This is a genomic window from Parendozoicomonas sp. 2304DJ65-17, from assembly GCF_058148445.1.
Window position 1 is genome coordinate 115,344 of record NZ_JBYVJV010000009.1, and the last position, 57,671, is coordinate 173,014.

A 57,671-nucleotide genomic window follows, 5' to 3' on the forward strand; every position below is an offset into this window, starting at 1 on the left:
CACACCTGATACAGCCATCCCCACGCAATCATCAGTTATTGAATCATTTATCTGGTGCCAGATTTTTCCCGGGCTTTCCCTGTCCCAGACGGTTCCAGTGACGGTTAAGGTCTTCCCACCTTCGAGAACCAGGGCACCAGTATCACCAGGTTGGCCTCCACCTGTGGGATAAAACACTGTTTGATCGAGCAGAACCTGGATGCCCTGCTCCCGTTTCCTTACTGCAAGAATAATTGCACTCATTTCTTTCTGGTAAGGGTCAACATCAAACAGTTGTCGTGTGGGAGCGGGTGTATTTTTCATTATTATTTCCCTGTAGCTTACGGCTATTTTCAGTTATTAATTCTGTTAAGCCATATGGGTTCAAAAGTGTGAACACGTGATTTTTATCTGCTAACTGTAAATGAAGAGGCAGAACAGACAACGCGTGTGGGGTTATCGATTGAAAAGCCTGTGGCTGGAATTCAAAAGAAACTTCAAACAAGTAACTGGTCAGAGGTTTAACCCTGCATACGGCAAAGTCCGTTGGCGCGTAATTATTATCAACCAATTGCACATCGCATAATTTCAGGCCAGTACACATGAGCAGAAGTTTATCCCCTTGTCTCATAACTCCGGACACCTGAACTCTTTCTTTATTTGAAAGTGCTTGTTCTTTTGCACCAGTCCCACTGCGCTGTAATTGGATCTGATTGATAATATTTACATTCTCATGCGCAGGAATATCAGTTGTGATCACACTGTTAGGACTGATAAAAACATGATTACCAATACAGACATCGCCCAAGACTCTGGCAAACGCCCCAACCTGCACATTATTTCCCAGAGTAGGATGACGCTTACCCGAAGGATTGCCTGAGATTCCTTTCGCCCCCAGGGTCACACCTCCCAGAATATAACAGTCATCACCTATACGGCATGTCTCGCCAATAACCACACCGTAAGCATGGTCAAGAACAAAACGACGCCCTATGCAGGCCGCTGGATGAATATCAACACCATTATTTCGCCTGCAGTTCTCGGTTATTTTCAGTGCCAGCTTATCTGCCTCAGGGCACTGACTCCGTATTAACCAAAGCTGGTGTGCAATTCGATAATGCATAACCGAGCAATAGGAAGAAGATGTTTCCGTTAAAAGGTCTGTTCGCCCTTTTGATGCTGGATCTTTTTCTGCATAAGCCAACAGGTCTTCAACCATTAACTCCACCAGGGAGTCAGTGTCCATTTCCCCCGCATCAAAAAGGTTGATAACCCACCTGTATTCTGAAAACGACAATGACTCTTTCAAGATAGCCAGCAATACTTTGTCGATTCCATTCTTAACGTGAGTACTTTGCAGGAAAAGCTCTTCCTGATTTGTAAATGACATACAATACTCCTTTCACTGCCCCTTCCAGAGATTGGATATTTTTATGCCTCAAAGCGCAGCTAAGCTTGCAGGCTGTGCCTCAGAAAAGTAATCCAGGTATGAATCAACACCGTCATAAGAGAACGTCAGAATATTTGAACCAGAAGGTAAATCCCTTGGACTTAATAGCTCAATAGCTACAAGGTTTGCTGCAGAAGAAACACCAAGACTGATTGATTCCTTTTTCGCTATATACCGAATCATGTTCAAACAATCCTGAGTGCGCACTTTCACCATTCCATCCAGGATATTGACATTCAGAGCATCCGGAATCAGGCCAACAGATAGCCCCTGGATATCATGTGGAGCATGCTTGTCATTTAATAAATCACAGGCCTCTGGCTCAACGCCAAGCACTTTCATGGACGGCCACTTATCTTTCAGCCGCTCCCCTACCCCAGTGATATGCCCACCGGTGCCAATACCGGCAACCATGTAATGAATTTCCTTTTCACCCGGGCACATGCTGAAGTCATTGATAATTTCTATTGCGGTTGTATTTCTGTGGGTTGCTGGGTTGGCTTGATTTCGCTGCTGGTTCAGCATCACGTATTCAGGATTTTCCAGCTGTAGTTCCATCGCCTTCTCGCCATGAGAATTGTTTCCAAGCCGACTGTCAGAAAGAACAATTTCTGCGCCAAATAGCCTGAGTAGCTTTTGCTTTTCAGGGCTGTAGTTATCCGGAATAACCAAAAGAAGTTTATAGCCACGAAGGTTGGCAGCCATTGCCAGCCCCATGCCGGTATTACCACCGCTGGGTTCAACAATCGTTTGGCCGCTACCCGGCGTGAGAATCCCCTTTCGCTCTGCATCATTAATCATGCCCAGAGCTATACGCGCTTTATGGCTCCCGCCGGGATTCAGCGACTCCATTTTTAAATACACATTACTTCCAATATCTTTGGAAAAATGCTGCAGATGAACAAGTGGTGTATGTCCAATTGTTTCTAAAATTGAAGGATAAATCACTGCTACGTTCTCCGATTCAACGTATCTGATGAATTGTTTTTTTATTTTTATCAGAATCAGTAAATCGGCATTTCCGGGTCTATGTTTTTAACCCACTTTTTCATGCCACCATCAACAACGAAACTCTTATTAAAACCGTTATCGCGAAGCAGCTTCACTGCAGCCTTTGCCCGCCCGCCAGAGTAGCAGGTGACAAAATAATCCCTTTCAGGGTCCAGCTCTGTTAATCGGTCTTCGAGATGATTCAGAGGAATATTTTTTGCCTCGGGCAATACACAGATTTCCAGCTCTTCTGCGTCTCGTACATCAAGAAGGGTGTAATCGACCCGGTGGCTATTATCCAGAATACCTTTCAGAAATTCTGGTGAGACAAAACACTGCTCATCCAGATCAATATTCGAAGAGACTGAACTGCATGTCTGGGTCTCCTCTTCCAGACTTGTAATCGTGGGGTGCTCAGAACAAACCGCGCAGTTCTGCCGCTTGCTGAACCTGATTTCGCTGAATTTCATGCTCAGGGCATCAAAAGTCATCAGTCGTCCAGACAACGTTTCTCCAAGCCCGATAATTGCTTTTACTGCTTCGGTAGCCTGAATCATGCCAATTACACCGGGAAGTACACCAATCACACCACCGGCAGAACAGTTAGGTGCCAATGCTGCAGGAGGTTGCTGAGGAAACAGGCAGCGATAGCAAGGACCTCCTTCATAATTAAACACGCTGTTCTGGCCATCAAACTGGTAAATAGCACCATAAACCAGAGGTTTTCCCGCCATCACACAGGCGTCGTTCACCAGATAACGAGTCGAGAAATTATCCGAACCATCGATCACAAGATCATATTTACTGATAATTTCCAAAGCATTCTCAGCATTCAGTGCCGTGGCATAGGTTTCAATCTGAATACTGTCATTAATGTCTAAAAGCCGCTTTTTCGCGGAATCAACTTTTAACTGGCCGACGGTACTTGTTCCATGAACGATCTGGCGCTGAAGATTACTGGCTTCTACCGTATCAAAGTCAACAAGCCCAAGAGTGCCAACGCCTGCTGCCGCCAGGTACATGGATACAGGAGCCCCAAGCCCACCAGTTCCAATAAGAAGAACTCTTGCCGCCTTAAGTCGCATCTGACCTCTTCGCCCAACTTTGGGAAGAGTCAGGTGCCGCGCATAACGCTGTACCTCTTCCCGGTTCAACTCCTGGGGTTTTTCAGCAAGATCCAGCCCCCCTGACGCGGCAAGCATCAGATCAATGGTATTCCTGCCTTCAATGGCACTGTCGACTTCTGCAATCTCACCATCTACCGACAAAAGAAAGTGCCCTTTCATTTCTCCATTGTCGTAAAACAGATGGTCTCGTAACTGGTTGTGTTCTGTACAAACCTGATCGAGAATCTCTCGAATCGTTTCACCAGCCATTTCAAATTGTGTTGTAGGAAGTTTGGCTACACGACCCAGAACTTCTGGAAGATTCAAAGTGTTCATAATTCAGTCCTTGTTATTCTAAGTTTTCATTTAAAGGTGATAGATAAAAATCAGACTGTTTCTGTTTTCTTGATATCAATACTTTTTCCGAACGCATCAAACTCAGCGACGCATTCAAATAAGCCATTATCAAAAGCAAAAAGCTTTGCCGATCGAGACAAGTACTTCTGGGTATCAACAACCAGGTACATCACTGGGTAGACAGGCTCCCCATAAAGCAGTGCCTGTCGAGTATCCTCTTCACTGAAATAAGCACCAACATCTGGGTGCGAGTGATAAATCACCGTGACTGGGTTATTACCTTTGAAACTCTCCTGCAAAGTTTTGATATCAGAAACAGACAATGTATAACCGGTTCTGGCAGTTCGGGTATAAATCTCTGGTTTCTGTTCATGCAGTTGATTCTGAATGTTTGTTCCCATATGCACAGTGTCATTCGAAAAAATAAATCCGCACGCCTCTTCCGGATAAACACTGTTGCAATGGTAATAAATAGCTCTGATAGTCTCGTCACTGGGTCGTTTCATACTGATACTTCCTTTTACACACCTACAGTCTGCCTGTACTGCTTCCTGCAGGCAGGATCAACCAATCAACTGTTTTATTTTGACTTTTATTAATCAGACGATCTGTCTGGAATTTTTGTGATAGCAAAACCAGCCAGCATTGTGGCCGTGAAAATCATAAAGTTCTCTGAAAGCGTTTGTTGCTCATAAGCAGCGCCAATAATGATGGCAATGACGGGAAAGAGAATGAAAACAAACGACAATGTAACTGGGTTCATTTTCTTGAGGAGGTAGAAATACACAATAAACCCACCCACAGAGGCGATCAGCCCCAAGTAGAGAGTCGCCATCAGGCTCATGTTACTGACAGCTGTATAGTTTGGCGTTTCGAGCCAATACCCGGTTGCAAACAACAAGGCTCCAGCTACACCAATTGGAAGAGTGTTAAACGTGATTACACTGATATCACTTCCCAGCTTCCGGGTAAGCACGTAACAAAAACCATGGAGGATCGCTGCAAGCAATACGGCCATAACGCCCGAAAACTCTGTCGCTGAGACAGTAATTCCTTCGCCATGAAGAATCATCATCAGGCTGGCAAACCCAACTGTGATACCAGCCACCTGACGCATAAGCATGGGTTCTTTCAAAATGATGAAAGAAAATATCAGGATGAAGACCGGCATAGCACTAAAAATCAATGATGTTAGTCCTGAAGATACGTACTGCTCTCCATAACTAATCAAGTAATAAGGAAGTGAAAAGTAAGCCAGCGTTATAAATATAAAGAACCCTGTTTTCTCTTTTGGGAAAAAGATCGGTTCTTTCATTAATTTTGCAAATACCAGGAATAAAGGAAATGCCACAAGAAAACGCGCACCAGCAGCTGTAAATGGTGGAATCGTTTCTACAGCAATTTTAATTCCCAGCCAGGTTGTCCCCCAAGTCAAACAAACAATGAAAAATAAAATACCAGTAATAATCGAAGTTCCGGTGAGGATTCGATTTCTAATACTGGAAACTATGGTCGTACTTCGCATCTGATAATCCTTATCTTCACTACCTGCTTCAATTTCTCGGAGCAAAATAGTTATTACAATTCACAACTGATAGCATTCACAAAAAATGAATTGCTTTAAATAATGTCAATATTGTTATAATTGATTCAAATTAATAAGACATGTATGGATTTTTATCGAGGGAATTATGAGAGTCAATAAGAATATTGACACCGTGTCAATTATAAAAAGCGCACTCGAATCCGATACAGGCCCACGCTACAAGCGAATTGCACGGGCGATCGAGAAGGAAATTAACCAAGGTCACCTTTCCGAAGGAACAAAATTAAAACCCCATCGCATCATGGGTGATCTCCTTGGGGTCACCAGCGGCACCATTAGTCGTGCTTACGCGGAACTCGAAAAAACCGGTTTGGTGCTATCCCGTATTGGGGATGGAACTTATGTTTGTGGAAAACTGGACCTTATAGACGACCAAGGCTTCCGAAACATCCTGGAGTCTTCTCGCGCAATAGACCTCAGCCGGAACACGCATATCAAAATTGCGAATACCGATTTTGTTACCGCCACTCTGAGAACAATGGCTGCAGCTCCACAAACAGTCAGCACTCTTATGGAGTACGCTCCTGAGGCGGGCCATCTTCATCATCGTCAGGCAGGGCTTGAATGGCTCAAATACAGCAGAGCAAAAGGTGACGAGACTCAAGTCATTTGCACCAATGGAGCACAGCACGCTTTGCTTATCACTCTCCTTGCCTGCGTGAAACCTGGTGAAACTGTACTCACTGAGCAACTCAGTTACCCTGGACTGATTGAAGCCGCCCGAACCCTTGGCGTGCGTCTGGTTGGCCTTGAGATGGACAGACATGGCCTATCGGTAGAAGCTTTGGAAAGTTACTGCCAGCACCACAAAGTAGCAGCTGTTTACTGCACACCAACCCTGCAAAATCCAACTACCTGCATCATGCCCGATTACCGTCGACAGGCACTTGCTGATGTGTGCAACAAATACAATGTGTTGATCATAGAGGATGATGCCCACGGGGTTCTTATGGATCACCGTCCACCTGCAGTGCAATCTTATGCGCCAGACAAAACAATCCTGTTTTCCAGCCTGAGCAAAGTTCTTTCAGCTGGTGTACGTGTGGGCTACCTTCTTGCACCACAGTGCCTGATAAGTCGACTTAATCGAACCATTCGCAGCACTTGCTGGATGGCTACGCCTATGACCTTGGAGATAGCCAGTCGTTGGATTATGGACGGCACGGCAGAACTTGTGCGACAGCAGCAGCGCTATGAAATTCAGCGCCGAAAAGATCTGGTTGCTCAGTACCTGGTTGATTTAAATGTGAAAACGCACCCTGATTGCCCTCACTTCTGGATTGAAGCCCCAGAACCATGGCGAGCAACAGAAATTGAACAGCATCTTGCCAGTCAAAACATACTGGTGAAATCATCTGAAGCTTTTGCTGTAGGGCGACAAGCCATTCCGCAGTACATACGTGCAAGCATCAGTGTCGCACAACACGACAACGATCTTATACAAGGATTTCATCAGTTACAGCAGACAATTCTTGAAGAGACAGTGGCGGCTTGGTAACCAGAAGCAGAGCAAGCTCCAGGTTAAACTTGAACAAACTTCGACAGAAAAAACCAGCAACTCAGCCATAAAAATGACTGAGTTGCTGGATAGTTACAACGTTTTAGCGACAACTAGACTCTGTTGACGTTAGAGTACTTCAAGGGTTCAGCTGAATCTGCCAGCTATTCAGTGAACCAGTATCCTGGTTATAAACATCCTCAACAGTCAGTGTCCAGCTTCCTTTGAAGTCGCCGAACTGACTGGTCGTTAATGTTGCACTGTAGCTTTTCGTTCCGCCGCTACCATCATTACTGCTGTTGTTTTTCACCACCAGGCTGTTGCCATTTGCCAGAGTGATTCTTAAATCACCGTGATAGGTGTGAGTTGCTGTTACAGTCACGGTTGCACTGGTTGCTGCCGGAGCATTACCCGGTACAGACAAGGTGCTTGTTACACTGCCATTGTCTGGAATATTCTGGCTATCAGTATTGGTGTAGACATACTGGTCATTGCCACCATTCCCTTCCACGACTTCCAGAGTGTAATCCTCTACTTCTCCGTAATTGAAACTTCCACAGGAAGATGGTGTGGTGTTGTAGCGCATAGCTACTCGCAGACGAACCTTGCTGCCCAACGCTGATGCTGGAATAGTAAGGCTGCCACTTACAGCACTGCTGGATGGTGATGCACTGAACAATTGTTCACCACTGTCTTCAAAATCACCATCATTGTTAAAGTCAGCCCATATGCGCCAGCCTTCATTATAACTCCGGCCACCGAAGGACGGTGTCAAAGTCAGGTTATGACTTCCTGGTGCCAATTGTATCAGGGAACCACCATTGGCTTCAGTGAAGTCGGTATAACCGGCAGCTGAAGAGCTGTTGGTGTAACTGCCAATACTCACTTGGCTGATCCATTCATCACTGCTGTTATTGCCTTGAGCTGAACAGTACTCCGGTGTTGGATTCGGATTATCATCAATAATCAGGAAGCTTGCACTTACCGGCCCCCAGGTTCCTGATGCATCTTTACTGCGCACATACACCATGTGCTTACCATTGCTCAGGCCACTGGTATCAAGTGTGCCGCTGACAGACTCCGTCTTCTCATTGAACTGGCCGTCATCCGACTGCATGGCAATTGCCGTTGCCCCACTTTCCCAAGGTGCAGTATTCAGATAGAACTCAGCTTCTGAGATATTCTGTGTGCTCTCTGTTCCATTACTTTGGTTAAAGCGAACATCTGTAGCACTGGCGCTGATTGTTACAGGAGTTCCAGCCTGCACACCGCCATTAGCTGCACCATTACTCAGACTCAAATTGGTAATGTCCGGACCAGATGGAGTGATATAAGGCGTGCGTACAACTTTGGCCGCATAGAGCAGTGCTGGCAGGTTCTTTGGTTTGATCGTGTTGTTATAAACTGAACAGCTCTGGAAAAAGGCCGTACCCAATTCAAAGGTGTACGCGGCAACTCCAAGCTCACCATAGCTCACCCCATCACTGGTTCCGTCGGTTGGATACAAACCAATCGACTGCTGAGGTGTGTAGTTATTAAACCAGGCAAAGCGTCGTCCAAGGGTTTGAAGAGCATCACCATTAGGCGCTGGTGTAGAGGTATCACCCCAGGGCCACAGAACCAGTTCACTGTAACTGTGAACATCAAGATGTATCCCTGACGTGTCAGCAGGTGCTGCATCATTCTTTCCAGGGCCACGTTTGTCTGGGAACAAACTGCGAACATAACTCTCTATGGCTTGAGTTTCTGGTTCAGACGCAGCGAAAGGACCGCGATAAGTTGCATCACACTGATTACCACTGGAGCCATTGGCACCATTCCAGCCATGGGTAAAGTTGCGGTTAAGGTCTGCACCACGATTATTACTGGTTGGGCCGCAGTAATTGGTGTTTACATTTTTGCGCCAGGACAACCCGGTTTCAGCTTTCTTGCGTCCGTCTGGATTGGTCTGCAGCATGAGGTGGATTTCATGATTATCAAGAATCCAGGTCACGTCTGCATCCTGGCCATAACCACTGGTCAGCTGTCGGGCAAAATCCAGCGTCAGTGCCGCGGTTGTATATTCCCGCGCATGTATTGCACTGTTGATAAACAGCTTTGGTTTTTCGCCACCATTAATCCCGGTTGTCTGTTTGTTTGTCAGAACCAGTACATAGATGTCATAACCACCCTGCCCCTGCTTCTTTTCCCAGGAGTCACCAACATCAATCCAGCTGGCCAGGTTGGGATAATCGTTCACCATCTGTTGTGCAACACTAAACGACTCTTCCACTGTTTCATAACAGCTGTAATTCGGAATACTCTGTGCTGAAACACTGGCAGAAAAAATACTGTCTGAGGAAAGTGTTGACGGTGGGCTTGTGCCAATACTTTCCAGCTGCTGATTGCGCTGCGTTAACCAATCAGTGGCCGGCTCAAAACGAAAGCCGAAAGCCGCCAGTCGATTACGATCTTCCTGATTCAGATCCATAATCATATATCCGCCAGCCAGGTCTGTTTCTAGAAGCTGTGCATGAAAACTGATTGCAGCTTTTCTGGCTATCGTCTGATCAGGAAAATAAGCTTTCACCACATTACTATTCGCGGCGATCTCCTGTTGAGCTAATGCTCTGATAGCATCATTGCCTGCCGGTGGAGTTTCCGCTACAACCTGACTTGAGAGTGCGGCTGTAACTGCGCCTGATACCAGCACACCAGCCAGAGTTTTCTTTATAAACGACGATGATGTTTTTGTAGGCATTATTGTTTTTGTCTTCCTGCTCTGTATAAGAAAGCTGTTCAAGACAACCAGGGAATACCTGCTTTGAAACAAGTGAGAACTACAAAAACAAGTACAAGGGAATTAAAAATATGAGTCAATGAAAGTATTGCTACCGCATCAATGCTCGCCTGTCATATCTCCATTATTTAGTAGCAGTTACTGGCTTTAAATTCGCACCGTTAAGGCTCTCCGGAAAATCCGTGGTTATTTCTTGTAGTTATGATGTATCCGTTGCACTTCAATCCACTGACAAGAAAATAATAATTTATGAAACTCTCTCCCCTACTGTTTTTACTGGCCAGTCTGTTTTGGCTGCCATCCGCTAATGCTCAATCAGGAACCTGTGTCGGCGCTTATAATGATACTTGGTATCGGGGCGCTGTCAGCTGGCTTTGCCCTGGTGCTGGAACAGTCACTTCATTTACAACGGCGAGTTTTCCTAACGACCGCATTTCATCCCTTAAAATCCCTTCCGGTTATGCAGCAGAAATCTGCGAACATGGAAACGGAGGGGGCGAATGTCGAACCTATTTCTCATCGGTACATAATATGGGTGACCTGTTTAATGACAAGGCGTCGTTTATCAGAGTCATTCGCTTCAATTACAACGACTTCTACATGGTCATGTCCTCAGATCCACAATACCCATGGAGCTGTGGCAATGGGCATAGTGACTGTGACGACGAAACTCTGGCCACCATCGATAATGAAGGCCAGGTTGCAGCCATGAATGCCCTGCTCCGTGATCTCGGGAGAGACCGCCTGGCTGGTTCGATTATTAATGGAGATCTGACTGCATTCGGCCATGACTGGCAATTCGATAAGTATCGCCAGTTCTATGAGAAGGACCTGAAGATCAATAATTACCCTGGCCTGGGTAATCATGACATTTCCAATAATGTAGACGACTGTGCTCGTAACAACTGTGCTAATCGGATGGCTTTGTACTTGATTGACCAGGTGCGCAGTTTGAATCCGAAGCGATTTGATCTGTATGAAGGTGACACCTATTACAAGTTCCCCAGCCGACGTAAAGAGTACAAGAACAGTCTTGGGTACTCCTGGGAGATAGGAAATGTGCACTTTGTACAGCTCAACAATTACCCTAAGTACGAAAGAAAATGGAACGGCTGGAATCTTGGTTCAGCGCGCCGGGACTACTTTGATCTTAAAAGTGCAATGAACTGGCTGAAAACCGACCTTGCGGATGCTCATAGCCGCGGTAAGAAAATTGTGCTGAATTACCATATTCCCACGAATTTCTATGACCCAGATTTTCAGAAGCTGATGAAAGATTATGATGTCTCTGCGATTTTTGCGGGCCACTATCATTCCACCAATGGAATCTACAGAACCCTGAGCAATTTTCATGGAAGCGGTAAGCATCTTCCGATTCTGTTAAGTGGAGCAGCTGTGTATAACAACTTCCTGCTGGTGAGATTCCAGGGAGACTCGATGGAGGTACAACGAGTGAACAGTACCGGTAATGGCGCTTACACATTAACCACTATTGGCAGTTTCTCACTCTATTAAGAGCTCGCATTCTGTTTCCTGAAAGTCCTGAACAAGTCATTGTTCAGGACTTTTTATTAGTCACGTTCACTGTCATCTGGCCAGGCGTTCATCTTTTCCAGAATCGTGCGCATCTCAGATTCGCTGGTAAACGGAATATGAATAAAGCCGCCGCCAGCTATTTTGGAACTGGGCCGTATAGCAACTGGAGCGCCAAACTTTCCTGTGACAAGTTCTTCCAGACGTCTCAGGTTCGCATCTTTTGTTCTTGGAATAGAGGCCTTCTTGTTAGTGTTCAGACTCTGAACTTCTGCCTCAAGGCGTCGAACCGACCAGTTCATTCGAACGCATTTTCTTGCCAGTTCCCTTTCGGTAGTCACTGAATGTTCATTGAGCCCGGCAATAGCTTTACCATGCCCCTGAGAAAGTTTGCCACTTCGAAGCAGGTCGCGAACGCCAATATCGAGCTTTAACAGGCGCACAGCATTCGCAATAAATACCCGGCTTTTCCCCACACTGGTGGCAACCTCCTGCTGTTTTAAGCCTTTATCCAATAGCGACTGAAATCCCTGTGCCTCTTCAATAGGGTTCAAATCACTGCGCTGAAGGTTTTCTATAACAGTAATCACGTGGCACTGATCATCATCAAATGCACCGGTAATGGCCAGTACAGAATCCAGCCCGGCCAGAAGAGTTGCCCGCACCCTTCTCTCACCTGCCAGAATCTCAAACCGTCCATTGGCTTTAGGCCTCAGTATGACGGGTTGAATATTTCCTCCCGTCTGACGTAATGAATCTGCCAGTTCCTGCAGCTGTTGTGGATCAAAGTCCTGCCGGGGCTGATAGCGTCCACGATCACACAAATCCACCGGTACACGCCCATGATCAATGGCAATCCCGGAAAACAGTTTGGCAGTTGTCTTTCCTTTAAACAGTTTCTCAGCGGCCTGCTGCACCGTTTTATCGGATCGCTGTAGCGTTGCAGTTTCCATGGAAACAATCCTTTTTTACACCACTTCAGCATACCGGCTGCATGGAACCATTTCACTGTTTCACAGAAAACCCCATGTAAAAAAAAGTTTCACGTGTAACTTTTTCCACATACTGAAAGTTGCTCATGAGCAACTTTCAGTGATAACAGACACATAAAAAAGTGGAGTTGCTCATGAGCAACTCCACTTTTTTATGTGTCTGTTATCAGCAGGAGTAAAGGGTTAGATAAACCACTTCCACCAGATAAATAAAACGGAAAAGCCAGACAGGAAAAGTAAACCAAGAATACTCAGAATAAACAATGCCGGTCCGGGTTTGTACTCATTGGGAACATGTTCACCCTGCATCAGCCTGTAATTCATAAAGGCAAAAACCGGTGTTGTTAAAAACGCCACAGTCATAGCAAACTGCAGCATCGCCAGCATGGAACCAGCAAAAAATGTCACGAGAGAAAGAGAGCCAACTGTGGTTAAGATAACCAGCAGAGGACTTTCTGTATCAGGGCTATCATTTCCCTTCAGGTTCTCATAGGCACTTTTATTCACCCGGCTATAACCATCCATACAAGTCAGGCAGGAGCTATAAATACAAAACACAGCTGCGGCCATGACCAGAAAGCGGCTCCAGTCACCAATGGCAAAAGCATACATATCTGCCAGCTGCTGACTAAAGGCTGCACCACTGGCTGCAAACTCAACGCCCGAACCATAAAGAACCCGAGCACCTAAGGCGACGAAACACAAAGCAAGCAGGGCGGTTCCGATATATCCCACATTCAAGTCCAAGAGAACCGTACGCATATCTCTCTGTCCCTGATTAACGGACTTACTTCTCCCCCAGACAGAGGTCATAGCCGATACTTCAACCGGGGCAGGCATCCAACCCATAAGAGCAATCAGCATGGCAAGTGAACCAAGGGTCCAGGGATCCGCACCTTCAAAATCTGGTTTAGAGACTGCAGGTTGGGTAAATGCAAAAAACGTTGCGATAAAGGTCACTAATGCCAGGGTGACAACAATCCATTTCGAAAGACTGTCAACAAGGTTGTAGTGCCCCTTGAGAATAATAAGCAAACTTATAACCGCCACAATCGCAGCTAAGACAGCTGGAGAGTAGCCGGAAATAGCCCAAGTTAATAAAGTCCCCGTTAGCCCCAACAACGCAGCAATATTCACAACGGCGGCAAGCAGGTTAAGAGTTAAAAACAGCATCAGCCAGAATCGGCCTAGACGTGCATACCCTGCTAATAAACTTTCATTAGTCGCAGCTGTGTAGCGCGCGCCATATTGAAAGAAAGGATATTTAAAAAGATTAACCAATATGATCAAGCCAACAAGTTGCCAGCCATATAAAGCACCAGCTTTGGTTGATGCCACAAGATGTGAGCCACCAATAGCAGCGGCAGCCATCATAATTCCGGGGCCAAGAGATCTGAATAATTGGTGAGACGGAGTGGAGCTGTTAATCGATTTGGGCGAGAGATCGGTCGTCATAATCAGTTAGCTCCCGAACGTGAACTGGTGATTGAATTCACAGAACGATCGCTAAATAACCACGCACCTAATGGTCGATTGGCACGCGCCAATTGATAATGATTTGTCGCCATACTTCATACTTCCTGGCAGATATTTATAAGAGTTGTATTCCGGGATCACCGGAAGAGTGATTATTGCATTGCAATAAAGGGGAATCTAGAAAAGGGTTTAGTGGCAGCTTAAAAGTAAAGGCTGTGGAATTAAATAAAAAGAAGTAGAGAAGGGGAAATGTCGCCGGAAGATAACCGACGACACGGGACTGTTATAAAGATTCTAAAACTTCATTCACTTCCATGCGGATTTCATCATCAATGAAGTCAGACAGCTGAGTACTGTCCAAAGTGATGGTGATCTTTCCATCGGGAGTTTTCTTGATATTGCACACCTTCCTGCCTTTGCAGGTAATAGTACGTTTCATATCCGAAGATTTTGGCGGTTCAATAAGCTTTTTATAAGCACTCTCTAACTGCTTATAGCTGAGCTTACCTTCACGCACTTTATCACTGTGCTGAATGGTGTAGGCAATACACTTCTCTCGAACTACCTGGTCTTTGTGACACGTATAAGTGCGAAGGATACGAGCAGTATGCATAGAAATTTTATGCATAGGATCAAGCTCACTGGAAACTTCAGCTGGCAGTTTTATGTAATTCATTAATTGAGAGAGTTTAGTTTTCTCAATACCTAAATGATCACACAATGCCTGCTGTGTTGGGTAAAGACCTGTATCCAGATAACGCTTGTAAGTTTTTGCGTCATCATAGTTACTGGGGTCTTTACGCCGGTTTTCCATCTCCTGTTCCAGCGCAGCTTCCTGATCCGTCAGGTCACGTACCATACAGATCAATGTTTTATCAGCACGCTTGCGAACAGCTTCCCAGCGACGACGACCGGCAATCACTTCGTGAGTGATCGTCTGCTCTGGATCAGTAGTCGATGGTCTCGGGGCTATTAACTTGCGCACCAGAACAGGAGATTTCTGGCCACCTGCAGTATCAATATCCCGGCTCAGTTCCTCGAGAAATAAAGCGTCTTCTGAACGGTTGGCATACTGCCACGGCTCAATGTTCAAGGCACTCAGCTTTACTAACCCGGTGCCGTTTACCTGTGCATTATCAAGATCAGCTATTTCCCGGCCATCATCAAAAACCAGCTCGCCTTTCTCGGGGGTAAGAATAGTTTCAGGCTCTTTATTTAAAGCCTTCATTTCATCCTGAAAATGGCGAAACGCTCCAGTTAACCGAGGTTTTGGTTTGTTAACGGGAACTTCTCCATGCCCCTGCAGTTTTGGTTTGGGTTTGACTGTATCACTCATATCAGGCCTGCTCCACCTGTTCGTCACTCATTTCCTGCTGGCGTTCCATGGCCGCTTCAGCCTGTTGGCTCCACAGGGCTTTAAGATCAGTGATGATCTCATTGTTTACAGAATCCATATGCTCAATGGCACGGGTATAGGTAGACTTGGATTTACTACCGGGTTGGCGATCATAGACACTGGACATGCTGGAACTGGATCGTTCAACCTCAGCAGAAGCCGCCATAACACTGCCCATCACATAATCGCCATAGAGCTCCCGCAATTGAGCTTCATTTTCAATCGCCGATTTATTGCCAGAATGTTTGGTAATCAGAATACGGAGATACTCGAGTTTCTTTTTCTCTTCATAAAACGCACCAGACAAACTGGTACATAACATGACGAACGAGGCATGATCGTAGGCAGAAGGAGGAACAGGAATCACCAGGCCATTGCAGCAGGTGAGGGCGTTGAGAGTAATACTGCCCATGTTGGGCCCGTTATCAACAATGATCAGGTCATAATGATGTTTGACCAAATCCAGTGCCCGCTTCAAACGCAGAATAACAGGACCCATACTGCGTACATTATTAATATCGTTGTTTGGCAAAGCCAATTCCAGATCCTGAAGGAACAGGTTGGCCGGAATAATATCGATACCCGGGAAATAGGAGGTTCGCACGATTTTGCGAATATACTCCGGGTTGTTCATCATCGCATTGGTCAGCACATCATCCTGATCCAGTTCCAGGTCAGGAATGAACGGCCCAAGAGAAAACGAGCTGGAAGCCTGAGGATCAACATCCACAAGCAATACTCGCAAGCCATCGATTGCTGCTTTTTGAGCCAGGTGCACACTTGAAGTTGTTTTTGCGACTCCACCCTTGAAGTTCAGTACTCCAAGAATCATTGGCTCACTGCCTTCGGGGCGCACATAACGGGTGTCATAATAATCTCTCAACATATTGATATCGTTGAGAGTTAAAAAATAATTCCCGTTTGGCTTTTTATTCAGTTGATCAGAAAAATCACGGCGGATCAGGGCATCAGAACGACCAATCAACTTGCTGGCCTCACGTAAACTCCAGGTACGTGCCTTTTTACGTTTTTCCGGCGAGATAATTTTGGTGCGAATTTCTTTCAAACGCTGATTGCCAATGGTGGAAAAATGGGCAAACAGGCTGCCGGCATCATCCGTTCCCAGAGGTGCCGGTTCTTCTTCCAGATACTGGGTCATAGTGTCGGGGGGGTCATCATAACTATTAGTAGGAAATGTCATGGATTGCACAACCATGCTTTCGTTCGCATCAACAAGGGAGCCAGTTCTCGTTGTCTCATTACCAGACCCGGAATCTGTCACCTTTGAAGGTGACATTTTGGTGTCAGTTAGCTTGTCCTTGCTCATGAGCACTCCCTCGCATGCTGTAATGCTTGACACTATTTTCAGGCTTTTTACGAATATAGGCAATAGAAGACAAATATAACAAGTATTCGTGTGCGCACTTTTTTTAAAATTTTAGAAAAAGTGCGCACACGATAAATATTTACTGTATATTTATTAACCAATTGTAAACTGTCGTATAGTTTATGTCATGGTTCGTCAGGGCACACAGAGTTGCTCATGAGCAACTCTTGAGCAAAAGAGAAGTTCAAGCATAACAGTAATAGCTAAGCAGAGCCTGATATTGAGATGAATTTGAGAGAAAAACCAGGGTAAGAAAAACAGAACGGTTTTGAAAAAGAGACCCTAAGGATGTCACCTTTAAGATAAAGCAAACGAAAATTACCTTTTTGGGACGCGAATTAAGAATAAAATTAAAAGCAAAATTGTTTTTATCTTTTGAAATAGATGCTCTGTTTGATGGTTTTTATATAAAAGTCGGGGAAAAATTAAGGTAATTAACTTTTTTCCTGGTGCAAAAACAAAAATCCTTCTGATTCTCTATATATGGCCTGCCAGTTGTCACCCATGGCCCGCCAGTTGTCACCCATGACCCGCCAGTTGTCACCTATGACCCGCCAGTTGTCACCTATGACCCGCCAGTTGTCACCTATGACCCGCCAGTTGTCACCTATGACCCGCCAGCTGTCACCCAGAGCCCGAAAACTGTCGCCTAAAAGCTCGCTAGCCCTTGGCAATAAAGGTATAGAAAAGACTTAATAATGTTTTAAAAAATAAGTAAGAATTAAATAATAGGAGAATAAGGATAAATAAAAGATAGAAAGAGCTATTAAAGGTTTTACTGGTAGAAAGTCAGAACAAAGTACCTAGATAGAGATGGAGCAGAGAAGTATCACAGGAAATTTTCTGAAAAGTGACAGACACTAGCCTGAACGGATGAATTCCATTAGAGTGACAACTAATAAGTGAAAATGTCACCCATAATATTCTGAACTACACCATGTCCGAACAAGAAACCGAGCAGCTGGATTTGCTGGGTAGTAAGCACAATATCATTACCAATGCCGAATATCGGATCGTTAAAGAGTCCAATGACTTCTATCGCGTACGGCATAACATGACCCTGAACCAACAACGGCTGGTTCTCTTTGCGGCATCAGAAACCCAGTTTCGTCGAGATGTGGCCACAAGAACGGACGACCCTGAAGACATTACCCTGTATATCCCTGATCTGGTCAAAGCGCTAGGGGTCAGCTCAAAGAGTGCATACAGTGACTTCTATAACGCTGGAAAGAACCTCGGAAAAGTGGCTTTCGAAAGACGCCTGGCACCAGGTGAGTATGAGGTTATCAGCCTGATTGATAAGGCACGTATCAGTAAGGGGCGTGGTCTGGTGCAGATAAAATTTGGCAAAAGCGCTATGGATTTTTTTGGTGATATCTCTGATCACTATCACCGATTTCAGCTGCGACAAATTGCCTGTCTGTCTACAACCTACCAGATCAATCTTTACAGGGCCTTAAGCTCTGTAGAGAACACACCTCACAAAACACGTGTGTTCTGGCTTTACAGCGAATATCTGGAAAAACCGACAGATATGCTGTTACCCGATATCATGGGTTATAACCCTGAAACTACGAAATCATATCAACAATTCAAAAACGTCAATCGTCGCATATTAAAACCGGCTGTAGAGGCTATCAGCCAGCATACTGATATCGCTGGTGTTGATATTGAGGAGATTCGCAGTGGCCGGAAAGTGGTTGGAGTGAAACTCAGTTATCGAATTGATTACAGCCGCCGAAGCTCTCTGCGTGCAGCTTCCCAGGCCTGGATGCATCCGCTTGAGTTTCATTTTTCTGTTGAGCATTACAAAGAACTTTCTCCGACAAAACAGAAAGAATATGACCGTAAGGGCTTTGAAGCCGAATCTATCCGTGAGATTTTCCATACCTTTGTTGAGCAGGAAGAAAGCCATGTGCGGTATGAAGTCCTGGATAAAGGGCTGGTGTACCCAGATGTCAGTACTATTGGCTGGTATATGGATTGGTTGGAAGAACAAGGACATCTCAAGCCAGAAGTCGATGGTGACAGCTGGATTGATCAGATACTGATGGAAGAGGGCAAAGGGCTGGCTCCTGAACAGTCTTTAGTGGCCGTGCGTTATGCCTCTCAGTTTTCCACGGCAAAAGCTTTACCGCTTCCGGAAAGCTTCGAGCTGGATAACGCCCTTTACCTCTGGGCCAGTAACTTTTATCCATGGGTCGATGAAGAGAAGGAAACGACACGGTTTATTCTGCATGCCAGGGAAAAACAGCTGACTTCAAAGAACTGGGTCTATGCCTGGATGAAGTGGCTGGCAGGTAGCAGCCAGAACAGCCATAAATAACAGCAACGGCTTCAGGGGGATGGTTATCCCCCAAGTATTCAGAAAGAAAACGTTTCCAACCTCTGTTAAAAATGGCAAAGATCTTCATAAATAGGGAAAAGAACCTGTTCTTCGAGATCTATTCGCTCCTTAAGTGACTTGCCAATTGCAGAAAGTTTTATCTCAAAGCGAGACCAGTCCCGATCTCTCATTTCAGGGTTTCTGGTCTCCCGTAAAAACTGTGCAATCCTTTGACTGGCGTTATGCATACGCAGACCAACATTTTCAATAATCGCCTTAGACGATGGATACTCTTTTAAACCTTTAAGGAGGTTGGGGTAAAGCTTTGAGTCTTCAAGAATAAAATGATTTTCCAGTTGGTTGGTAAACCGTACTAACAACTGCCCATTGTTGGCGTTGCCTTTTTTACAACCCAGTGATAATTCAATGTAAGTGGCAAGAATCTCCCGGTGCTCCTGACTCAGAACCTTGGTCAGGCGCTCGTCATAGCTGGCGAAACCCGGATAAACAGATATTTTTCCAACTGGGCGAATTTGAGTCTGATCAAAATAGCACTGGTTTACACAGTTCACGTAGCAACTCCTCTGGAGGAAAATAATAACCGTGTTTGATTTATAGTTGAGGAGGGGGAATGTTCTACGACGATTTGTTGGTAATTATGCGTAAAACAATGGGGTTGAGCGCAAGAGTCAGTAGCTTATCTGGTCAAGCAAAGAAAATTAACAACCTCAATAAATTCTTTATGATTGATTTTTAGTGTAAGGAAAATAATTGGAATAGGTAGTGACTATTTAAAATTATAATAATTAAATTTGAATCAATGCTGTAATTGATATGAAAAACAAATCAATTTTTGCATCTGTGACATTTATGGGGTGTCATAAAAGTAATATTAAATAGGAAAGTAATTTCTTAATTAAAAAAACGAAAAGACAAAGCTCACTAAACTCCGTTATCCAATAAAAATAATTTGTTGTTTGTCACAGTTTTGTCGTTGACATTTAAATCCTAACTCTAGGAATATAGAACAAAAGTACTAAGTGAAATGTCAATTACTGCTTATTTTATAGGCACGGATAGCTGTTGCTAAAAAACAGGGTCTGTTATGAAAAGACGTGATGTTCTTAAGGCCGCCGGGGCTTTGGCTGTATTGCATGGTACAACGCTAACTCCTTCAATATCCCACGCCAGACAGCGCCTTTCCGATTCCAGTTTTCCGGAATCTATTATGAGGGCCAGCCTGAATGATTCTTCCGGTCGACTCACAGTGATTGATGGTCGTTTACCAGATGATATCACTGGCCATTTGTTTATGGCCGAAGGCATTCCGCTGGAGCCTAACCATTTAACTCCCAATGGCAAGGGGGCTTTAACAAGACTCGACTTCAGTGGGAGAGATAATAACAACCAGATTCCTTTCACCCGTAAGATGATTCGAACAGCGTCTGCGATTATGCAGGAGCAGGATCTTGGGGGGCTGGATAAGTTTAACCTGCTTGGTGGAACTATTTATTCCAGCTTGAATCTTGGTTTTATGAATTACTGCAATACTGCGCCGAACTATATGGGCAATAACCGTTTCGCCATGAGTTATGAAGGGGGAATGCCTTATGAATTTGATGCCACTACTCTGGATATGGTGACACCAATAGGCAATGTTGAAGAGTGGACATCGAGTTTACCCCCTGCCTTTCAAGCACTGACTCCCAAGAAATGGTTATTTCCGCAAATACGCACGGCGGGCCATCCATTCTTTGATCTGGAAACCGGCGAGTGTATTACCATCAATTACGGTGGTAATACCGGTGATAACCCGAAAGACGGCTTTATTCGTTTAATTTCCTGGGATCAGGAGGGAGCCTTCAAGACCTGGAATATTAAAGATCGGCAGGGAAATAATGCATTTATCGCAGCAACTGCCCATTCTTTGGGGGTAACCCGAAATCACATCATTGTTTTTGAAACTGCGGCCCGTGTGGAAACAACCCGTATTCTGGGTACCCATATTGTATTACCACAACAGCACCGTACCCGTTGCTGGATATTACGCAAAGCCGACATGGTGCCCGGGCGAGCAGATATTGTGGCAGATTATCTGGAGCTGGGTTTTGATACGTCAGATATCGTGTGTAATTACGATGATCATGACAATGAAATCACGCTGTATGGCCAGTATATGGGAGCCATGGACAAATCTGAGCAGCTGTTCCGGAATGAGATGCTGCAATATGGTGAACTGGTTCCTGAATGGTTATCTGGTTATCCGGTGGCCCCTGTTGATGTGGGCGGGCTTATTCGTGCCCGTATTCAAGTTACACCGTCATTCGCCCGTGAGATTAAAGAAGATTATCAGGTAATTCGGGATGAAAACCTGCTCTGGGATATGAACGACCCTGCCTATAAAGGACACTTCCAGTTTCCGGAAACCTTTGAACATTTGTACTGGTCGGCCATTGGCTACCGACCTGAGCTGGTGTCCCGGCGGGTCTCCTGGGCGTACCGCAATTATCCGGAGCGTTATTACGGGCATTATGATCTTCCGGAACAGAGCCAGCCATCGGCACTGGTTCACATGGACTGTCGCCAGATGCGTATTACCGACTCCTATCAGTTCCCGGATGACTGCGTTATGCGTACACCGCAGTTTATAGCCCGGTCTGGTTCTACGGAACAGGATGATGGTTATTTGATAGCCGCCGTTGTACGCAAATTCCCCACCGCACCGCAATCCAATGGTAAGGAATTCTGGATTTTTGATGCGCGCCGTTTGAATGCCGGACCCGTTTGTATCTTGGGAAGCCAGACACTGGACTTTGCCACGACCAACCATGCCTTGTGGGTGCCCTCTATAGGACCAAGACCAACCGGAGCTTATCGATCAGATTACGGTGATTTTTTACGAAGCAAATCTCCTGATCATAACCGCCGTATTCAGGGGATCATTGAACGTGAACTGCTACCAAGATTTGGATAGCACAACTGGATAACTACTCTCGCACAGTCTCTTCCCAGATTGTCTGTGCCTCTTAAAAACAAGGAAGGAAACAACACGTGTTGAAACAACGCTCTCATTTCTGGCGTCGCTCAGCCAGTTCATTATTAACGGCGGGGTTACTGACCTTCGCTGGGCTGAGTGGGGCTGCCTCTCAACTGCCGCCACCGGCGGAAGTTCCTGAAATACTGAAGAACTATCAGAATACTCAGGAGTGTTATCCCGGTGTTATTTATGACCCGTCGTCCATTGAAGAGGTGCAGCAGATTGTGCGTCAGGCTGCGGCAGATGGCCGCAAGGTGATGACAGGTAATCGTCGATTCAACAGTCAGATTGATGCAGCCTGTGCTGGCAACGGTGAAATGCAGATAACGCTTAAAAATATGGATCAGGTCGTGAGTGTCGATGAGCAAACTCAGACTGTAACTGTACAGGCGGGTATGCGCTTTAACGATCTGGCAGATGCCATGCTGGCTTACGAATTAAGTATGCCGATGGTGACTGAGCTTTCTACATTTACGATTGGTGGAATGATCGGAAGTGGTACCCATGGTTCCACCTTCACCTCCAAGAGCAGCATGATCACTGATTATGTGACCGAAATGAAGCTCGTTGATGGCAAAGGTAACCTGCGCGTATTAACCGGCGAAATGCTGAATGCCGCCCGTGTAAACCTGGGTGTTCTGGGTGTTGTTGTAGAAGCCACCATACAGCTGGAGCCAGGCTATAAAGTAGAAGCCAAGGTGAAAGGCTATCCCAGTGATAGAAATCTGGAAGAGGTGATTCTGGATCTGGCTCGTAACAACCACTCTGCCAATGTCGCATGGTTCCCAGGGCTTGGCCGTTACACTGTCACTACCTATAACAAGAAACCTCTGTCGGCCAGAGGGAACTCCTATAATGCTCAGGCCGATGTTTCTGATTTTGCCGAATATATGTTTGGCCTGATCTTTAACGGCCTGCATGAAAGCGATAACGCCAGCCTGCAGTGTTTTGCTGCTTCTTTGCGCTACAGCGCCCGAGCCCACTCTTACTTCCGGGATAAGGACAATGGCATTCAGCAGCTGATCAAGCCTACTGGCCATGCCAATGATATGCAGCACTTTGCCTGTAAAGATCCTGACAAGTGTGTGTGGGATAAGCTGCCTATTGCCCTGCAGGAAGTTGGTATTCCTTTCGAGGAGCTGCCTAACTGGATTGCAGATGTACGACAAATCGTTGCTAACAGCGATCGTACCTGCTTCCCACTCAATGGTATTTATTTCCGTTTTGGTAAAGCATCAGACAGTTACCTGGGTATGGCTGCAGGTCGTGACACTGCTTATGCTGGTATTGAATACACTCTGCGCCAGCGCGGTGAAGCTGTACCAAGAAACTACTTTGTTAATCTGGAAATTGAGCAGATGTCCCTGCGCAAGTACGGCGCTCGACCACACTGGGGGAAAAACTCTGTGGCTATCTTTGAAGATATGCCAGCTCGCTTCCCGAAGTGGGATCAGTTTTTAGAAGCCAAGGCCGAGCTTGATCCAGACAATGTATTTACCAATCCTTTCTGGGAAAGAGTGAGCGGCGCAGATCCTCTGGAAAACTACCTGACGCCAGAATGTAATGCCGCAGGGCAGTGTTACTGCCAGATTGATGAGCACTGTGAGGAAGGAGCCACCTGCCAGGCCGGTGCCTGGTACGAAGGCGCTCGTATTTGTAAGGCTCCCTGATATTTCAATATCCATCCGTGAGAAAGCAGGCTCTGGCCTGTTTTCTCACTTTCCGGTTTTAACTCATCTGTTCATTGTTTTAATCATGGAACGATAACTATGCACTTCCCGTTTACGAGGCCGCTACTGATTACTGGCCTGTTGGTACTGTTCGCCCAATTCAGTTTGAGCGTACAAGCCACGACATTGAAAGATATTCGGCCTCACACACCTACAGCAACCCCCTGGAATGAACAGTGGTATTACTATATCAATGACCCCTCTGCGGGCTATTTCAAAATTACATTCCAGACGTTTCTTGAAAAAGAAGATACGGTTGATTCCACCCTTAAAGGGCTGGTGCATATCATGCACAGCCCCGTTGGTGGAACGACCAAAGTGTATGACTATATCGCTGATGAAGTGACAGTAGAGAGCACCGGCACTCTGTTTTCTCCAGGGTATCGCTTTGTTGTACCCGGTGTTGGAGAAATGACTGAAAAACATATTCAGCTGACATTGCCTGATGTCAGTTTGACCGCACAGGTAACTGGCGATCATCTGCATTACTGGAAACTGAATAAAGGTGCCAGCCCTTTCAGTTTGATCGGCGCTTTGCCATTTGTGGAAAACCGCTGGTTTGTTTACAGCCTGGGCACGCCGGTACAGTACAGCTGGAATACACCTGAGGGCAGTTCCAGCGGCTCTGGCCTAGCGTATATCGACAAAGGCTGGAGTACCAGCCAGGCAACCAATTATGCGTTTTACATGGCGGTGACTGATAACGCAAAACTTATGCTCTCTGCCGGCAGCGATGAAGGCCTGCCTATAGAAATGTGGGCCGGTCGTTATCTTTCTGATAAGTCTGATATCACTATGTTTCCAACTCTGGAAGGGCTGGGAGTCACTCGGACTATGGATGCCTGCAATGGTCGGATGAGTTATGAATGGAAAGGTGTTGGCCGAACCCTGAAAGTTTTAGCGGAAGTGGATCCCAGTGAATTGATTGACTCAACACTTCCTTCGGTTGATGTGTTTGATGCCGAATTCCCATCAATGAAGGCGGCAAATGGCCGTATCACTGTGGATGTTTATAAGTACGGTGAGTTGGTAGAGCACACTGTGTTTCCACAAGGTGTAGTGGAGTTTGGCGGCGGCTGGCACTGTCGGGCGCAGTCACAGCCATAGTCTGTATCAGGTATGTTGGCCTTGAGCATCGCAAGAAGTCATCTTGTATATGCTCAAGGTTGGTCTGATAGGCTTAAGTGGCTTGTGCTTCTGGTTCCTGCTGGGATTTTCGCAAATACATCTCGACAGCAATAAAGGCGAACGGCACAAGGGCAGCCAGAAATACCAGAAGCCAGACCATAACAGGCCAGCCCTGCTTGTGTGAGGTATGCAGCGACAACACCAGATAAAGAAGAAATAACACACCATGGGTAATTCCCAGGGCAAATACAAAGTCACGACTGATCAAACCCGCAGTCACAGACAAAATAACCAGATAAGACAGACCTTCCAGTACACTGGTGATTCTAAACAGACTCAAAGCAAACACCCTTGCCGTAGAATTATTTTATTTCGTTGTTATACCGCAGTTATACGGCGATGGTTATGCAATCATACGTGTTGTCTGTATGAAGGTATAGAAAGTAACCAGTCTGATGTTTTCAGTGTCATGGATGTAGGAAGTAATGATAACAATCGAAAAACTCACCGATACCAATCTAGCTGCTGTACAGAAAATCCAGATAGGAGATGACCAGCTGCAGTTTGCGGAATCAGCAACAGCCTTTCTTGCAAGTAGCAGTGAAACTGTACATCTCCATATCATCAAATTTGAAGGTTCTGTTGTGGGATTCTTTAAGTTGGATATGGCTTTTGCCGAGAATCATGATTTTTGTCTTGCAGGATCTATTGGGCTGCGTTCTTTTGTTATTGATAGCCGACAGCAGGGCAGGGGGCTGGGAATAGCATCCGTTAAAGCTCTGATTCCTTTTGTGAAGAACCATTACCGTGATATTGAATCAATAGTTTTAACGGTCAACTGCAGAAACCTCGGTGCTTACCAATGTTATTTAAAAGGTGGCTTTGAAGATAGCGGTCAACAATACCTTGGCGGAGCGGCAGGGCCTCAACACATCATGTGTGCCCGTATCGCATAAAGTGACACCACAAAGGGAAAAGGGCAGGTTGTCACGGTATACATCGAACTCGGTGACAACCTTGAATATCCATCTCCAGATGGCTTTTAATTACAGGCTGCTGTGCGGGCCAAACACTTCATAGTGAATACGGTGTTCTTCCACTCCCCAACCTTTCAGGGTGTCATTCACAAACTGCATAAACGGAAGTGGACCACAGAAGTAGAAATGTGCGCCGGGCAGGTCAATATCATCACGAACCTGTGTAAGGTTCATAACTCCTTCGCCCGTGTGGGCAGAGGTGTTTACATCGACATCGCTGGGTTTGTTATACCAGATGTAACTTTTGAGGTTTTCATATTGTGCTGCTTTCTGTTGAATGTCTTCAGCCAGAGCATGATGTTCACCATTCTCACAACCATGCAGCCATAACATCGGCCCCTGATGCTTCTTTTGAAGCAGTGTATTGAGCATTGCCATCAATGGTGTGAACCCGACACCACCGCTCAAAAGAACTATTGGACTCTGTGACTGAATTTCAAGATAGAAGTCACCTGCCGGTGGCATGACTGCCAGCTTGTCACCGACCTGAATATGGTCGTGCAAGTGGTTAGACACAACACCTTTCTCTGCACCATTCTCACGTTTGACACTGATGCGGTAATGCTCACCATTAGCGGCATCAGAAAGGGAATACTGGCGAATTTCCTGGTGTTCGGAACCTGCGGGTTTTACCTGGATACCAAGATATTGGCCTGGCTTGTAACCAAGTATTGGCTGTCCGTCTTCGGGTTCCAAATAGAATGAAGTAATCAGTGCACTTTCTTTTTCTTTCCTGGAAACCACAAAACTTCGGGTACCTTCCCAGCCGCCATGGGTTTGGGCCTGTTGCTCGTAGAGTTTGCTCTCACGACCAATAAACACCTGTGCCAGCAATTGGTAAGCCTCAGTCCAGGCCTGCAGCACCTCAGGAGTCGCCGCTTCACCAGCCAGCTCGCGAATTGTCTCAATCAGATGATGACCAACAACATCGTACTGTTCGGGTTTCACCAGAAAGCTGGTGTGCTTGTGGGCAATACGCTCAACTGCAGGCAGGAGCGCTTCCAGGTTTTCAATGTTGCGCGCATAGGCCAGTACAGCATCAAACAAAGCAGCGGGTTGTCCGCCAGTGCGCTGATGGCTCATATTGAACACATCCTGTAGCTCTGGGTGATGATGAAACAGGCGCTGATAAAAATGTTTGGTGAGGTCGGTTTTGACTGTCTCGAGCAACGGAATTGTGGCTTGAATTGTAGTAATGGTCTCGGACGAAAGCATAAACATCCTGCGGTCTAAAGTTGTTTTTATAAGTTGTACTTAAAATGCATCTTTATAATGTTGTATTTTAAATACATGTTCAACAGAAATTCGGTTACAATTTTTTAAACCGTTTGTGACCGCAGAAAAAAAGAGTTATGCGACTCACCACTTATACCGATATTGGCCTGCGTGCTCTGCTCTATCTGGCTATTCAGCCACAGGGACATATTTCCAGAATCAGTGAGGTTACTGAGGTGTATAACGTCTCTCGTAACCATATGGTGAAAGTCATTAATCAATTAACCCATGCTGGGTTAGTGCGTGGAATACGAGGGAAGGGTGGTGGCATAACCCTGAACAGGCCTGCTGATGAGATCTTTCTGGGAGAAACAATTCGACTGCTGGAAAAGCACCTGGATGTGGTCGACTGCAGTCACGGCAACTGTATATTGGTTGGCAACTGTCGTTTGAAGAATGCCTTCTCCGAAGCTATGGACTCCTTTCTAACGACGCTGGATCAATATACTCTGGCAGATATGATTGAGGACCGACAGGGGTTAACACAGATTTTGCAGATTCACGATGCAATCCCTGCTTGAAGACTCAAGGAAGTTATGTGAACTCTCATGCTGCTATAAAGCAGCACAAACTATATTGAACTAGCCTGACCTTTGTCTTGTAAGTGCAGGCTTTGTCACATGTTATGTAATCACTGGAAGAAGCTTACTGTAGTTGTACTTCCTCTATCTATAACCCTTTACGGTTGTTCCACTCTTCAAGAGAAAGAACCTGCAAGCTCTGGCTCCTGCCCAGTTGGAGAGCAAGGGCATAACCCGCTGTACGATGCGCCAAAAGAGTCAAGCAAGATCAGTGTGCGAGAACTTGCCAGTCTGGATCTGGGCAAAGAAGCACCAAATCTGGAAGGAAGACGACTGCGAATACGTACTATAACTGTTGAACCTGGCGGTTATGTATTAATACATTCCCATGATGTTCGCCCGGCTCTTGCAATGGTGACAGAGGGACAACTCTATGAGCATGTCAATAATTGCAAAGTTCCAATTTTGCATAGAAAAGGGGACATTATTCGAGAGTACAAGGGCGTTGAGCACTGGGTTATCAATAAAGGTAAAACCAAGGCTGTTTTAACGGTCTCAGATATTCCGGATGACAGAAAAACCAAGGGGTCTTTCAAGTGATGGCCTGACCGGTGATCAATAAATAAAGACTGGGTTTAAGATCTTTATATGAGTTTTCCCCTGGGACGCCAACAACGTTCCAGGGCACCTCCTAGCTAACCAAGTTGATCAATCATGACGGCATTGCTGTATACGAGACTGTTATCCACTTCTCGGTGACCTACTAAGTGGAACTGCCCTCGTTGATCGTCGTTTCGAAGGTATACTCTAATCTTGCAGTCCTTTAATGAGCCACAATCACTGGATGTGGACAGTTCCATTGTAGAAATATCGATAGGCACATACTTCTCTGGTTTATGGTTTTCCTGTAACTCTTCTTCAGCCTGTTCCAGAAGAAGGTGGCACTCATCGTTTATTCTGAAATGGATTTTTTCTACAGGAGACGCTTGCTGAGAAGCATTTTCTTTACACCAGCCTTCAAGTGTAAAAGTATTCATGAGCACTGGCTCCTTCGGTGTACAGATGAAGGAGTATAGAATTCTTCGGGTTTGTTGCTTGTACCTCTTAAAGGTCACATGCCTATGAGAACCTATCTTATTAACGACCCTCTGGCTCTATTTCTTTGACAGCTTGTGAGAATTCCCGGATTTCATCGGGCGTATATCTGGTATTCACACGTTTAGTTGATGCAGGCTGGTGCTTCAGACTGATTCCTTTTCTTCGCTCTGTTTTTGGCCGAACCGGCCTTGAAGTAAAACCACCACCACAATTTGGGCAGACGTTGCTTAACAGGTTTTCCACGCAGCCCCTGCAAAATGTGCACTCGTAAGTGCAGATGCAGGCCTCGGTTGAAGTGGGAGGAAGGTCTTTATCACAGGCTTCACAGTTTGGCCGGAGCTCCAGCATGGTTAACTCTCCATGTTAGTAAAGTGTTGGAATGAGTCGCTCAGAAGATCACAGGCGCTGAACCTGGATGTGCTGAATCTTGCCATCAAATATAATTACATCTTCCAAACCAGAATACTCTACGGTTTCTCCTGCTTTCGATGTGCCAACAAAATCAAATTCAAAGTGAATAATGCCAGGTTTAATTTCCGAAACTGTGTTCACCACCCACTCAAGCTGACTAAACATGCCGTGGTGAAGCCTTTGCATAGCCATGATGTCACTAACACCTAGAAACAGCTCACCCTTTCCAGACCGGAACGTGGAACTATCACAAAACAGCTTTGTAATTTCTTCAAAGTCGCTGTCGTTGGATAGTGCGAAATAGTGCTCTGCTAGTGCTAAAGGGGTCATTGTCTCTACAGCCTCACCGCTTTATATAAGAAAGTGCAGTATAGGTTTTCAGAACCTGGTGAAATACCGGCATTTAGTGTAATTCTGGGTTCAATTGGAATTATTTGTTGCACGACTATTAAGTAAAAGTTTTGCTTTACCCCAACATACCGCTGTAAAAAAGCCGATTGCTGCAAGTAAGCTGATGCAAACAAAAAACCACTTTGCAGGCGTTGCTATCTGAGCAATGTTGCTGAATACAAGCCCTTTGTCTGGGTAACTGGACATAACGAGAGAAACAGAGATGTTCTCGATGAAATCACACAATAATGCTGCTAGCGGAACAAGGTTAATAACACTTGTTCTTCTATTTTTTCCGAGCTGAGCATGGCACCAGCTTATAGATGTAACCAGGAAAAGCGTATAAACAAGGGGCCAGGCGATATCATATTGAATCCTGCTGCTGATGTATGCAGACCGACCAGATTCACCATAGGTCTCCACTAACTTATAAATAAGATCTTGTGAGTAAAAGAGTTGAGTGTCCGGTGTTCCCAGGCCAGAAGAAATTTTAGCCATCTGTTCAGCCAAGCCTGGCAAAATAAACACAGAAAAAGCAATAAACACGAGAAGAGAAAGCAGTGTTACTGTGGCCGTTGAACAATCCTGTAAAGACTTTGATAGCTTTTCAAGCATAGAAACCTCTGTTGTGCTTGAGTTGTATAACGTGAACTGATGGCGTACTTCGTACGGCACTTAGAACGTAAACCCTGTTTTCTTGCCATGTTCAGGCTTGCACGGGAGTGATCAGAAGACTGATTGCCGCTGCACCAACACTGGCAGTATTAGCGAGCATAAACCACAGAAATACCCTGCTTTTAAAGGTGAATTCAAATCTGAAAACTTTTTTATAGACTAAACCTTCAACCAGAACATTCACTGCACAAGCCAGTATGAAGGTTACAATCCATGTTAAGGGGTTGAATGTACCGATACTGAAGACATAGTACATAAGAAGCCCCGGCCCAACCTCCCAGATTATTCCTGAAAGTGGGATCAATATAATCCCTAAAATTGCTGAGGCTGCATTTGCACAAATCGTAGCTGTGAAAGCTTTTCTTAAGTTCGGGCAGACTAATTTCTGAACAAACAGCATTTCAATAATTAAGCCGACAGTGATTGCCCACCATGAGAAAAGTCTTGTTTCAAGATATAACGCTGGCCATACGACATTAGCAGACGCGGCTGCTGGAATGGTTAAAAGTATTAGAGCTTTTATAAAGTTTGGCACTCACCTATTCCTTAACATAACGCCTATGTGGGAAGCCTGCAGCCTTACACGATACACTTGCTATGATCACTGACCTATTTTGGTTTCTCTGGCAACACCCTTCATTTTCTCGAACGTTCTTAATCCACCCATGCCCAGCATTGCTAATACAAGCTGGTACAGACCATCAGTATTCATTACAGGGAGATCTTTCACACTTAGATCAAAACTTGCGATTGCCCAAACGAGTATGGGCTGCGCAATAAATGCCCAGAGTAAACCTATACCACACACCCAACCAATAAATGGTCTCCAGCCAGCAACAAAAACACTTCTGTGTGAAGCTTCAATTGCGTTAATTTTTGCTTGTTCAGAGCTTGCCTGCGTTACAGCAGCGAGTAACTCTTTTTCAAAGTCTTCTTTTGCTTTCGCTCTGGCTCCAGGGTCAGGGATGCGGTCAACCAGTTTGTTAACGACAGGGCCAATTAGGGGGAGAAGGAAGTTCCACATGATTATTCTTCTTCATTGTTATTATGTAGTTAGTTATAGCTGAAACACTGTGTAGGTAGCAGAAATAATTCGGTCATATCAAATACCCTTTCTCATGCCAAACACCTATAACTTCGCAATGTAGAGAGTACCAAGTATGATGGTTGCACCTATAAAAGAAATTACCGCTCCATGACTTACTTTACGCAGACTTAAAGATTTCTCTTTTAAATTTACATCAATCTCTGCTGATTCTTCAGACCTCTGTTCATTTAACCCAATAATAATCAGTTTAACTCCCAAGAAGGCTACCAGTCCGCCGATCAAAACTGCAACACCGAAAATAGCGTATTCGACAACAGGCGGGTAATAATTTGTGATGTTTATTTCCCTACGGCCATCTGGATGTATTATCTCAGTTTGCGATGATCCGTATGAGAGTGAGCATCCAAGAAAAGTAATAATAGTTGGCAGCGATTTCTTCCATAAACTCATATGCACTCCGTTGTCTTATAAAAACCTGTGATTTCTCCTGAAGCTAAAAAGGTACCCCATACAGTCCGTTGCTGTACACGAAGTACCTCTTAGCTGAATTCAAAACCACATAGACTTTATTGCTGTGCACATGTCATTGGAATAGCTACCAGTAATAACCAATCCCGACTGAGAATTCGTTAGCGTCATCTGCTAGATAACTTAAACGTAAATCCCATGTTTTCCCAATTGGACGTCTTACCGTGAATGAGTGAGTATTCAACACATCATCACTCTTACGGTGTGGGTACCAGTTCTGTTTGTACTTTCCTTCAAAGCTGAACTTTTCTGCAGTATATATGGCTCTGACCTCGCCATATCCGAATACCGGAGAGGTGTTATGTTTCCTGCTTTGCAGGGCTGCTCCGAGAGAGCCCACCAGAGTTAAATTGTCATGAAGCTTCCAGGCTTTTCCCCTGTTTGTATCAAGCCTGAGCACGCGACAATCTGAACAGGAAGAGGGTACCCTTTTTAATGTTAGAGCTAGCTGCCAGGCCTTATTACTGTCGCCGGGAAGGCCCGTGGAACGTGAGTTCACATTACTGATACGAAAAACCTCGAACTCTCGTAGAGACAGCTCACCTCCTGAGTGCTCAAGACTGACTGTTGCCATGCTGAGATGGGCATCAGCGCGATGACCAGGGCCAGCATCCAGTGCATCGTAGTAGGCTGGCCGCAGTGTGAATAACTGTCCGTTCCCTCTTTGATTGTTATGGAAAGTTGATAATTGAAACCATGATGGTGGTCGTCCTTCATGTGGTGAAGTCGGCGGTACAACAGCGAAGTGAGAGCGCCCTGGTGGGAGTTGATAACGCAGGGATAGAACCTTTCTCTGCTTCTCTCGATCACCTTCTTCATCGTGGCTGTTGGTTACATCCCGATAGCGGAAATAATCCAGTAATGTGTCCAGAACCTGGTGCTGGGATGCTAACGACATGTTCTGGAACTTGGCAGTATCCAGTAGATCCATATTATGAATACTTTCTGAGACCAGTTTTTTTTGTTCTGCCGTCAGTGTTTCAAAGCGCTGGTAAAGGCGGGTCTGTCGAGATGGGTGAAATACAACGTCTTTCACTAATGGCTTTCCGGAATGGTGCGCAGAGCCTAGCAACTGGATTTGGGTTTGAGGAATCACCCAAGGATAGGGGGGTGGATTTACAGTTACATCGTCGACAATTTCCAGCAGTTCACCCAGACGATAGGAACAGTTGTGAGTGAAAAAGTAATAGGTGTACTTTTGGCGTTGTACTTCCCATGCATGGGCCAGAATAAAGGAAACAGCCTCATCAGGAAGATCTAGCTCGTATTCCCATAGATCACGCAACTCCAGCTCGCCATAGCTTTGATTGTGATAATAGTAGCGTGCCTGGCTGAAGCTGGCTTCATAAAACCCTCCCATGCCTTTTAAAACATACAGTACAGGATTTTCTTCATCGGGAACCAGAGCACCGAAGTTTACCGCTGTATCCAGCAGTTGCCGTGATCTGGGGCTATGGCGTTGATTAAACTTGAGCAGGGTATGGCCATAGTAAGAGGCAGGGTTACCCAGGAAACCAGTGGCAAAAATCACACTGACTGATGAAGCTTGTGTCTGCTGTCGCCACTGATTGTAAGCAGGGCAAACAATGTCAATTGGCTTGTGCTTTTCTATGTTTGTATCGGACGTAAATAAATGACGTTTCAACCATTGATAGCGGGCTGGAAAACGACACTGCGGATGGCTGTTTGCGTCCCCCTCTAAGGGTTGGTAAATACCCTGTATAGTGGCCTTTAGTTCTTTTTCGGGATGTGTTGCACCGTCAGGCGAAAGGAAAAACTCTTTGGAGTGTATAGCGCTTTTCAGGCTGGAAAATGCTCTTGGCTCCAGATGCAGTAATTTTAACCATGTAGGATGTTGTGCCAGGCCGAGCGTTTGAGCGTTATGAATAATAGGTTGCACGTTACTCGATGGTAAGGTCGCATGCACCAGACAGGAAGACACGAAGAAAAGTATGATAAAAAGCGAACGCATGGATAAAAGTCGATACAACTGTTTGCGGAGTGAAAGGCTGGCATGTAAAACGCCAGCCGAATAGACAGGCTTTAGAGCACGCAGCTTGTTGGTGCGTTAGCAATAGCGCTATCCAGTGCGTCGTAATAAGCAGAAGACTTCTCTACGAGAGATTGATCTGCATAATCAGACTGGCTCACAATAGCAGCCATATCTTTTCTTACAGATTGGGTAAGGGAAGAGTGGACAGCTGTTTCACAGCCTCGCAGAGACAGCATAGCGGCCACGTGCTGGCCTTCACCATAAGCTGTTTCCTCTGCAATATTTTCGTAGTTATCAATGATAAATTGAGCAGTTTCTACCTGTTTCCCGTTACAGGTTTCAGGGCTTGCTGTTGCGGAAGTGAGACCAGTAAGACCTAAATCCCAAATCACGTTGGATGTTACAGCGGCCCAGCCTACAGTAGGGAATATGGCAGCACCGATACCGCAGTCAGTAAAAGGGTTGGGGCCAGTACCAGCTACCCCTTTATTCGCTGCAGTTGCAGTAGCACTTCCGAGAGAAATAGTCAGTGCGGTTGTCAATAAGCCAGCGGTCAGTATTTTTTGAAACAAAATACAAATCCTTATTGTTGATGCTTTTTATGTTGTGTGCCGATAGAAGGCGGGGCCATTGTACGCACAGGTAATCAGGATTGAAATTGTATACAGGGCTCTATAGCCGTGAAATCGTCAGACAATCACCTGGTTCTGATATAACTAAGGGATGTGAGTGATGGCGTGGTTTGTGATGGCAAGGCCACAGCACCTAGCCGGCGTCTTCAAAAGGGTTAAGACAAGAAGCCACCGGTAAAGAGTCTTGGGTGCCGGGCTTTTAGCGACGTGCTTTATGCTGGGTATAAGAGGTTGTTTATTAATTATCTACTTCTTACCATAAATTTTCTGATAGAGCTTTTTCCCTTTATCCGCGAGTTCTTGAATTTCTTTTTTATCATGTGTAAGGACATAAGCAATAGCAATTGGAGCTACAACAACTGACGCATTAACAGCTGTTCCAAGAGCGGCAACTCCAGCAGATGTAGAAGCCACAGTCTCAGCGGTGCCTATAGCACAATGTTTAAATAATTTTTTCATCAAACTTCAACTATACATACTGTATGGAAGAGAGCGATAAGACTATTGTGGATAGCCACATAACGCCTGCCTATAGGGCATTAAAGGCGTCTCTAGCAGCTTGCTGGCGCGTACTAAAATCATTTTGCTCCCCAAAGTGTGCTAGAAGGGGTGCTTTCTAAACGTTCTTCTGCCGCAAGGTCTAACTGGTTAAAGAAATCAAGCCCTGTTAATCTCTCTATTTCATCAATAGATACAATGTAATTTTCAATATCATTAGATGCTTCATCTGAGTTAGGAACAATAAAAGATAACGCTTCAATATTAGAACTGTCATTCAGGCGATAAATTATTCTAAAAATATGAGTAGGCACCGCTACGTCGTTTTTTCCAATGGTAATAAGTTTAACTCTTTCGTCATCTCCCATGAATATTGGTCCGGCTATTATTCCTATTCCGTCCTTAGCATAGGATCTTCCAAGATTTTCTAATGAGAGCCATGTCGTTCTATTTACAAGGAGTGATTGAGGTATCACAGTAGCCAAACTATTTGCTTCATTTAGCTCATGGCTTCCAAGGTATTTCATATCTGAAAGTGACACTAAATGCCCTCTATCATAGCCAGACCCTCGGTAATCATCATTTGAGGATTGGAACACGGTGTTAATAAGCGGTTCATTTACAAAGCGGTTTGGCCGCTCTAGATCTATACGTTCACCTTTAATCCAGTAAGCAACCCAGTTAGGTATTCGTAGAATATGGTTGAAGCTAAGAATGTACCCTTTCTTACTGATCAACCCCATTCCACCAGGTACTCCGAATTTCACATACGCCTCATACTCGGAGATATCAGCTTGTTTTATTTCCTCCATATTAAAAGAGCGGAAATAGTTTTGAGGCATGATAAATGATTGAATTCTTGAAGGTGTAGACGAAAAAATAGAACTGTCTTTTACCAATTCGGCATTACTTAAATTAAGAGACTTATAAAATAGTTGGCTATCAATGGTAATAGGTTGAAACACATAATGTCGATTACCAGATTTTGTAGATACTTGGACAATGCTGCCTTTATTAACTCTAAATCGACCTCTTCCGTTAGGCTCAATGGTACTGATGAATTGATCTCCAGTATGTATATCTTCCATTTGCATACTAGAGTTTGTGGTGATTTGTTCTTTCTCTGTATTTATCTCAATTATGGCGTTAAACTTCCCTTTCTCCCATTTTTCGTAAAGCTCAAATCCGAAAAATCCACAAGCTATAGTTATCAACGTTAATGTAAGTAATGCTCTTTGTTGGTTTGATAAAGAAAAAATCCATATAACTTTGAGAGCCTTTCCAAGCCAAGTAATTTTATCACCAAAGAAAACAATGGATATTAGTGAAGCATAACCAATTAATGATGAAGATATTAATGTAAACACTCCTATGCCATCAGACCAAGAAAGCCACAACGCAACTTGTGAGACCAGAAGTGCTAGTACCAACAAAGTAGCTATTTGAAGAGCTTTTAGCATTATGAGCTACCTCCCTGGACTCTTTGGCCTAAGTGTGTGATTGTCCCACACCTAGGCAGTTTGTTGCCATACACGGCGTATTTTTAGGTATTTATTGACTGATTACTATCAGCACAAAATAAATTTATGGACTGGTCTTTTTGCTCTTTTCTTAATTCTCTAAGACATTCCGCTATCGAATTATACGGAGTAATAGACATGCTTTTTTTATGATCGTAGCGCACTAGATATTTCTTTGTGTATCGATTTTTATCGTGCCAGCGCGATAGTGTTTGTGGACTGGTTGCACAGCGGTATTGTGTGCCAAATCTTAAACTTTTTGTATTGAGTATATGTGTAAATACCTTCCAATTATTGTAGCTGCCATGCTCGCGCTCTTTTTCACATTCCTGTAAAGAACTTATTTCATCACTTTTAAAGAAAACTACAGAAGTTAAGGTAGTGCCCGTAACTTTCGTTCGAGCCAGTAAGTAAGTATTTTCAGCATTTACGGTTGAACATAGAAAAGTGAAAATACTAAAAATTGAAACCTTGAATATATACATATTTTAATTAATTATTGTTTAATACTACCTTATTTTACCGTACACTTTAGGTACCACTCAACATGTTCTCATCATTGTTTATTGCTTAATTGATTTTTATAGCTCTTGAATTCTACTGATTTACATCGATCAAGGTCAGATTTGAAAACAATACAGTTTGATTTATAACCGTTGTTTGCATCGATATACCCTTGCTCTTTACATTTCGTTAAAAGAGCCTTTTTCTAGGATTTCAACGAATAAAGATTAAGGTTCAGCATATATATTCATGTTAATTGACAGAAGTATCAGTAAACAGAAGGTTATATTAGTTTTACTCACTCTGAATCTGTTTGATGTTGTTCTACTGATTTTTTATAAGGGGGGCAGGCGTTCCAGACAGCTTGTCTGCCGAACACCAGCATCCTGTTGTGCTTTTATACTTAAAGCGCCTCAAGAAACAGAAATAAAGTAGACCTATAAGCGCCCCCCTTGTCACACGTTTGCGTCGGCAATGTTAGGAAAACTAAGTCTTTGTACTTGATAAGTTTGCAAGCAGTTCCTGCTCCAACCCCTGTTGGTCGTGGCGCAGTTTGTCTATAAACTCTTTCGGCACTTCTGTATGTGCATCGTACTTTTCTGCCCAATCCATCATCGCAAGCATCATAGGCATCAATTCATTGCCTTTTTGCGAAAGGGTGTATATATAGCGTGAGCCTTTTTTAGGGTCTCGTGCTTTATTGATAATGCCATTTCCTTCCAGGTCCGCTAAGCGGGTAGCCAGAATGTTGGTAGAGATTCCCTCTCCTGCCTCCATAAACTCGTGATAGTACTTTCGCCCTTTGAACATCAAGTCTCGGATTATCAAAAAGCTCCACTTATCGCCAAACTGGCTCATGCCAAAGCGAACCGGGCACCCAGACCAGGATTTTGTTTTCTTATCAACCATGGCCACATCTTACCACGAAAAACACTTGCAAAAATAAAGTCGTTTTTCTAATCTGAATATTCACTTTCAAAAAACAAGTAAAAATAAGGAAAGTAACCATGAAGCTCTACGCTATTGTTGGGTCCCCCAACTCCCGCAAAGTGTTATCAGTGGTAAACCATTTGGGGTTGGATATAGAAATCGAGTATCTGGATTTGTTTCAGGGGCAGCACAAGGCTCCCGATTTCCTGAGCATCAACCCAAACGGCATGGTTCCTGCGTTGGTAGATGGTGATCTAAAACTCTGGGAATCCAATGCGATTATTCAGTACCTGGCTGATAAAGCCAGTGACTATGAGCTTTTTCCAACAGAAGCCAAGAAGCGTGCCGATGTAGTGCGTTGGTTATGTTGGGAATTGGCCCACTTCAATCAGTCACTCGGTACTCTGGCATTTGAAGCTGTCGCCAAACCTTCATTTCTGGATACTCCAAGTAATAAAGAAGTGATGAGTTGGGCAAAGGAAAATTTGTCTCGCTTCGCTCCAGTACTGAATACCCACTTACAGGGACAGAAGTACATATGTGGGAGCACTGTGACATTGGCAGACTACGCTATGGTCCATGTGGAGTTCTTCAAAGAGTCAGTTCCTTTTGATTGGTCTCTTTATCCCCACCTAAATGCATATTACGAGCGGATGCGTCGGAACCCTCACTGGGCTTCAACTGCCCCTGACCCGGATAAGATTGGCAAAGCTGCGAACTAAAGGTAAAGGATTTTCATTTAATACAAAGTTGAATGTGCGGTTTTCATGTTAACGACAAAAAACCGCAATTTTATTGCCGTCAAGATCTCTGAAATACGCCGCATAAAATGCACCATTATTTCTATCACCTGGGGCCCCTTCACAGGTACCTCCCAAGCCTATTGCACGAGAATAAACGTCATAAACCTTTTCTTGAATATCTACATTGAGGGCAACCATTGTTCCATTGCCCGTTGTTGCAGGTTCGCCATTGTAGGGAAGTGTGATAGCTAATTTTGTGTCGCTGTTTTCAAACTCCCAGAATATTACATGATCTGAGTCGTAGATCTGCTTTCCGCCAACTATGGGCAGTATCTTAGTGTAAAACAATGAGGCTTCATCAAGATTATTTGTTCCCAGTGTTATATGAGAAATCATTAGTTCAATCCTTTGACAATCTCTTATTATTCGCTCAGCTCATAGAGACTGTACTTTCTGTGGTATAGAGCTAACGATATAACTGCTGTCAAAACAGTTAGAATGGTTACTACTGCAACAGTCTTTGTTGGAGGGAAGTCAATACTGTTGCCAACAACAACATATTCACTGTCCCATAAGTACATCATAATTGCTGCAATCAAACATGATAATGTATGTATTCCTATTACTGAAAAGAATAAGCCCCTGGATAACCTAAGGGTATTATCCGATAAGGTTATGAAGGTTAGGATTAGAGGCCACATTATTGTGAATATTACCATTGGCACGTCTAAACCAAATATCTGATCAAGAATTTCTTGTTGGTAGCCAGAAGAAAAATACGCAAATGGTTCGTCAATAACCAAATAATAAATTGATCGTCCAATCATGTATATGGATAGGTAAACTAGTAATGCTCGCAGGTTTTCTAATTTTAAGAGATCTTTGATTTCCATAAATCTTCCTTGAAGTTTCTCTATCTATAGCGATCCATTTTAGAGTTGTCGTGGGTATTACGCACATAGCGCAAAGTTGTGGGGTACCGAAGGTATCTCAGACAGCTTGCCTGCCGTTCACTAGCGCTTTGTTATGGGAGTGTTGTGAAATTACTCGTATCCCAGTCGATCACCCACTCAGATTCTTCAAAGTAACCTATTAGGGACTCATAGTCTTCAACCCAGTCGTCATAGCCTGTATGACCTTCCCCTTTAAAATCAGGTCTGACCAAGATTAGAAAGCCACCTGTTGCATCTGAGTCAGAGACGATATTGATTTGCTTTCCAACATCATCGCCAGAAATTATCTTACCAATTGTGCCAATTTTAATCATAAATTCTGGTTACAGTTTGAAATCTATTCCGAGCCACATATCGTGAAGTTGTGGGGCACAGAAGAAGTCTCAAGCAGAGTACTGCCGTACACGACGCACTTTCCACACGTAAATTAACTCGGTGTCAGCTCTCCGTTGTAACTCAGTAACTCACCGAGTAAAGGAAGCGAAAAGGAGACCGAGAATACATATTTTCCATTGGTGATGGTTTTGTATGCAGTTGTTTTTGGGGCTAGCCATAGAGGAAGTGGCAGGCTTTTGAATTTAATGCCTTTCTGTACCCAGTGCCAGCCACCATCAATGATGTCTACTGCTAAAACGAGACTGATATTTCCAGAACTTTCGCTCCAATAACCACTGGGAAACGAGCCACTTGGAGTGAAAATAGATTTCATTTCGTTTGTTTTATTAAATGTTCGATTCCAGATTAGACTTTTGTCAGTATGATCGATAATAACTTGAAGTGGGGTAACCTTTTGTTCAGCAGGTATTCCAAGTTTTACTGCTAAGCGTTTACCGACAACTCCCGCTAAGCCTTTGCCCTTTGATATTTGAACCTTACCTTCCAGGGTGCCGCCATTTCTGTGCAGATCTTGAATTAGAGGGTGGAGCTTTGAAAAGTCCCCACCAAACCACTTAACTACCGGATTATTCATAATTATTCTCTACATGTAACGCCCGCGTCATTTGTCTCAGCGTAGCGGAGGTCAAATGCACGCGCGTTAGACGCTATTTGACTAAAGGCCAAGTATTGCAATATGACTATGTTGTTTAATATTGTCACTAGACCAATCAACAAGATTTTCTATTAGGGCGCTGAGGTCCGATTTACATTGGCTAAAGTGAGTAGCGAAAAAATCACGTGTACCGCTGAATCGAAACCCGACTGAACCAAGGGTATCACTGATATCTTGAGAGCTATCTAGTACTTCTTTAAGCTCTAACAAATCTCTATTGATCTTGTTCCAAGCTCCAGCATCGGCATCCATCATATCGTAATGATTATAATCAGGGACGTGACGCTCAAAGATTGGTTCAATTAACCCAAACACCTCTTCAGTAAAAAATAGACTCGAGTCCTCCCAGTGAATACGCTTAGTCTTTCCAAGACTAAGCTCGAAATATCCTGTTTCTTCTAGCTGGGATTTATCTTTAATGGTCTCGATTATTTCCATATACGATCTACCTACTCGGCCGACTAGCGCGAAGTTGTGGGGCGCAGGCGACCTAGGCAACTTGTCTGCCGCACACCAACGCCTTGTTATGCGTCGATTTAGTAGGCGACTATATCTTTCTGGCTAGTTTGGAAAAACTCTAATAATGCATCATAGCCATGATTGGTCTTAACACTGTATTCCTCATTATTTATAGGAACAGCCATGTGGAAAAGCACGTTTTCACTATCGATTTCAATATTGATAGGAATATCTTCTGACAACATAACTGGTGATGTTATTAGATAAGCAACCCAACCGTTTTTGATCATATATTGGCTATTAGTCTTTACTGTATGCATTTGGCATAAGTGGGAAACTTCTTCATTGAACTGTTGTAGAGATGCCATCTCAAAACTTAGCTCTACGGGACTCCCGTCAGTTACGATAAAGTAGCAATCCTTGTTATTTCTTGGAAATACAAAAACTAAATTAAGAGGGTCACTTTCGTCACCTACTTGAAAGTATCCTGTACGAATACCGCCTTCTACCTCGTTCATATTTAGAGAGCTTTCTGAACCTAAAGAAGAGGCTAGTTGTAAATATATTTGAGCTTCAAAGCTAGATAGGGTCATTAATTTATCTTAATAATACTGATGATGTTGCAGCAGAATAGACGCATAACAGTTATATATACGACATTTTAAGCAACTGAAATCATAGTCTCAGACGGTGTATAGCCAAAGTGTCTTTTGTACTCCCTGCTGAACTGGGAAAAGCTTTTGTATCCTACCTCATGACTGGCGACATTGGCACGCTTTCCGCCTTTAATTAAAACCTGTGCCTTCTGCAGTTTACTGGATTTTATATATTGCAGAGGCGGCATATGCATAACGCTTCTGAAAGTCTCGTAAAACGACGTTTTACTCATATGTGCCTGGTCGGCAAGATCATTCACATTAATGGGCTCATCAATATGCCCGTGTATATGCTGAACGACTTTGGCGATACTTTGAATCTGGCCATGCTGGTTTAGGAGCTTACACATCGCACCACCTTGCTCGCCGGTAAGAATGCGATAATAAATTTCATCAATTACCGGGCCCGATAGAATTTCGGCTTCGTATTTTGTATTGGCAACACTTACAAGGCGGGTAAATGCGTCCAGTACTTCACTGCTGGCTCTGCCAGTGATAACACTGGAGTTACAGGAAGGTTTAGACGGGCATTTGTCGATACCCAGCTGATCAAGCTTTAGTACAAGGTCTGCCAGGCGTGTCAGGTCAATACGGACAGCTGCTCCCAGTAACGGTGTGCTTGCTGAAGCTGAAATTATCTTTCCTTTAGCCGGTACGGGAAGGAAGTTGATAAACAGATCTCCTGCCCCGTAAGTGTATTCATTTTCACCTACGGCACAGGTTTTTTCCCCCTGGCCAAACAGGCAGATAAAAGGTTCGTAAACGGTACACTCAGAAAAGCCGGTAGATGATGCACGAAAGGTCATGACATCATCGAAAAGGGTGGCATTTTCCCCCTCCTGAGGGCTATGGACATCCAGTAAATCTCGAAACTGTTCCAGTCTTTTGTTGTACATAGACCTGCTACCAAGAACATAACTCTGAAGAATTATGCATCTTTTTCGCACTTTTTGATATTCATCTGTGCCTAAATCTGAACTAAATTACATCTGTCTAATGCTAAGAGCGTATGTCAAAGCATGCGCCTACTCTTGTTAAACCAACTTCGAAGCCTGATTCATTCAGCCTGAATGATGCGACGACCGGCCTCTACTGCTTTCCTGATAAATTTTGAGTTACAACAATGTATAGAATCATACGTTCAGGGTCTCTTGCAGGCCTGTTTTTAACAGTTCTTGTGGGATTAACAGCCTGTTCTCCGGCAGAGCAGGGCGCAGCAACGGCTGAGCGACCCAAACAGCCCATTGATGTTGCTCAGGTTCTGGTTGCTGATGTTATTGACTGGAGCACTTTCACCACCCGGTTGCAGTCACCCAACCGTATTGAGATACGGCCTCGTGTCACAGGTATTATTGAGCAGGTGCATTTTGAAGAAGGGCGTACTGTAGAAGAGGGGCAACTGCTGCTTACACTGGACCGCCGTCCGTTTGCTGCTGAAGTTTCCCGGCTGCAGGCTCAGGAAGATTCCGCCCGGGCCGCGCTGGATCAGGCAGCACTGGAAGCAGAGCGTGGGACTAACCTGCGCTCTGCCAAGGCGATTTCAGCAGAGCAGGCAGATGCCCGTAAGTATCTTGCAGAACAACGTCGGGCGGAACTGGCCTCGGTAAAAGCTGCATTGCAGGCTGCCAAACTGAACCTTGAATTTACAACGATCACTGCACCCATTGCAGGTAAGATTTCCAATGCTTTTGTTACCCAGGGGAATACTGTTCGAGCGAATGAAACAGTACTAACCCGGCTGGTTTCCACCCAGAGAGTTTACGCGTACTTCGATATCGATGAACGAAGCTGGAACCGAAAGTTCAGCACAATCACTGCTGATAGCAACTTGGCTGCTTACCTGCAGCTGAATGGCGAAAGAGGTTTTATTCATCAAGGGCAGCTGGATTTTATTGATAACGCGGTTAACCCTGAAACCGGTACTTTGCGTGTTCGTGCCAGTTTCCCGGTTGACTCTATACAGTTACGCCCAGGCGCTTTTGCCAGAATTCGTATTGCACCTCAGGATGCAAAGGCAAGTGTACTGGTTCCTGAAAAATCGATTGGCACAGACTTAAGTAATCGTTTTGTTCTGGCACTGGACGACAATGATATTCTGCAATATCGCCCTGTCGTGCTGGGTACAAAAGTCGGCGGTTTGCGGGTTATTGAATCTGGCCTTCAGCCCGGTGATCGCATTGCCGTAAATGGCCCGGCACGAGTTGGCCCCGGCATGCCTGTTGCTCCACGCCCTGTTCAGATTGAAGAACCTGAACAGCAGAAGGCAGGAGCATAAAGCATGAATTTCAGTCATTTCTTTATTCACCGGCCTATTTTTGCAGCCGTTTTATCCCTATTAATTCTGCTTGGTGGGGCACTGTCACTTTTTCAACTGCCACTGAGTGAATATCCGGAAGTTGTACCCCCTACGGTTACCGTTACCGCGAATTATCCTGGCGCTAATCCCAAGGTCATTGCTGAAACTGTTGCTTCTCCCTTGGAGCAGGAGTTAAACGGCCTGGAAAACATGCTGTATCTGTCGTCTCAATCGACATCTGATGGCCGCATGACGATTACCGTGACCTTTGCTCTGGGAACGGATCTTGATAAAGCCCAGGTACAGGTACAGAACCAGGTTGACCTTGCTCTGCCTCGTTTACCGGAAGAGGTACAGCGTCTGGGGGTTGTTACCGAGAAGGCTTCTCCCAACCTGACCATGGTCGTCAATCTGTATTCGGAGGATAACAGCCGGGATATCAGTTATCTGGCGAATTACGCAGATATTTATATTGAAGACCAGCTGGCAGCACTTCCCGGTGTTGGTCAGGTACAGCTTTTCGGTGGCAGCGCGTATTCAATGCGCCTGTGGTTGAATCCGGATGCTCTGGCTGAACGAGGCCTTACCGCCAGCGATGTTGTGCAGGCTGTACGCGAACAGAATCGTCAGGTTGCCGCCGGCAGTCTCGGGGCACAGCCAACCGTCAGACAAAATCAGTTTCAGGTTCTATTGAACGTACAGGGTCGTTTAAGCACGGTTCAGGAGTTTGAAGACATTGTCATTCGTGTGGGCGAACAGGGAGCAATCACACGTCTTAAAGATATTGCCAGAGTTGAGCTGGGTCAGAGCAGTTATGCCCTGCGAGCGAGCCTGGATGGAAAAACAGCTGTCGCTATTCCTGTGTTTCAACGCCCTGGATCCAATGCCATTGATTTGTCTGATGCCGTGCGGGCGAAAATGAAGCAACTGTCTTCTGCCTTTCCTCACGGCATGACTTACGATATTGCCTACGATCCTACTGTTTTTGTGCGCAGTTCTATTCAAGCTGTTGTTGATACCCTGCTTGAAGCCGTCATCCTTGTTGTGCTGGTTGTTATTCTGTTCCTGCAAACCTGGCGCGCCTCTATTATTCCGCTGATAGCCGTACCAGTGTCGCTTATCGGCACCTTTGCAGTAATGCAGTGGCTGGGTGTTTCTATCAATACCTTGTCACTGTTTGGCCTGGTTCTGGCGATTGGCATCGTGGTGGATGATGCCATAGTTGTTGTAGAAAACGTGGAACGGAATATTGCTAATGGCCTGGCCCCTCTTGAGGCGACCAAACAGGCCATGACAGAGGTAACCGGGCCAATCATTGCTATTGCTCTGGTACTGTGCGCGGTATTTATTCCCACTGCATTTATTCAGGGGCTGACCGGGCAGTTTTACAAACAGTTTGCTCTGACAATCACGATTTCAACCCTGATTTCTGCGTTTAACTCTCTGACACTTTCTCCTGCTCTGTCGGCCCTTCTGTTAAAGGGGCACGACAGCAAACCCGATATGTTAACTCGGGCGATGGACGTTGTATTCGGGCGCTGGTTATTCCGCCCCTTTAACAAAGTGTTTGACTCTGCGGCCAAAGGCTATGAGTCTCTGGTGAAACGCCTGATTCGCTTTTCCGCGATAGTAGGGTTGGTTTATGCGGGTCTGTTAATCTTGACTGGCCAGATGTTCAGCCAGGTTCCCGGTGGGTTTATTCCTGCGCAGGATAAGCAGTATCTGGTGGCAATTGCTCAGCTGCCTGACGCCTCCAGTCTTGATCGAACATCTGCTGTTGTAAGGGAGATGGAAGCCATTGCACTGCAAACCCCCGGTGTTGCCCATACCGTTGCATTCCCGGGGCTGTCCATCAATGGTTTTGCCAATGCCACCAATGCAGCGGTTGTATTTATGCCTTTGGATGATTTCTCTGAGCGCAAAAGCCCAGAGCTTTCAGCTGGTGCTATTGCCGGGCAGCTCAATGCGCGTTTTTCAGTGATTGATGAAGCATTTGTGGCTGTGTTTCCTCCACCACCTATTCTTGGCTTGGGTTCAACAGGTGGTTTTAAATTACAGCTTCAGGATCGCGCTAACCTCGGCTTTGAGGCTTTGTTCGAAGCCCTGCAAAATACTCTGGCCGAAGGGCAAACAAATCCGGCACTGGTTGGGCTGTTTTCCAGTTTCCGTATACAGGTGCCTCAGTTGGATATAACTGTAGACAGGGAGCAGGCGCTGATTCAGGGAATACCTTTGAGTCAGGTGTTTGATGCTCTGCAGGTTTATCTTGGATCGGTATATATCAACGATTTCAATCTGTTCGGTCGTACCTATCAGGTAAATGCACAGGCTGATGCCAAATACCGTCTTGACCAAGAGCAGATACTGCGCCTGGAAGTGCGTAACCGAAATGGTGAGATGGTGCCACTTGGTTCTGTTGTTTCCATCACACCAGCACTCGGCCCAGATCAGGTGATGCACTATAACAACTATCCCAGTGCTGAACTGAATGGCAGCCCGGCTCCGGGTTACAGTTCCGATCAGGCACGGGCCGCGATAGAAGCAGTTCTCGCTGAAACTCTTCCTGACGGAATCAGTTACGAGTGGACGGAAGTAACCTACCAGCAGATTCTGGCAGGTAACACCATGGTGTATATCTTCCCGTTGGTTGTGCTGCTGGTTTTCCTGGTACTTGCTGCACAGTACGAGAGTTTGCGCTTGCCATTGGCGATTATTCTGATTGTTCCCATGACTATTCTTTCGGCGTTGCTTGGCGTCTGGGCTCTGGGTGGTGATAACAATATATTTACGCGTATTGCCTTGATCGTACTGGTGGCACTGGCCTGTAAGAACGCCATTCTTATGGTGGAGTTTGCTAAAGAACTCAGCGAACAGGGCGTGTCTCGCATAGAGGCTATACTGGAAGCCTGTCGTTTAAGGCTGCGACCCATCCTGATGACATCCATTGCCTTTACGGCAGGTGTGGTGCCACTGGTTCTGGCATTCGGTGCTGGTGCTGAAATGCGTCATGCCATGGGCATAGCAGTGTTCTACGGCATGCTCGGGGTTACATTTTTTGGTCTGTTGTTTACGCCTGTCTTTTATATGGCTGTGAGTAAGAAAAGCGGCGAGGAGGTGTCTATAGAACAGTAATTTGTGTGTGTTTTTTGTGTGTGAGCCGTCATCTTGGGGAAGATGGCGGCTTTTTTATAATATCTGTATTACTCTCGCTGTTCTTATATCAAAACAAAAATCTTAATAATTGATGATTTACTAGCATACTTTTATCAGTTAATTATCACAGAAATATCACGTACTTATTATTTAAAATAAAAATATTATTCACTGTAAAATTGAGTTTAATAACAAGCTATTTAAACTTAATTTTTATTAATCAAGTAATAGAAAAATTAATTATTAAATTACAAAGAGTTAGTTCAAATATAGATTTGGTCTATTAGTTTGATTTGTTTTTTTAAATAGTTCATTCGAGTTTTTATAAATTAGCCTGATATTGATGTCTCCCACATCAATAAAGGAAAACAACAATGAATCTTGCCAAGCCTGCATTTTTAATAAGTGCTCTGTTTCTATCTGTATCAACTCACGCCACACAGTTAACCAGAGACAATGGTGCTGTGGTTGGTGATAATCAAAACAGCCAGACAGCCGGACCAACAGGCAGTGTACTTCTGGATGATGTGCATCTGGTGCAGAAGCTGCAGCGCTTTGCCCGGGAACGTATACCAGAGCGTGTCGTGCACGCCCGCGGTACAGGAGCCTGGGGGGAATTTGTGTCGGCCGGTGATTTCAGCGATATCACTTCAGCAGACCTGTTTTCCCAAAAGGGTAAAAAAGTGCCTGTACTGGTGCGTTTTTCAACGGTGATTCATTCCAAAGGTTCACCTGAAACTCTTCGGGACCCTCGTGGATTTGCCACCAAGTTTTATACCGGTGACGGTAACTGGGATTTAGTGGGTAATAACCTGCCGGTTTTCTTTATTCGAGATGCCATTAAATTCCCTGATATGGTTCACTCACTAAAACCATCTCCAGTGACTAACACTCAGGATCCCAACCGTTTCTTTGATTTCTTTTCCTTTGAACCTGGCGCTACACATATGTTGACCTGGGTTTATTCAGATTTGGGAACCCCTGCCAGTTATCGAAAGATGGATGGCTTTGGTGTTCATGCTTACAAAATGGTGAATGAAAAAGGCAATGTTCACTATGTGAAATTCCAATGGAAAAGTCGTCAGGGCATTGAAAGCCTGACCTCTGAGCAGGCCGGTGAAATCCAGGGTAAGGATTTTAACAACCTGACCAACGACCTTTATGCATCTATCAATGCAGGCGATTACCCGCAGTGGGATCTTTTTGTCAAAGTTCTTAAGCCTGAGCAGTTGGATGATTTCTCCTTCAATGCTCTTGATGCGACCAAGGTTTGGCCGGGTGTACCTGAAACAAAGCTTGGCACCATGACTTTGAATAAAGTGCCGAATAACTTCTTCCAGGTCACAGAGCAGGCCGCCTTTGCGCCGGGCAATCTGGTAAAAGGTATTGAACCTTCAGAAGATCGTTTGCTGCAGGGGCGGGTGTTCTCCTATTCCGACACACAGCTCTATCGTCTGGGCGCTAATCATCAGCAGTTACCAGTGAACCGGGCGTTAAATACTGTGACTAGCCACAACCAGGATGGTGCAGCGAACAGTGGCAACATGGTTTCAGATGTGAACTATGAACCCAGCCGTATCCGACCACTCACTGTTGACTCAGGGGCCCGTTACAGTGAAACGGCTCTTTCTGGTACAACCCAGCAGCTTGCTATTAAGAACCAGGAGAACTTTAAGCAGGCAGGAGAGCTGTACCGCAGCTTCACTGACAAGCAGCAGGACAATCTGATCAAGAACCTCGCCGCGGATCTTGGCCAGGTAAAAGACAACACAACCAAGCACACCATGCTCAGCTATTTCTATAAAGCCGACAGTGAGTACGGCAAGCGTTTAACCAGAGCTGTGAATGGTGATCTCAGCAAAGTGAAAAAAATGGCTTACGCACTGTAAATATCTATCTCTGAAAGCATTATCTGCTTCTTTCGGTTAGCTGGAAGAAGCAGACAAATACAAGGATTAGAAATATGCTGAATTTCTTATTTAAGTTAACCGCCGGCTTTTTACTGCTGTTCAGTGTTTATAGCTTTGCGTCCGTTAACGGACAGGTGAGTGAGGAAGATAGGCAGGAGTTGAGGGGTTATTTTTTTACAGCAGCAAGAGCGGGCAATATTGAAGTGATGTCAGCTTTCCTTGAGGCCGGGTTATCTCCAGATATGCGTAACCTACAAAGCTACACACCGCTGATGCTGGCAGCCTATAACGGCCAGCCGGAGATGGTTGACTTCCTGTTGGTACAAGGTGCCAACCCCTGTCTTCAGGACAAACGGGGCAACACTGCTCTTATGGGCGCCATTTTCAAAGTAGAAATCAGCATAGCCAGAACTCTTATGAAAGCTAACTGTGATCTGCAAGCCACAAATAAGCAGGGTCAGACAGCAAACGACTTTGCGACACTATATAACCAGGATGCTCTGAAAGAGCTCTTAAGAGAACATGGCAAGTAGCTCATGTCCTCTTAGAGGTTCAGGTTTATGACAGTTGCAGAGTTGTTATTCAGCAATAGGTGCCGTCATCAACGTTTCCATCTGATCGGCAATACCTGCAAAAGATGGGTGTGAACTCTTCAATTTATTGAGCAGGGGCAGGGTGTTGTGAACGGCTTGCTCTATATCTGCCACGATGGCTTTGATTTCCCGATTATTTAACCCGCAATGGCTTTTGCCAAATTTCTCCAGCACCTTCCATTTCGGCCAGCGTTTGGAGCCGGTTAGGCTCAAAGCCATAGTATCGTTGGGTAAATAGGGCACAGTACTGACCACATCAAACACAGGAGCAAGGAATCGCTTCACAGCAGGCAGCTGGCCAACTGAATGACCCTTGAGGTCACTGTAAATCACGCCACTGTTTTTCAAATGAGCATCACCGTTGCGTACAAGAATGTTAATCAACGTAAGTTTAAAGAAGTCTGACAGTGCCTTGGGCTGATATTCCGGTGAGACAAAATGACGAATAACGTTGGTACAGGATTCAAGGCTGGCGTCGTATTTTTCCCGCGTGGTTTTCCCCTGTAGAACACAGAAATCTTCAAAGCCCATAGGAACTTTGTTGTCATCTATATCGAAGCGTTCTGTAATCAACAATCGGCCGTTATTGCTCAAATAAAAAGGTGCTGTATTCAGCCCAGCTTCTCGGCATAGGGTGAGGCAGACATTCTCATTACAGGCCAGTTCCGGAAACTCATCGCCCCAGCTTTTCACGATATAGGAATCCAGCGGATAGGTGATTTTATCTGTTGGGTTTGCTGCCAGATCAACAAGGACTTTCGGTTGAACGCCAGCAACTGCAGACTGCAGGGCAAAACGATCCATAAGCTGGCTGAACAGTTGCTCGTCATTACTGCCAAGTAATGAGAAAAGATCAGGCACCTGGTCGCTCTTTGGGGGAAGTGGTTGCCCGGATCGCGAATACTCTAACCGGCCGATATGATTTCGGCCAAGTATAGCGAGCATGGTGAGATCATCACTGCCGTATTGCTTGGCGGTTGCCCGTTCGATAACTTCCCGAAGGTGCCCTTCCGGAAGGTTCATCTGAAAAACAGGGTGAAGAGCTTCGTGGCTGTAACTCTCCAGTCGCAGTGGCATAGTGAGTGAAACGGCTTCTCTATCATTCGCGTCACTGGTTTGGGGGGCATCATAAGTAAAAACATGCTTTTCACCGGCTTTGGCCAGCCTTCCTGCAGCCGTCCCAGACAGGTAAACATCAACATCAGCCATTACCAGCCCTCCTTGTTCTGGTTGAGGTCATCCAGTGTCGGCATGCCTATATCTTTGATAGTCAGGGTTTTACCCAGTAGCTGCAGAACCCGCTGCACTTTGCGTATGCCAATATCGGTATACGCATCCCGCTCCAGAGCTCCGATGGTTGTTCTGTCCACTCCGGCTAAACGTGCAAGTTCAGCCTGGCTCCAGCCTTTGGCTTTGCGAAGCTGCTGAATGGATGTTCCAAGTTTGGCGAGAGAAGACACTATTAAGCTCTATAATGATGTATATATTCGTCATTATAGGCTAATTTTTATAAAAAGATGAATATATCCATCATTTTTGGCGGTTATGTAATCCCCGAATCCTTTATCTGTGCTGGATGAACAGTCTCCTGAGTCTCTTGCTTTTGGTCGTTATATTGAAGAGAGCCATGAATATCTGGAACGCTCTAAAACTCCCGCTAAGCTTCAAGCGATTTCATATTCGCCTTTTGCTCCAAAAACCATTGTTCCAGGAAACTCATACACACTTTGAGTCTTAAGGGTACGTGGTGCCTCGCAGGATATAAGGCATAAAGCGTCAACTCTGGTTTCTCTGCTTCTGGTAAAACTTCCACAACATCTCCAGTAGCCAGTGCTTCCCGACAAACGAAATTCGGGATAAAGCCAATTCCCAAGCCTTGTTTTACGACATCTAACATGAAGGGGGTGCTATTCACTTTCAAACGACCGCTGACAGCAATGCCCCCATCCAGAGGCCAGATATTTTTGCCCTGGAAGTAGCTGTATACGAAACAGTTATGTTCAGACAGATCCTGCGGTTTCTTAATTATTGCCCGTGATGCCAAGTAGGCAGGGGCTGCACAAATGTGGTAGCTGAAACGCATTAAGGGTCGCCCTACATACTGCGTATCCAGGGGTTGGCTACTGGCTGTGAATCCTAAATCGAAGCCCTGTTCGATCAGATCAACCGAGTCATCTCCCAAATGAATATCCAGGTCGACCTCAGGGTATTCCTGCATAAAATCTGCAAAGGCCCGGGATAAATCCGTTAATCCCAAAGCCATGGGCGCATTGATTCGTAAGAGGCCACGAGGCCGTTGCTGCTGATTCTGTAATTGTGCATCCGCTTCATCCAGAAGGCTTAAAACCTGCTGGCATTTTATTAGATATTCACGTCCGGCCTGCGTGAGAGTTATCTGACGTGTTGAGCGTTGTAACAGGCGCGCTCCAACTTCATCTTCAAGCCGACGAACTTCTTTACTGATCAACGATTTGGCGTGTCCGATTTCACTCGCCACAGCCGTAAAGCTGCCCACTTCTGCCAAGCGGACAAAAAATCGGATAGCTCGCAGTTTATCCATAGAAAGCATTTCTCACGCTTAAAACCGTGTATCAATTGTCCCCATATTGAGAACAGTGATTTCATATTATCACTGTTTTTTACTTGGAAAGTGCTGTTTACACTCAGGGCACTTGTCGAATTCCCCGGCATGTCACCATCGTTAATGAGGAGCTTTTCTGTGTATACACTTTATTTTTCCCCTGACACATGCTCACTTGCCACACAGGTTCTGCTAAATGAACTTCAGCAGGAGGTGCGCCTTGTCCACAAACAGGATGTCCCAAACTATGCCGAGATAAACCCTACCGGTATGGTACCCACGCTGCGTGATGGCAATACGCTTCACCATGAAGGCGCAAATATTCTGTTTTACCTGCTGGAAAAGCATGACAGCCCATTATTACCCAAAACACCTCAAGCCCATTGGCAAGCTCGTGAGGATATCCATTTCGCCAATGCCACTATGCATCCGGCTTATGGTCGCCTGTTCTTTATCGCTTCAACCATTCTGAGCGGTATAGATAAAGCAGAGGCATTTCATGCAGCGGCTCAAGCTATCAACAGTTTATGGAATGTGGTGGAATCACGCCTCCAGAACCAGCCATTTTTAGGTGGGAGTCACCCATCCATGGCCGACATTCTGCTTACAGTATATGCCCGCTGGGGAACGGCCTTTCCAGTGAGCATCGCAATGGGAGCAGCAACAAAAGAAATGATGAAAGCTGTACTATCAATGCCCAGTTTCAATAAAGCACTCGCAGACCAGGCCGCTTACAAATCTTCAGCTGTCGAGATAGCGCCATGAGTAGCGGCGATACCGATACCATTAACAGCAACAAAATTGTAAGAAATGACAATGCCTTTCAAATTATAACGACCATGCTAAATCAGTATTTTGAAGGGCTGCATTATGGCGATGTGGCACGCCTCGTCCCTCTCTTTCATAAAGACGTGGTGTTAAAAGCACCGGGCCTTCGCCGAAACTTTGAGCAATGGTTACACGCTGTAGCCAACAGGGAAATCCCAGATCAAGCTGGTGAGCTTTGGCGGTTCAGGATCCTGGCGATAGAGATTATCGGAGATCAGGCCATAGCTAAGGTTCAGTGCCCACTGTTCGAGAAGTTTTATATTGATTTTCTCGGCTTTCTGCACGAGAACGGGCAGTGGCGTATTGTGAATAAAATGTATAGCGAACTACCGAACAGTTATTTCCCCAAATGCTCTTCAGAGAAGGAACTAATGCCTCATGCCATACGTTAATATCAAGATCACAGATGAGGGTGTTACACCCGAACAAAAACATCAGCTGATAACGGGTACAACACAACTACTGGTAGAGATACTTAACAAAGATCCAAGCACAACTTTCGTTGTCATCGATGAGGTTAATACAGATAACTGGGGTATTGGTTATCAATCGGTGACTGAGATTCGAAATAAATCGAATAGAAAGACCCCGTCAGAAAAACTATAGAAACGCATGAGCGGTGTTAAACGACCTTGTAGTGCTGAAACAGAGCATCCCTGTGTTGCAGTACCAGACAGTGTAGGTGCACTGATTCGATTTAATGTGTTCTCCTGATAGCAGAGAAGCTGAATCTGAAATGGGTTATACCCATGGCGATCAGTTCATCTACTTCTTTGCATCACCTGGCCAGCACAACGTCAGCTCAAAACCAATAAATAATTCTTTTCTGTCGGTTCGTCGTACGAGCTATGAGTAGTCGCTCGTACGACGAATTGACTACTCACCTGCTATGAAATAAAAACTCACTCACAGTTTTCACCTTCACATCCTACAAAATGCATCCATGGTTGTGTAATTCACGTACGTTGTGTGTGGGTTTCTGTAGTTGCTGTGCAAGAGACCTGTTACTTAAATGAACAGATCGCTGATATGCGACTACAGATAGAGAAAGGTGAAAACATGCCAGAGACAGGTGTAGCTAATACTGTCAGAGATGCATTATTCGGAAATACCCGCTCCAATGCACATGGAGTTCAGCTTGCAGAAATGGCTGATGCACGACAGGGGGCACTTTATTTTCTTGGAAATGCTGACTTTGTCCCTTACCCCAAACCTGTGTCTGTCGCATCTTCTGTTCTGACCGGAGTATTTGGAAATTCGGTGTTTCTGGAAGATATCTCAACACTCTCTTCTGCTTTTGTTTCCAAGACGCCATTGATCGGCACCAGTTTTGGCCAGGTACTGGCGAGCACCGGATCGGCTCTGGGGGAGTTTGCCCATAAGCTTGACAGTGAGATCTCTTCCTTCTTCGTACGGGTTCTGGACAAGCTTGCTTCTGTATTCGGACGTTACAGCAGTGTTGTGCGGGAAAAACTCCGATCACTTTCACCCACTGTGCTTGGTGCTTTGGTTGGGAAAATTGTTGGAGCTATACCTGGATGGAACTATGTAAAGTCAGCATCTCTGATATACAAAGGGGCACGGCAGGCAATATCCAATGTGTTTACCTTTTTCTCACAGGTATGGAGTGGTTACGAAGTCGATCTTTTGGGTGGTCACCCATCTGTGATTGCCAATGCCCTGGCCCGCCATTCCCTTGCTAAAGCGGGGAGTGGGGTAAAGGATGCGGCAATAGAATTGACTATGGCTGGCCTGACTGCGGCTGGTGATCTGGCGGGCATGTTGGGAACTGTTGTCAGTGTGTTGAAGACTGTGCTTCTGGCTGTAGTGAACTTTATAGAAGGAATGGTGCAGAAGTTTTTTGTAAGAAAGGCTTTGAAAGAAGCTGATGCAGATTGGAAGATCCGGGAGTCTTCACGATCCATGATTTACAATCATGATGAGTTCTCGAAGTGGTTTCAGTCAGCCGTTATTCCTTGCCCTATTATCGCCGCCATGACTTTAAATTCAGGTTTTGTTGCTCACCCTTATCGTTTTCTCAAATTAATTGACGCAGACAACAACCTGAAAACAGAAGCTGATTATATAAAGGGTGCCCAGCACATCGCCAAATTGAAGGAAATCAGTAAAAGCTATATCACAAACTACGTGAAGGAGTATGAAATGCGATTTATTGGCAAGGACAGCTTGGTGAGCGCACGTATGAACGATATTATTCTAGGCAAAGGCTTTGCTACACCACCGCCGATGTTTGCTTATAACTCCGTGAGGTTGACGAAAACCGGAACCGGCAGCTCTCCAGATGCGTGGGAACTGAAAGCCTGATAAATACGACACCACTCAGTTAAGGTTCTGTAATGGAATATATCGCTATAGCTCTTGTTGCACTTGTAGCTCTGGAACATCTCTACATATTGGTTTTAGAAATGTTCCTCTGGACAAAACCAAGAACGCGGAAGGTTTTTGGGATTTCCAAAGAGGATGCAGAAACATCCAAAGTGCTCGCTGCAAATCAGGGGCTTTATAACGGATTTCTTTCAGCTGGCTTAGTATGGGGACTGCTATACGCTGACCCTGTTGCCGGAGAACACATTCAGATGTTTTTTCTGATGTGTGTCGTTGTTGCTGCCATCTACGGTGGAATGACTGCCAAGAAGTCTATTTTACTGGTGCAGGGGCTTCCTGCAGTTCTTGCACTTGCCAGTGTTGTTTTCTTCTAGAAAAACAAGAGCCACAGTTTTTAATAGGCTGTGGCTCGCTTATATCAAAAGTGCATGAGTAAAAGCACTCCCTTGCGTTAAACAAAATTGATATCAGCCACTTTCACAACATCTCCAGACACCTGGACATTCGTAATTATGCCTTCACTTTCTTCTACCAGAACCTCAATAGAACTTGGCCGGTTGAGGAAGCGGCCCTGCGAAATGGTTATTGGCTCATTGGCCTGTGCAATATTGTTTTTGCATAGATAAACCCCGGCAGGCCCAGCGGCACTTCCTGTAGCGATGTCTTCAACCGCACCGTTGTTATCCCAGGTTCGAGCCTCCAGAGTGTTCACATCTAATATATAAGCGAACTTGGCATGAAAGTGTGCAAGAAGAGCTTCGAAATCTGAGCTCATAATTCGTGCGCTCTCCAGACCACTGTTAACTGGAACAATAAGGTAGGGCAGACCAGTTGATATCACTTCACACGGATAGCTGGTGAGATTATCACTGTCTAGATTCAGTGCAGTTAATACTTCAAGGGTTTCCCCCTGGTTCAATACATGAAGAAACTCCGGAGAGCCCTGGCTCATACTGGCATGAAAATACTGCTCTGTTTTTTGTGTATGAACCTTTACAGATTTCTTATTCAGCTCAATGGTGAACACCTGAGGTTCTTCATTTCCTGTTTGCTCATGAAGGTGAGCGGCGAGACCAATAATAGGGTGGCCAGCAAAGTCCAGCTCTTCTTCAACGGTGAAAATGCGTGCTCGAACAGTCGATTCTCTGGAAGCTTTTGATACGAAAATAGATTCGAACTGCCGCATTTCCTGAGTAAGCGCCTGCATTCTCTCATCAGAAAGAAAATCATAATCGTAAAAAATGGTCAGTCCATTACCGGATAATTGTTCTTTGGCGAAAACGTCTACAAGCTTGCACTTCATTGATGATGCCCCGATTTTTGGGGAAGAATTATAGGGCGTGTTGGATTATCAAGACAGGTATAAGGCGAATGCCTTTTCGGCGTTAAGGTGTTTTCGGTCTGGCTGACATCAATGATTTATACAATCATATGTCAGTGATAAGTAAATGAGACCTACTCACTCCTGGGTTTACCTGGAAGAAATCATCAGAAAAAGGGGGAGGCTGTGGATCGATCTGCAGCTTTGATGATTTCGATTAACGTTGCCCACGCACCAGGAGACATTGTCGAGTAAATCATGAGACTTTTTCATCAAACAATGAAATAAAATCAATTTTATTCATGAAATATTAAAAGTATAAAATGCACTCTGCTCTTAGCTCTAGACAACATTACGGTTGATTTTTAATCAAGCATCGGGATAAGAATCAAACAGCTGTGATGACTATTGACTGGGAATATCAGAAAAATTTTAACGACCCTGATATAGCAAAAACTACATTCGGGTTTTCTCAGAAAATAGGGTGCCAAACTACCATGGGTAAAGACTTCACATTTGATGTTAAGAGCATTTGCTTCGATGAAAACTATCATCCATCGGATAACACACGCATAACCACTAACTTTGCCAATTTGGCTAGAGGTAATAATCGCAAAGAGAATCTGCGTAATGCCTTGAATATGATTGACAACAGTTTTAATGCGCTGGCGCATTGGGATAACCCTGAAGGTAATCGTTACTCTGTTGAGCTTGAGATCATTTCAGTTGATATGGATATAGAAAGTAGTGGCCAGACTTTCCCGTCAATTGAAGTGCTGAAAACAAATATCGTCGATCGTAAAACTGGCAAACTCATAGAGGGAATTGTAGGTAACAACTTTTCTTCTTACGTGCGTGATTACGATTTCAGTGTATTGCTTTTAGATCACAATAAGGACAAGGCTGGATTCAGTATACCTGACAACTTTGGTGAACTGCACGGGAAGTTGT

General features: G+C 45.0%; 58 protein-coding genes (2 of these 58 cut by a window edge). 21 read left to right on the forward strand and 37 right to left on the reverse strand.

The window, feature by feature from the left end; genetic code table 11:
• The 6 genes from ACY2RR_RS19465 to ACY2RR_RS19490 all read right to left on the reverse strand — a co-directional run.
• Positions 1-303 carry the beginning of an alanyl-tRNA editing protein gene (locus tag ACY2RR_RS19465; RefSeq protein ID WP_490109846.1) on the reverse strand. Its footprint begins 462 nt before the window's first position, so 303 of the gene's 765 nt are visible here — the first part of the coding sequence; the start codon lies at positions 301-303; its stop codon lies off the left edge, out of view.
• Positions 266-1,369: a serine O-acetyltransferase gene (locus ACY2RR_RS19470; RefSeq protein ID WP_490109847.1), complete on the reverse strand. Its 1,104-nt coding sequence runs from the start codon at positions 1,367-1,369 to the stop codon at positions 266-268. Before ACY2RR_RS19470 ends, ACY2RR_RS19465 begins: the two co-directional genes overlap by 38 nt.
• Positions 1,370-1,417: 48 nt before the next feature.
• Entirely contained in the window at positions 1,418-2,377 is a 960-nt protein-coding gene (locus ACY2RR_RS19475) for a PLP-dependent cysteine synthase family protein (RefSeq protein ID WP_490109848.1), read from the reverse strand.
• A 56-nt stretch (positions 2,378-2,433) separates the two neighbouring features.
• On the reverse strand, positions 2,434-3,861 hold the full coding sequence (moeB, locus tag ACY2RR_RS19480) for a molybdopterin-synthase adenylyltransferase MoeB (protein WP_490109849.1): 1,428 nt from the start codon (positions 3,859-3,861) through the stop codon (positions 2,434-2,436).
• Positions 3,862-3,911: 50 nt separating this feature from the next.
• On the reverse strand, positions 3,912-4,388 hold the full coding sequence (locus ACY2RR_RS19485) for a M67 family metallopeptidase (RefSeq protein ID WP_490109850.1): 477 nt from the start codon (positions 4,386-4,388) through the stop codon (positions 3,912-3,914).
• Between the two features lie 89 nt (positions 4,389-4,477).
• Positions 4,478-5,407 (reverse strand): DMT family transporter, encoded by a 930-nt coding sequence (locus ACY2RR_RS19490; RefSeq protein ID WP_490109851.1) that lies wholly within the window; start codon positions 5,405-5,407, stop codon positions 4,478-4,480.
• 193 nt (positions 5,408-5,600) lie between these two features.
• Between ACY2RR_RS19490 and ACY2RR_RS19495 the strand changes: the two genes are divergently transcribed.
• Positions 5,601-6,986 (forward strand): aminotransferase-like domain-containing protein, encoded by a 1,386-nt coding sequence (locus tag ACY2RR_RS19495; RefSeq protein ID WP_490109852.1) that lies wholly within the window; start codon positions 5,601-5,603, stop codon positions 6,984-6,986.
• A gap of 139 nt (positions 6,987-7,125) precedes the next feature.
• Here ACY2RR_RS19495 and ACY2RR_RS19500 read toward each other — a convergent pair whose 3' ends face one another.
• A complete protein-coding gene (locus ACY2RR_RS19500; RefSeq protein WP_490109853.1) occupies positions 7,126-9,726 on the reverse strand; it encodes a M14 family zinc carboxypeptidase in 2,601 nt (866 codons plus the stop codon).
• Between the two features lie 288 nt (positions 9,727-10,014).
• On the opposite strand from ACY2RR_RS19500, the gene ACY2RR_RS19505 reads away from it, so the two are divergent.
• Positions 10,015-11,280 carry a metallophosphoesterase gene (locus ACY2RR_RS19505; protein WP_490109854.1) on the forward strand — a complete coding sequence of 422 codons (1,266 nt, stop codon included), beginning with the start codon at positions 10,015-10,017 and terminating at the stop codon, positions 11,278-11,280.
• A gap of 56 nt (positions 11,281-11,336) precedes the next feature.
• Here ACY2RR_RS19505 and ACY2RR_RS19510 read toward each other — a convergent pair whose 3' ends face one another.
• From ACY2RR_RS19510 to ACY2RR_RS19525, 4 genes are all read right to left on the reverse strand, one after another.
• The gene (locus ACY2RR_RS19510) at positions 11,337-12,251 is read right to left on the reverse strand and encodes a ParB/RepB/Spo0J family partition protein (RefSeq protein WP_490109855.1); all 915 of its coding nucleotides are present in this window, start codon (positions 12,249-12,251) and stop codon (positions 11,337-11,339) included.
• A 222-nt stretch (positions 12,252-12,473) separates the two neighbouring features.
• Positions 12,474-13,745: an NRAMP family divalent metal transporter gene (locus tag ACY2RR_RS19515; RefSeq protein ID WP_490109856.1), complete on the reverse strand. Its 1,272-nt coding sequence runs from the start codon at positions 13,743-13,745 to the stop codon at positions 12,474-12,476.
• A 304-nt stretch (positions 13,746-14,049) separates the two neighbouring features.
• Positions 14,050-15,102 (reverse strand): ParB/RepB/Spo0J family partition protein, encoded by a 1,053-nt coding sequence (locus ACY2RR_RS19520; protein ID WP_490109857.1) that lies wholly within the window; start codon positions 15,100-15,102, stop codon positions 14,050-14,052.
• Between the two features lies 1 nt (position 15,103).
• Entirely contained in the window at positions 15,104-16,489 is a 1,386-nt protein-coding gene (locus ACY2RR_RS19525; RefSeq protein ID WP_490109858.1) for an AAA family ATPase, read from the reverse strand.
• 564 nt (positions 16,490-17,053) lie between these two features.
• On the opposite strand from ACY2RR_RS19525, the gene ACY2RR_RS19530 reads away from it, so the two are divergent.
• On the forward strand, positions 17,054-17,245 hold the full coding sequence (locus ACY2RR_RS19530) for a hypothetical protein (RefSeq protein ID WP_490109859.1): 192 nt from the start codon (positions 17,054-17,056) through the stop codon (positions 17,243-17,245).
• Between the two features lie 241 nt (positions 17,246-17,486).
• Positions 17,487-18,875, forward strand: coding sequence for a replication initiation protein (locus ACY2RR_RS19535; RefSeq protein ID WP_490109860.1), 1,389 nt, complete (start codon positions 17,487-17,489; stop codon positions 18,873-18,875).
• Between the two features lie 65 nt (positions 18,876-18,940).
• Here ACY2RR_RS19535 and ACY2RR_RS19540 read toward each other — a convergent pair whose 3' ends face one another.
• The gene (locus tag ACY2RR_RS19540; RefSeq protein WP_490109861.1) at positions 18,941-19,447 is read right to left on the reverse strand and encodes a hemerythrin domain-containing protein; all 507 of its coding nucleotides are present in this window, start codon (positions 19,445-19,447) and stop codon (positions 18,941-18,943) included.
• 533 nt (positions 19,448-19,980) lie between these two features.
• Between ACY2RR_RS19540 and ACY2RR_RS19545 the strand changes: the two genes are divergently transcribed.
• The 3 genes from ACY2RR_RS19545 (at position 19,981) to ACY2RR_RS19555 (ending at position 24,749) form a co-directional block, all read left to right on the forward strand.
• The gene (locus ACY2RR_RS19545) at positions 19,981-21,849 is read left to right on the forward strand and encodes a carotenoid oxygenase family protein (protein ID WP_490109862.1); all 1,869 of its coding nucleotides are present in this window, start codon (positions 19,981-19,983) and stop codon (positions 21,847-21,849) included.
• Positions 21,850-21,926: 77 nt separating this feature from the next.
• Positions 21,927-23,582, forward strand: a complete 1,656-nt coding sequence (locus ACY2RR_RS19550) for a D-arabinono-1,4-lactone oxidase (protein WP_490109863.1) — start codon at positions 21,927-21,929, stop codon at positions 23,580-23,582.
• A gap of 99 nt (positions 23,583-23,681) precedes the next feature.
• Positions 23,682-24,749 (forward strand): hypothetical protein, encoded by a 1,068-nt coding sequence (locus ACY2RR_RS19555; RefSeq protein WP_490109864.1) that lies wholly within the window; start codon positions 23,682-23,684, stop codon positions 24,747-24,749.
• A gap of 73 nt (positions 24,750-24,822) precedes the next feature.
• Here the strand turns inward: ACY2RR_RS19555 and ACY2RR_RS19560 are convergent, their stop codons facing one another.
• Entirely contained in the window at positions 24,823-25,110 is a 288-nt protein-coding gene (locus ACY2RR_RS19560; RefSeq protein ID WP_490109865.1) for a DUF3817 domain-containing protein, read from the reverse strand.
• 145 nt (positions 25,111-25,255) lie between these two features.
• Between ACY2RR_RS19560 and ACY2RR_RS19565 the strand changes: the two genes are divergently transcribed.
• On the forward strand, positions 25,256-25,726 hold the full coding sequence (locus ACY2RR_RS19565; RefSeq protein ID WP_490109866.1) for a GNAT family N-acetyltransferase: 471 nt from the start codon (positions 25,256-25,258) through the stop codon (positions 25,724-25,726).
• A gap of 90 nt (positions 25,727-25,816) precedes the next feature.
• On the opposite strand, the gene hmpA is transcribed toward ACY2RR_RS19565, so the two are convergent.
• Positions 25,817-27,022, reverse strand: coding sequence for an NO-inducible flavohemoprotein (gene hmpA / locus ACY2RR_RS19570; RefSeq protein ID WP_490109867.1), 1,206 nt, complete (start codon positions 27,020-27,022; stop codon positions 25,817-25,819).
• Between the two features lie 137 nt (positions 27,023-27,159).
• Between hmpA and ACY2RR_RS19575 the strand changes: the two genes are divergently transcribed.
• Both ACY2RR_RS19575 and ACY2RR_RS19580 read left to right on the forward strand, forming a co-directional pair.
• A complete protein-coding gene (locus tag ACY2RR_RS19575; RefSeq protein WP_490109868.1) occupies positions 27,160-27,603 on the forward strand; it encodes an Rrf2 family transcriptional regulator in 444 nt (147 codons plus the stop codon).
• Positions 27,604-27,702: 99 nt separating this feature from the next.
• The gene (locus ACY2RR_RS19580) at positions 27,703-28,203 is read left to right on the forward strand and encodes a cupin domain-containing protein (protein ID WP_490109869.1); all 501 of its coding nucleotides are present in this window, start codon (positions 27,703-27,705) and stop codon (positions 28,201-28,203) included.
• Between the two features lie 95 nt (positions 28,204-28,298).
• On the opposite strand, the gene ACY2RR_RS19585 is transcribed toward ACY2RR_RS19580, so the two are convergent.
• From ACY2RR_RS19585 to ACY2RR_RS19640, 12 genes are all read right to left on the reverse strand, one after another.
• Complete coding sequence (locus ACY2RR_RS19585) at positions 28,299-28,640, reverse strand: hypothetical protein (RefSeq protein WP_490109870.1); 342 nt, start codon at positions 28,638-28,640, stop codon at positions 28,299-28,301.
• 100 nt (positions 28,641-28,740) lie between these two features.
• Positions 28,741-29,049 carry a DUF1272 domain-containing protein gene (locus ACY2RR_RS19590; RefSeq protein ID WP_490109871.1) on the reverse strand — a complete coding sequence of 103 codons (309 nt, stop codon included), beginning with the start codon at positions 29,047-29,049 and terminating at the stop codon, positions 28,741-28,743.
• A gap of 48 nt (positions 29,050-29,097) precedes the next feature.
• Positions 29,098-29,442: a nuclear transport factor 2-like protein gene (locus ACY2RR_RS19595; RefSeq protein WP_490109872.1), complete on the reverse strand. Its 345-nt coding sequence runs from the start codon at positions 29,440-29,442 to the stop codon at positions 29,098-29,100.
• Between the two features lie 90 nt (positions 29,443-29,532).
• Positions 29,533-30,117, reverse strand: a complete 585-nt coding sequence (locus ACY2RR_RS19600; RefSeq protein ID WP_490109873.1) for a hypothetical protein — start codon at positions 30,115-30,117, stop codon at positions 29,533-29,535.
• Positions 30,118-30,208: 91 nt separating this feature from the next.
• Positions 30,209-30,712: a hypothetical protein gene (locus ACY2RR_RS19605; protein ID WP_490109874.1), complete on the reverse strand. Its 504-nt coding sequence runs from the start codon at positions 30,710-30,712 to the stop codon at positions 30,209-30,211.
• Positions 30,713-30,778: 66 nt separating this feature from the next.
• Positions 30,779-31,201, reverse strand: coding sequence for a 3TM-type holin (locus tag ACY2RR_RS19610; protein ID WP_490109875.1), 423 nt, complete (start codon positions 31,199-31,201; stop codon positions 30,779-30,781).
• A gap of 105 nt (positions 31,202-31,306) precedes the next feature.
• Positions 31,307-31,675: a hypothetical protein gene (locus ACY2RR_RS19615; protein WP_490109876.1), complete on the reverse strand. Its 369-nt coding sequence runs from the start codon at positions 31,673-31,675 to the stop codon at positions 31,307-31,309.
• A 145-nt stretch (positions 31,676-31,820) separates the two neighbouring features.
• Complete coding sequence (locus ACY2RR_RS19620) at positions 31,821-33,653, reverse strand: Lnb N-terminal periplasmic domain-containing protein (RefSeq protein ID WP_490109877.1); 1,833 nt, start codon at positions 33,651-33,653, stop codon at positions 31,821-31,823.
• A 143-nt stretch (positions 33,654-33,796) separates the two neighbouring features.
• Complete coding sequence (locus ACY2RR_RS19625; RefSeq protein WP_490109878.1) at positions 33,797-34,318, reverse strand: DUF3015 family protein; 522 nt, start codon at positions 34,316-34,318, stop codon at positions 33,797-33,799.
• 306 nt (positions 34,319-34,624) lie between these two features.
• Positions 34,625-34,837 carry a hypothetical protein gene (locus ACY2RR_RS19630; RefSeq protein WP_490109879.1) on the reverse strand — a complete coding sequence of 71 codons (213 nt, stop codon included), beginning with the start codon at positions 34,835-34,837 and terminating at the stop codon, positions 34,625-34,627.
• A gap of 119 nt (positions 34,838-34,956) precedes the next feature.
• Complete coding sequence (locus ACY2RR_RS19635) at positions 34,957-36,336, reverse strand: DNA/RNA non-specific endonuclease (protein WP_490109880.1); 1,380 nt, start codon at positions 36,334-36,336, stop codon at positions 34,957-34,959.
• A 1,050-nt stretch (positions 36,337-37,386) separates the two neighbouring features.
• Positions 37,387-37,809 (reverse strand): winged helix-turn-helix transcriptional regulator, encoded by a 423-nt coding sequence (locus tag ACY2RR_RS19640; RefSeq protein ID WP_490109881.1) that lies wholly within the window; start codon positions 37,807-37,809, stop codon positions 37,387-37,389.
• A 98-nt stretch (positions 37,810-37,907) separates the two neighbouring features.
• Between ACY2RR_RS19640 and ACY2RR_RS19645 the strand changes: the two genes are divergently transcribed.
• Positions 37,908-38,552 (forward strand): glutathione S-transferase family protein, encoded by a 645-nt coding sequence (locus tag ACY2RR_RS19645; protein WP_490109882.1) that lies wholly within the window; start codon positions 37,908-37,910, stop codon positions 38,550-38,552.
• A gap of 48 nt (positions 38,553-38,600) precedes the next feature.
• On the opposite strand, the gene ACY2RR_RS19650 is transcribed toward ACY2RR_RS19645, so the two are convergent.
• The 7 genes from ACY2RR_RS19650 to ACY2RR_RS19680 form a co-directional block, all read right to left on the reverse strand.
• A complete protein-coding gene (locus ACY2RR_RS19650) occupies positions 38,601-38,969 on the reverse strand; it encodes a VOC family protein (RefSeq protein ID WP_490109883.1) in 369 nt (122 codons plus the stop codon).
• A 26-nt stretch (positions 38,970-38,995) separates the two neighbouring features.
• Complete coding sequence (locus tag ACY2RR_RS19655) at positions 38,996-39,466, reverse strand: hypothetical protein (RefSeq protein WP_490109884.1); 471 nt, start codon at positions 39,464-39,466, stop codon at positions 38,996-38,998.
• Positions 39,467-39,597: 131 nt separating this feature from the next.
• Entirely contained in the window at positions 39,598-39,840 is a 243-nt protein-coding gene (locus ACY2RR_RS19660; protein ID WP_490109885.1) for a hypothetical protein, read from the reverse strand.
• A 113-nt stretch (positions 39,841-39,953) separates the two neighbouring features.
• Positions 39,954-40,496: a DUF4166 domain-containing protein gene (locus tag ACY2RR_RS19665; protein ID WP_490109886.1), complete on the reverse strand. Its 543-nt coding sequence runs from the start codon at positions 40,494-40,496 to the stop codon at positions 39,954-39,956.
• 81 nt (positions 40,497-40,577) lie between these two features.
• Positions 40,578-41,015: a hypothetical protein gene (locus tag ACY2RR_RS19670; protein ID WP_490109887.1), complete on the reverse strand. Its 438-nt coding sequence runs from the start codon at positions 41,013-41,015 to the stop codon at positions 40,578-40,580.
• A gap of 98 nt (positions 41,016-41,113) precedes the next feature.
• The gene (locus ACY2RR_RS19675) at positions 41,114-41,629 is read right to left on the reverse strand and encodes a suppressor of fused domain protein (protein WP_490109888.1); all 516 of its coding nucleotides are present in this window, start codon (positions 41,627-41,629) and stop codon (positions 41,114-41,116) included.
• 68 nt (positions 41,630-41,697) lie between these two features.
• Positions 41,698-42,588, reverse strand: a complete 891-nt coding sequence (locus tag ACY2RR_RS19680) for an AraC family transcriptional regulator (protein WP_490109889.1) — start codon at positions 42,586-42,588, stop codon at positions 41,698-41,700.
• A gap of 227 nt (positions 42,589-42,815) precedes the next feature.
• Between ACY2RR_RS19680 and ACY2RR_RS19685 the strand changes: the two genes are divergently transcribed.
• The 4 genes from ACY2RR_RS19685 to ACY2RR_RS19700 all read left to right on the forward strand — a co-directional run bounded on the left by ACY2RR_RS19685 (position 42,816) and on the right by ACY2RR_RS19700 (position 49,584).
• Positions 42,816-43,967 carry an efflux RND transporter periplasmic adaptor subunit gene (locus ACY2RR_RS19685; protein WP_490109890.1) on the forward strand — a complete coding sequence of 384 codons (1,152 nt, stop codon included), beginning with the start codon at positions 42,816-42,818 and terminating at the stop codon, positions 43,965-43,967.
• A 3-nt stretch (positions 43,968-43,970) separates the two neighbouring features.
• Positions 43,971-47,120 carry an efflux RND transporter permease subunit gene (locus ACY2RR_RS19690; protein WP_490109891.1) on the forward strand — a complete coding sequence of 1,050 codons (3,150 nt, stop codon included), beginning with the start codon at positions 43,971-43,973 and terminating at the stop codon, positions 47,118-47,120.
• A gap of 395 nt (positions 47,121-47,515) precedes the next feature.
• Positions 47,516-49,030 carry a catalase gene (locus ACY2RR_RS19695; RefSeq protein ID WP_490109892.1) on the forward strand — a complete coding sequence of 505 codons (1,515 nt, stop codon included), beginning with the start codon at positions 47,516-47,518 and terminating at the stop codon, positions 49,028-49,030.
• A gap of 74 nt (positions 49,031-49,104) precedes the next feature.
• Positions 49,105-49,584, forward strand: coding sequence for an ankyrin repeat domain-containing protein (locus ACY2RR_RS19700; RefSeq protein WP_490109893.1), 480 nt, complete (start codon positions 49,105-49,107; stop codon positions 49,582-49,584).
• Between the two features lie 45 nt (positions 49,585-49,629).
• Here the strand turns inward: ACY2RR_RS19700 and ACY2RR_RS19705 are convergent, their stop codons facing one another.
• The 3 genes from ACY2RR_RS19705 to ACY2RR_RS19715 all read right to left on the reverse strand — a co-directional run bounded on the left by ACY2RR_RS19705 (position 49,630) and on the right by ACY2RR_RS19715 (position 52,204).
• Positions 49,630-50,853 carry a type II toxin-antitoxin system HipA family toxin gene (locus ACY2RR_RS19705; RefSeq protein WP_490109894.1) on the reverse strand — a complete coding sequence of 408 codons (1,224 nt, stop codon included), beginning with the start codon at positions 50,851-50,853 and terminating at the stop codon, positions 49,630-49,632.
• Positions 50,853-51,104, reverse strand: coding sequence for a helix-turn-helix transcriptional regulator (locus ACY2RR_RS19710; RefSeq protein ID WP_490109895.1), 252 nt, complete (start codon positions 51,102-51,104; stop codon positions 50,853-50,855). Before ACY2RR_RS19710 ends, ACY2RR_RS19705 begins: the two co-directional genes overlap by 1 nt.
• A 197-nt stretch (positions 51,105-51,301) precedes the next feature.
• Complete coding sequence (locus ACY2RR_RS19715) at positions 51,302-52,204, reverse strand: LysR family transcriptional regulator (protein WP_490109896.1); 903 nt, start codon at positions 52,202-52,204, stop codon at positions 51,302-51,304.
• Positions 52,205-52,363: 159 nt separating this feature from the next.
• On the opposite strand from ACY2RR_RS19715, the gene ACY2RR_RS19720 reads away from it, so the two are divergent.
• From ACY2RR_RS19720 to ACY2RR_RS19740, 5 genes are all read left to right on the forward strand, one after another.
• Entirely contained in the window at positions 52,364-52,990 is a 627-nt protein-coding gene (locus tag ACY2RR_RS19720; RefSeq protein ID WP_490109897.1) for a glutathione S-transferase family protein, read from the forward strand.
• Entirely contained in the window at positions 52,987-53,445 is a 459-nt protein-coding gene (locus tag ACY2RR_RS19725) for a nuclear transport factor 2 family protein (RefSeq protein ID WP_490109898.1), read from the forward strand. The genes ACY2RR_RS19720 and ACY2RR_RS19725 overlap by 4 nt, the downstream gene beginning before the upstream one ends.
• Positions 53,432-53,659, forward strand: coding sequence for a tautomerase family protein (locus ACY2RR_RS19730; RefSeq protein WP_490109899.1), 228 nt, complete (start codon positions 53,432-53,434; stop codon positions 53,657-53,659). The genes ACY2RR_RS19725 and ACY2RR_RS19730 overlap by 14 nt, the downstream gene beginning before the upstream one ends.
• A 423-nt stretch (positions 53,660-54,082) precedes the next feature.
• Positions 54,083-55,378 (forward strand): hypothetical protein, encoded by a 1,296-nt coding sequence (locus ACY2RR_RS19735; protein ID WP_490109900.1) that lies wholly within the window; start codon positions 54,083-54,085, stop codon positions 55,376-55,378.
• A gap of 32 nt (positions 55,379-55,410) precedes the next feature.
• A complete protein-coding gene (locus ACY2RR_RS19740; RefSeq protein WP_490109901.1) occupies positions 55,411-55,773 on the forward strand; it encodes a DUF1304 domain-containing protein in 363 nt (120 codons plus the stop codon).
• A gap of 77 nt (positions 55,774-55,850) precedes the next feature.
• Here ACY2RR_RS19740 and ACY2RR_RS19745 read toward each other — a convergent pair whose 3' ends face one another.
• On the reverse strand, positions 55,851-56,702 hold the full coding sequence (locus ACY2RR_RS19745; protein ID WP_490109902.1) for a PhzF family phenazine biosynthesis protein: 852 nt from the start codon (positions 56,700-56,702) through the stop codon (positions 55,851-55,853).
• A 515-nt stretch (positions 56,703-57,217) separates the two neighbouring features.
• Between ACY2RR_RS19745 and ACY2RR_RS19750 the strand changes: the two genes are divergently transcribed.
• On the forward strand, positions 57,218-57,671 hold the beginning of the coding sequence (locus ACY2RR_RS19750; protein ID WP_490109903.1) for a DUF1852 domain-containing protein. The gene runs 524 nt beyond the window's last position; only the first 454 of its 978 coding nucleotides appear in the window; it begins with the start codon at positions 57,218-57,220; its stop codon lies off the right edge, out of view.

Excerpts from the sequence above, each read along its gene's own strand:
- ACY2RR_RS19580 (WP_490109869.1), top strand. The coding sequence starts at position 27,703 with ATGTTATGTAATCACTGGAAGAAGCTTACTGTAGTTGTACTTCCTCTA.
- ACY2RR_RS19695 (WP_490109892.1), top strand. The coding sequence starts at position 47,516 with ATGAATCTTGCCAAGCCTGCATTTTTAATAAGTGCTCTGTTTCTATCT.
- ACY2RR_RS19530 (WP_490109859.1), top strand. The coding sequence starts at position 17,054 with ATGGCCCGCCAGTTGTCACCCATGACCCGCCAGTTGTCACCTATGACC.
- moeB (WP_490109849.1), bottom strand. The coding sequence starts at position 3,861 with ATGAACACTTTGAATCTTCCAGAAGTTCTGGGTCGTGTAGCCAAACTT.
- hmpA (WP_490109867.1), bottom strand. The coding sequence starts at position 27,022 with ATGCTTTCGTCCGAGACCATTACTACAATTCAAGCCACAATTCCGTTG.
- ACY2RR_RS19575 (WP_490109868.1), top strand. The coding sequence starts at position 27,160 with ATGCGACTCACCACTTATACCGATATTGGCCTGCGTGCTCTGCTCTAT.
- ACY2RR_RS19655 (WP_490109884.1), bottom strand. The coding sequence starts at position 39,466 with ATGGAAATCAAAGATCTCTTAAAATTAGAAAACCTGCGAGCATTACTA.
- ACY2RR_RS19645 (WP_490109882.1), top strand. The coding sequence starts at position 37,908 with ATGAAGCTCTACGCTATTGTTGGGTCCCCCAACTCCCGCAAAGTGTTA.
- ACY2RR_RS19660 (WP_490109885.1), bottom strand. The coding sequence starts at position 39,840 with ATGATTAAAATTGGCACAATTGGTAAGATAATTTCTGGCGATGATGTT.
- ACY2RR_RS19675 (WP_490109888.1), bottom strand. The coding sequence starts at position 41,629 with ATGACCCTATCTAGCTTTGAAGCTCAAATATATTTACAACTAGCCTCT.
- ACY2RR_RS19735 (WP_490109900.1), top strand. The coding sequence starts at position 54,083 with ATGCGACTACAGATAGAGAAAGGTGAAAACATGCCAGAGACAGGTGTA.
- ACY2RR_RS19490 (WP_490109851.1), bottom strand. The coding sequence starts at position 5,407 with ATGCGAAGTACGACCATAGTTTCCAGTATTAGAAATCGAATCCTCACC.
- ACY2RR_RS19520 (WP_490109857.1), bottom strand. The coding sequence starts at position 15,102 with ATGAGTGATACAGTCAAACCCAAACCAAAACTGCAGGGGCATGGAGAA.
- ACY2RR_RS19705 (WP_490109894.1), bottom strand. The coding sequence starts at position 50,853 with ATGGCTGATGTTGATGTTTACCTGTCTGGGACGGCTGCAGGAAGGCTG.
- ACY2RR_RS19725 (WP_490109898.1), top strand. The coding sequence starts at position 52,987 with ATGAGTAGCGGCGATACCGATACCATTAACAGCAACAAAATTGTAAGA.
- ACY2RR_RS19730 (WP_490109899.1), top strand. The coding sequence starts at position 53,432 with ATGCCATACGTTAATATCAAGATCACAGATGAGGGTGTTACACCCGAA.
- ACY2RR_RS19510 (WP_490109855.1), bottom strand. The coding sequence starts at position 12,251 with ATGGAAACTGCAACGCTACAGCGATCCGATAAAACGGTGCAGCAGGCC.
- ACY2RR_RS19635 (WP_490109880.1), bottom strand. The coding sequence starts at position 36,336 with ATGCTAAAAGCTCTTCAAATAGCTACTTTGTTGGTACTAGCACTTCTG.
- ACY2RR_RS19745 (WP_490109902.1), bottom strand. The coding sequence starts at position 56,702 with ATGAAGTGCAAGCTTGTAGACGTTTTCGCCAAAGAACAATTATCCGGT.
- ACY2RR_RS19600 (WP_490109873.1), bottom strand. The coding sequence starts at position 30,117 with ATGCTTGAAAAGCTATCAAAGTCTTTACAGGATTGTTCAACGGCCACA.
- ACY2RR_RS19500 (WP_490109853.1), bottom strand. The coding sequence starts at position 9,726 with ATGCCTACAAAAACATCATCGTCGTTTATAAAGAAAACTCTGGCTGGT.
- ACY2RR_RS19715 (WP_490109896.1), bottom strand. The coding sequence starts at position 52,204 with ATGGATAAACTGCGAGCTATCCGATTTTTTGTCCGCTTGGCAGAAGTG.
- ACY2RR_RS19555 (WP_490109864.1), top strand. The coding sequence starts at position 23,682 with ATGCACTTCCCGTTTACGAGGCCGCTACTGATTACTGGCCTGTTGGTA.
- ACY2RR_RS19610 (WP_490109875.1), bottom strand. The coding sequence starts at position 31,201 with ATGTGGAACTTCCTTCTCCCCCTAATTGGCCCTGTCGTTAACAAACTG.
- ACY2RR_RS19690 (WP_490109891.1), top strand. The coding sequence starts at position 43,971 with ATGAATTTCAGTCATTTCTTTATTCACCGGCCTATTTTTGCAGCCGTT.
- ACY2RR_RS19670 (WP_490109887.1), bottom strand. The coding sequence starts at position 41,015 with ATGGAAATAATCGAGACCATTAAAGATAAATCCCAGCTAGAAGAAACA.
- ACY2RR_RS19650 (WP_490109883.1), bottom strand. The coding sequence starts at position 38,969 with ATGATTTCTCATATAACACTGGGAACAAATAATCTTGATGAAGCCTCA.
- ACY2RR_RS19545 (WP_490109862.1), top strand. The coding sequence starts at position 19,981 with ATGAAAAGACGTGATGTTCTTAAGGCCGCCGGGGCTTTGGCTGTATTG.
- ACY2RR_RS19505 (WP_490109854.1), top strand. The coding sequence starts at position 10,015 with ATGAAACTCTCTCCCCTACTGTTTTTACTGGCCAGTCTGTTTTGGCTG.
- ACY2RR_RS19590 (WP_490109871.1), bottom strand. The coding sequence starts at position 29,049 with ATGCTGGAGCTCCGGCCAAACTGTGAAGCCTGTGATAAAGACCTTCCT.
- ACY2RR_RS19630 (WP_490109879.1), bottom strand. The coding sequence starts at position 34,837 with ATGAAAAAATTATTTAAACATTGTGCTATAGGCACCGCTGAGACTGTG.
- ACY2RR_RS19515 (WP_490109856.1), bottom strand. The coding sequence starts at position 13,745 with ATGACGACCGATCTCTCGCCCAAATCGATTAACAGCTCCACTCCGTCT.
- ACY2RR_RS19740 (WP_490109901.1), top strand. The coding sequence starts at position 55,411 with ATGGAATATATCGCTATAGCTCTTGTTGCACTTGTAGCTCTGGAACAT.
- ACY2RR_RS19485 (WP_490109850.1), bottom strand. The coding sequence starts at position 4,388 with ATGAAACGACCCAGTGACGAGACTATCAGAGCTATTTATTACCATTGC.
- ACY2RR_RS19595 (WP_490109872.1), bottom strand. The coding sequence starts at position 29,442 with ATGACCCCTTTAGCACTAGCAGAGCACTATTTCGCACTATCCAACGAC.
- ACY2RR_RS19470 (WP_490109847.1), bottom strand. The coding sequence starts at position 1,369 with ATGTCATTTACAAATCAGGAAGAGCTTTTCCTGCAAAGTACTCACGTT.
- ACY2RR_RS19700 (WP_490109893.1), top strand. The coding sequence starts at position 49,105 with ATGCTGAATTTCTTATTTAAGTTAACCGCCGGCTTTTTACTGCTGTTC.
- ACY2RR_RS19680 (WP_490109889.1), bottom strand. The coding sequence starts at position 42,588 with ATGTACAACAAAAGACTGGAACAGTTTCGAGATTTACTGGATGTCCAT.
- ACY2RR_RS19685 (WP_490109890.1), top strand. The coding sequence starts at position 42,816 with ATGTATAGAATCATACGTTCAGGGTCTCTTGCAGGCCTGTTTTTAACA.
- ACY2RR_RS19535 (WP_490109860.1), top strand. The coding sequence starts at position 17,487 with ATGTCCGAACAAGAAACCGAGCAGCTGGATTTGCTGGGTAGTAAGCAC.
- ACY2RR_RS19585 (WP_490109870.1), bottom strand. The coding sequence starts at position 28,640 with ATGAATACTTTTACACTTGAAGGCTGGTGTAAAGAAAATGCTTCTCAG.
- ACY2RR_RS19615 (WP_490109876.1), bottom strand. The coding sequence starts at position 31,675 with ATGAGTTTATGGAAGAAATCGCTGCCAACTATTATTACTTTTCTTGGA.
- ACY2RR_RS19525 (WP_490109858.1), bottom strand. The coding sequence starts at position 16,489 with ATGAGCAAGGACAAGCTAACTGACACCAAAATGTCACCTTCAAAGGTG.
- ACY2RR_RS19565 (WP_490109866.1), top strand. The coding sequence starts at position 25,256 with ATGATAACAATCGAAAAACTCACCGATACCAATCTAGCTGCTGTACAG.
- ACY2RR_RS19665 (WP_490109886.1), bottom strand. The coding sequence starts at position 40,496 with ATGAATAATCCGGTAGTTAAGTGGTTTGGTGGGGACTTTTCAAAGCTC.
- ACY2RR_RS19640 (WP_490109881.1), bottom strand. The coding sequence starts at position 37,809 with ATGGTTGATAAGAAAACAAAATCCTGGTCTGGGTGCCCGGTTCGCTTT.